At 70.9% G+C, this 54669-nt stretch carries 58 protein-coding genes, 1 tRNA gene and 2 pseudogenes (2 of these 61 running past the window's edge); 37 read left to right on the top strand and 24 right to left on the bottom strand.

Annotated elements, in window-relative coordinates; all coding sequences use genetic code 11:
* Positions 1-769, top strand: the 3' portion of a protein-coding gene (locus AMK10_RS31625) for an oxygenase MpaB family protein (protein ID WP_073752896.1). 134 nt of this gene lie to the left of the window's left edge; 769 of the gene's 903 nt are visible here — the last part of the coding sequence; its start codon lies beyond the left edge, outside the window; it ends in the stop codon at positions 767-769.
* Positions 770-805: 36 nt separating this feature from the next.
* Here AMK10_RS31625 and AMK10_RS31620 read toward each other — a convergent pair whose 3' ends face one another.
* Positions 806-1405, bottom strand: coding sequence for a class I SAM-dependent methyltransferase (locus AMK10_RS31620; protein WP_073752285.1), 600 nt, complete (start codon positions 1403-1405; stop codon positions 806-808).
* A gap of 161 nt (positions 1406-1566) precedes the next feature.
* Between AMK10_RS31620 and AMK10_RS31615 the strand changes: the two genes are divergently transcribed.
* From AMK10_RS31615 to AMK10_RS31575, 9 genes are all read left to right on the top strand, one after another.
* Positions 1567-2364, top strand: a complete 798-nt coding sequence (locus tag AMK10_RS31615) for an MHYT domain-containing protein (RefSeq protein ID WP_073752284.1) — start codon at positions 1567-1569, stop codon at positions 2362-2364.
* Positions 2365-2440: 76 nt separating this feature from the next.
* Positions 2441-5005 (top strand): sensor histidine kinase, encoded by a 2565-nt coding sequence (locus AMK10_RS31610; protein WP_073752283.1) that lies wholly within the window; start codon positions 2441-2443, stop codon positions 5003-5005.
* Positions 5002-5439, top strand: a complete 438-nt coding sequence (locus tag AMK10_RS31605; RefSeq protein WP_107428537.1) for a roadblock/LC7 domain-containing protein — start codon at positions 5002-5004, stop codon at positions 5437-5439. Before AMK10_RS31610 ends, AMK10_RS31605 begins: the two co-directional genes overlap by 4 nt.
* A gap of 165 nt (positions 5440-5604) precedes the next feature.
* Positions 5605-5982 (top strand): DUF742 domain-containing protein, encoded by a 378-nt coding sequence (locus AMK10_RS31600; protein ID WP_073752892.1) that lies wholly within the window; start codon positions 5605-5607, stop codon positions 5980-5982.
* A gap of 173 nt (positions 5983-6155) precedes the next feature.
* Positions 6156-6791, top strand: a complete 636-nt coding sequence (locus AMK10_RS31595; RefSeq protein WP_073752282.1) for a GTP-binding protein — start codon at positions 6156-6158, stop codon at positions 6789-6791.
* Positions 6792-7012: 221 nt separating this feature from the next.
* Complete coding sequence (locus AMK10_RS31590) at positions 7013-7423, top strand: roadblock/LC7 domain-containing protein (protein ID WP_073752890.1); 411 nt, start codon at positions 7013-7015, stop codon at positions 7421-7423.
* 110 nt (positions 7424-7533) lie between these two features.
* Positions 7534-8502, top strand: coding sequence for a DUF6397 family protein (locus AMK10_RS31585; protein WP_073752281.1), 969 nt, complete (start codon positions 7534-7536; stop codon positions 8500-8502).
* Between the two features lie 41 nt (positions 8503-8543).
* Positions 8544-9032 carry a GNAT family N-acetyltransferase gene (locus tag AMK10_RS31580; RefSeq protein ID WP_073752279.1) on the top strand — a complete coding sequence of 163 codons (489 nt, stop codon included), beginning with the start codon at positions 8544-8546 and terminating at the stop codon, positions 9030-9032.
* Positions 9033-9248: 216 nt separating this feature from the next.
* Complete coding sequence (locus tag AMK10_RS31575) at positions 9249-9893, top strand: LAETG motif-containing sortase-dependent surface protein (protein WP_073752273.1); 645 nt, start codon at positions 9249-9251, stop codon at positions 9891-9893.
* Between the two features lie 141 nt (positions 9894-10034).
* On the opposite strand, the gene AMK10_RS31570 is transcribed toward AMK10_RS31575, so the two are convergent.
* Positions 10035-12134, bottom strand: a complete 2100-nt coding sequence (locus AMK10_RS31570; protein ID WP_073752271.1) for a SpoIIE family protein phosphatase — start codon at positions 12132-12134, stop codon at positions 10035-10037.
* A 178-nt stretch (positions 12135-12312) separates the two neighbouring features.
* Here AMK10_RS31570 and AMK10_RS31565 point away from each other — a divergent pair, with 178 nt between their 5' ends.
* Entirely contained in the window at positions 12313-13371 is a 1059-nt protein-coding gene (locus AMK10_RS31565) for an enoyl-CoA hydratase/isomerase family protein (RefSeq protein ID WP_073752270.1), read from the top strand.
* Positions 13372-13589: 218 nt separating this feature from the next.
* On the opposite strand, the gene AMK10_RS31560 is transcribed toward AMK10_RS31565, so the two are convergent.
* The 3 genes from AMK10_RS31560 to rhaI form a co-directional block, all read right to left on the bottom strand.
* On the bottom strand, positions 13590-15071 hold the full coding sequence (locus AMK10_RS31560) for a rhamnulokinase (protein ID WP_073752268.1): 1482 nt from the start codon (positions 15069-15071) through the stop codon (positions 13590-13592).
* An 82-nt stretch (positions 15072-15153) separates the two neighbouring features.
* A complete protein-coding gene (locus AMK10_RS31555) occupies positions 15154-17199 on the bottom strand; it encodes a bifunctional rhamnulose-1-phosphate aldolase/short-chain dehydrogenase (RefSeq protein WP_073752267.1) in 2046 nt (681 codons plus the stop codon).
* A 69-nt stretch (positions 17200-17268) separates the two neighbouring features.
* Complete coding sequence (gene rhaI, locus AMK10_RS31550) at positions 17269-18435, bottom strand: L-rhamnose isomerase (RefSeq protein WP_073752888.1); 1167 nt, start codon at positions 18433-18435, stop codon at positions 17269-17271.
* 212 nt (positions 18436-18647) lie between these two features.
* On the opposite strand from rhaI, the gene AMK10_RS31545 reads away from it, so the two are divergent.
* On the top strand, positions 18648-19406 hold the full coding sequence (locus AMK10_RS31545) for an ArsR/SmtB family transcription factor (protein WP_073752265.1): 759 nt from the start codon (positions 18648-18650) through the stop codon (positions 19404-19406).
* A 73-nt stretch (positions 19407-19479) separates the two neighbouring features.
* Here the strand turns inward: AMK10_RS31545 and AMK10_RS31540 are convergent, their stop codons facing one another.
* Together AMK10_RS31540 and AMK10_RS31535 are read right to left on the bottom strand one after the other, a co-directional pair.
* Positions 19480-19707, bottom strand: coding sequence for a hypothetical protein (locus tag AMK10_RS31540; RefSeq protein WP_073752262.1), 228 nt, complete (start codon positions 19705-19707; stop codon positions 19480-19482).
* A 107-nt stretch (positions 19708-19814) separates the two neighbouring features.
* Entirely contained in the window at positions 19815-20294 is a 480-nt protein-coding gene (locus AMK10_RS31535) for a hypothetical protein (RefSeq protein ID WP_073752260.1), read from the bottom strand.
* A 130-nt stretch (positions 20295-20424) separates the two neighbouring features.
* On the opposite strand from AMK10_RS31535, the gene AMK10_RS31530 reads away from it, so the two are divergent.
* A complete protein-coding gene (locus AMK10_RS31530) occupies positions 20425-21285 on the top strand; it encodes a pentapeptide repeat-containing protein (RefSeq protein ID WP_073752258.1) in 861 nt (286 codons plus the stop codon).
* A gap of 43 nt (positions 21286-21328) precedes the next feature.
* Here AMK10_RS31530 and AMK10_RS31525 read toward each other — a convergent pair whose 3' ends face one another.
* Positions 21329-21874 carry an SRPBCC family protein gene (locus AMK10_RS31525; protein WP_073752256.1) on the bottom strand — a complete coding sequence of 182 codons (546 nt, stop codon included), beginning with the start codon at positions 21872-21874 and terminating at the stop codon, positions 21329-21331.
* 145 nt (positions 21875-22019) lie between these two features.
* Between AMK10_RS31525 and AMK10_RS31520 the strand changes: the two genes are divergently transcribed.
* Positions 22020-23372 (top strand): radical SAM protein, encoded by a 1353-nt coding sequence (locus tag AMK10_RS31520; RefSeq protein ID WP_073752254.1) that lies wholly within the window; start codon positions 22020-22022, stop codon positions 23370-23372.
* Positions 23373-23432: 60 nt separating this feature from the next.
* Here AMK10_RS31520 and AMK10_RS38625 read toward each other — a convergent pair.
* Positions 23433-23554 (bottom strand): annotated as a pseudogene (locus AMK10_RS38625) (NADP oxidoreductase); the annotation flags it as partial.
* Between the two features lie 100 nt (positions 23555-23654).
* Between AMK10_RS38625 and AMK10_RS31510 the strand changes: the two are divergent.
* The 3 genes from AMK10_RS31510 to AMK10_RS31500 all read left to right on the top strand — a co-directional run bounded on the left by AMK10_RS31510 (position 23655) and on the right by AMK10_RS31500 (position 26477).
* On the top strand, positions 23655-24206 hold the full coding sequence (locus AMK10_RS31510) for a glycoside hydrolase family 25 protein (protein WP_073752886.1): 552 nt from the start codon (positions 23655-23657) through the stop codon (positions 24204-24206).
* Between the two features lie 162 nt (positions 24207-24368).
* The gene (gene ctaD, locus AMK10_RS31505) at positions 24369-26099 is read left to right on the top strand and encodes an aa3-type cytochrome oxidase subunit I (RefSeq protein WP_073752252.1); all 1731 of its coding nucleotides are present in this window, start codon (positions 24369-24371) and stop codon (positions 26097-26099) included.
* A 36-nt stretch (positions 26100-26135) separates the two neighbouring features.
* On the top strand, positions 26136-26477 hold the full coding sequence (locus AMK10_RS31500; protein ID WP_073752250.1) for a hypothetical protein: 342 nt from the start codon (positions 26136-26138) through the stop codon (positions 26475-26477).
* Between the two features lie 97 nt (positions 26478-26574).
* On the opposite strand, the gene AMK10_RS31495 is transcribed toward AMK10_RS31500, so the two are convergent.
* From AMK10_RS31495 to AMK10_RS31485, 3 genes are all read right to left on the bottom strand, one after another.
* On the bottom strand, positions 26575-28404 hold the full coding sequence (locus AMK10_RS31495) for an FUSC family protein (RefSeq protein ID WP_382568159.1): 1830 nt from the start codon (positions 28402-28404) through the stop codon (positions 26575-26577).
* 142 nt (positions 28405-28546) lie between these two features.
* On the bottom strand, positions 28547-30139 hold the full coding sequence (locus tag AMK10_RS31490) for a sigma-70 family RNA polymerase sigma factor (RefSeq protein ID WP_073752246.1): 1593 nt from the start codon (positions 30137-30139) through the stop codon (positions 28547-28549).
* 212 nt (positions 30140-30351) lie between these two features.
* Positions 30352-30546, bottom strand: coding sequence for an antitoxin (locus AMK10_RS31485; RefSeq protein WP_073752244.1), 195 nt, complete (start codon positions 30544-30546; stop codon positions 30352-30354).
* 314 nt (positions 30547-30860) lie between these two features.
* Between AMK10_RS31485 and AMK10_RS31480 the strand changes: the two genes are divergently transcribed.
* Both AMK10_RS31480 and AMK10_RS31475 read left to right on the top strand, forming a co-directional pair.
* Entirely contained in the window at positions 30861-31667 is an 807-nt protein-coding gene (locus AMK10_RS31480) for an SAM-dependent methyltransferase (protein WP_073752242.1), read from the top strand.
* A gap of 34 nt (positions 31668-31701) precedes the next feature.
* Positions 31702-32991, top strand: a complete 1290-nt coding sequence (locus tag AMK10_RS31475) for an FAD-binding protein (protein WP_073752240.1) — start codon at positions 31702-31704, stop codon at positions 32989-32991.
* Positions 32992-33004: 13 nt separating this feature from the next.
* On the opposite strand, the gene AMK10_RS31470 is transcribed toward AMK10_RS31475, so the two are convergent.
* The 3 genes from AMK10_RS31470 to AMK10_RS31460 all read right to left on the bottom strand — a co-directional run bounded on the left by AMK10_RS31470 (position 33005) and on the right by AMK10_RS31460 (position 35444).
* Complete coding sequence (locus AMK10_RS31470; RefSeq protein ID WP_073752238.1) at positions 33005-33994, bottom strand: MASE1 domain-containing protein; 990 nt, start codon at positions 33992-33994, stop codon at positions 33005-33007.
* 61 nt (positions 33995-34055) lie between these two features.
* The gene (locus tag AMK10_RS31465) at positions 34056-34889 is read right to left on the bottom strand and encodes a PP2C family protein-serine/threonine phosphatase (RefSeq protein WP_073752236.1); all 834 of its coding nucleotides are present in this window, start codon (positions 34887-34889) and stop codon (positions 34056-34058) included.
* Between the two features lie 75 nt (positions 34890-34964).
* Positions 34965-35444, bottom strand: coding sequence for a MarR family winged helix-turn-helix transcriptional regulator (locus AMK10_RS31460; RefSeq protein ID WP_073752233.1), 480 nt, complete (start codon positions 35442-35444; stop codon positions 34965-34967).
* Positions 35445-35555: 111 nt separating this feature from the next.
* Here AMK10_RS31460 and AMK10_RS31455 point away from each other — a divergent pair, with 111 nt between their 5' ends.
* The gene (locus tag AMK10_RS31455; protein ID WP_073752231.1) at positions 35556-35966 is read left to right on the top strand and encodes an organic hydroperoxide resistance protein; all 411 of its coding nucleotides are present in this window, start codon (positions 35556-35558) and stop codon (positions 35964-35966) included.
* A gap of 72 nt (positions 35967-36038) precedes the next feature.
* On the opposite strand, the gene AMK10_RS31450 is transcribed toward AMK10_RS31455, so the two are convergent.
* A tRNA-Trp gene (locus AMK10_RS31450) sits at positions 36039-36111 on the bottom strand.
* 161 nt (positions 36112-36272) lie between these two features.
* On the opposite strand from AMK10_RS31450, the gene AMK10_RS37850 reads away from it, so the two are divergent.
* Positions 36273-36434 carry a hypothetical protein gene (locus tag AMK10_RS37850; RefSeq protein ID WP_198959834.1) on the top strand — a complete coding sequence of 54 codons (162 nt, stop codon included), beginning with the start codon at positions 36273-36275 and terminating at the stop codon, positions 36432-36434.
* Between the two features lie 77 nt (positions 36435-36511).
* Positions 36512-37159, top strand: a complete 648-nt coding sequence (locus tag AMK10_RS31445; protein WP_073752229.1) for an SGNH/GDSL hydrolase family protein — start codon at positions 36512-36514, stop codon at positions 37157-37159.
* Positions 37160-37182: 23 nt separating this feature from the next.
* Here the strand turns inward: AMK10_RS31445 and AMK10_RS31440 are convergent.
* A pseudogene (locus AMK10_RS31440) lies at positions 37183-37668 on the bottom strand (ATP-binding protein); the annotation flags it as partial.
* 205 nt (positions 37669-37873) lie between these two features.
* Between AMK10_RS31440 and AMK10_RS31435 the strand changes: the two are divergent.
* Positions 37874-38110, top strand: a complete 237-nt coding sequence (locus AMK10_RS31435) for a DUF397 domain-containing protein (RefSeq protein ID WP_073752227.1) — start codon at positions 37874-37876, stop codon at positions 38108-38110.
* Positions 38111-38219: 109 nt separating this feature from the next.
* Positions 38220-39128: a helix-turn-helix domain-containing protein gene (locus AMK10_RS31430; protein ID WP_073752225.1), complete on the top strand. Its 909-nt coding sequence runs from the start codon at positions 38220-38222 to the stop codon at positions 39126-39128.
* A gap of 91 nt (positions 39129-39219) precedes the next feature.
* Here the strand turns inward: AMK10_RS31430 and AMK10_RS31425 are convergent, their stop codons facing one another.
* Positions 39220-40035 carry an SAM-dependent methyltransferase gene (locus AMK10_RS31425; protein WP_073752223.1) on the bottom strand — a complete coding sequence of 272 codons (816 nt, stop codon included), beginning with the start codon at positions 40033-40035 and terminating at the stop codon, positions 39220-39222.
* A 423-nt stretch (positions 40036-40458) separates the two neighbouring features.
* Between AMK10_RS31425 and hemC the strand changes: the two genes are divergently transcribed.
* From hemC to AMK10_RS31410, 3 genes are all read left to right on the top strand, one after another.
* Entirely contained in the window at positions 40459-41394 is a 936-nt protein-coding gene (gene hemC / locus AMK10_RS31420; RefSeq protein WP_073752221.1) for a hydroxymethylbilane synthase, read from the top strand.
* A 293-nt stretch (positions 41395-41687) separates the two neighbouring features.
* Positions 41688-42131, top strand: coding sequence for an SRPBCC family protein (locus AMK10_RS31415; protein ID WP_073752219.1), 444 nt, complete (start codon positions 41688-41690; stop codon positions 42129-42131).
* Positions 42132-42200: 69 nt separating this feature from the next.
* Entirely contained in the window at positions 42201-42587 is a 387-nt protein-coding gene (locus AMK10_RS31410; protein ID WP_073752217.1) for a VOC family protein, read from the top strand.
* Between the two features lie 10 nt (positions 42588-42597).
* Here the strand turns inward: AMK10_RS31410 and bla are convergent, their stop codons facing one another.
* Both bla and AMK10_RS31400 read right to left on the bottom strand, forming a co-directional pair.
* Positions 42598-43539, bottom strand: a complete 942-nt coding sequence (gene bla / locus AMK10_RS31405) for a class A beta-lactamase (RefSeq protein WP_073752215.1) — start codon at positions 43537-43539, stop codon at positions 42598-42600.
* Between the two features lie 177 nt (positions 43540-43716).
* Positions 43717-44787, bottom strand: coding sequence for a YncE family protein (locus tag AMK10_RS31400; protein WP_073752212.1), 1071 nt, complete (start codon positions 44785-44787; stop codon positions 43717-43719).
* Between the two features lie 342 nt (positions 44788-45129).
* On the opposite strand from AMK10_RS31400, the gene AMK10_RS31395 reads away from it, so the two are divergent.
* Positions 45130-45663 (top strand): AAA family ATPase, encoded by a 534-nt coding sequence (locus AMK10_RS31395; protein WP_073752884.1) that lies wholly within the window; start codon positions 45130-45132, stop codon positions 45661-45663.
* A 40-nt stretch (positions 45664-45703) separates the two neighbouring features.
* Entirely contained in the window at positions 45704-46183 is a 480-nt protein-coding gene (locus AMK10_RS31390; RefSeq protein ID WP_073752210.1) for a diadenosine tetraphosphate hydrolase, read from the top strand.
* A gap of 48 nt (positions 46184-46231) precedes the next feature.
* Here AMK10_RS31390 and AMK10_RS31385 read toward each other — a convergent pair whose 3' ends face one another.
* Positions 46232-46648 carry a thiol-disulfide oxidoreductase DCC family protein gene (locus AMK10_RS31385; protein ID WP_073752208.1) on the bottom strand — a complete coding sequence of 139 codons (417 nt, stop codon included), beginning with the start codon at positions 46646-46648 and terminating at the stop codon, positions 46232-46234.
* Between the two features lie 206 nt (positions 46649-46854).
* Between AMK10_RS31385 and AMK10_RS31380 the strand changes: the two genes are divergently transcribed.
* The 7 genes from AMK10_RS31380 to AMK10_RS37845 all read left to right on the top strand — a co-directional run bounded on the left by AMK10_RS31380 (position 46855) and on the right by AMK10_RS37845 (position 51796).
* On the top strand, positions 46855-47403 hold the full coding sequence (locus AMK10_RS31380; RefSeq protein ID WP_073752207.1) for a tellurite resistance TerB family protein: 549 nt from the start codon (positions 46855-46857) through the stop codon (positions 47401-47403).
* A gap of 215 nt (positions 47404-47618) precedes the next feature.
* Complete coding sequence (locus AMK10_RS31375) at positions 47619-48257, top strand: LysE family translocator (RefSeq protein ID WP_073752882.1); 639 nt, start codon at positions 47619-47621, stop codon at positions 48255-48257.
* 129 nt (positions 48258-48386) lie between these two features.
* The gene (locus tag AMK10_RS31370; protein ID WP_073752206.1) at positions 48387-48611 is read left to right on the top strand and encodes a hypothetical protein; all 225 of its coding nucleotides are present in this window, start codon (positions 48387-48389) and stop codon (positions 48609-48611) included.
* On the top strand, positions 48611-48868 hold the full coding sequence (locus AMK10_RS31365) for a hypothetical protein (RefSeq protein ID WP_073752205.1): 258 nt from the start codon (positions 48611-48613) through the stop codon (positions 48866-48868). The genes AMK10_RS31370 and AMK10_RS31365 overlap by 1 nt, the downstream gene beginning before the upstream one ends.
* A gap of 102 nt (positions 48869-48970) precedes the next feature.
* On the top strand, positions 48971-50224 hold the full coding sequence (locus AMK10_RS31360; protein ID WP_073752204.1) for an amidohydrolase: 1254 nt from the start codon (positions 48971-48973) through the stop codon (positions 50222-50224).
* Positions 50225-50331: 107 nt separating this feature from the next.
* Positions 50332-51444 (top strand): AI-2E family transporter, encoded by a 1113-nt coding sequence (locus AMK10_RS31355; protein WP_073752203.1) that lies wholly within the window; start codon positions 50332-50334, stop codon positions 51442-51444.
* Between the two features lie 181 nt (positions 51445-51625).
* Complete coding sequence (locus AMK10_RS37845) at positions 51626-51796, top strand: hypothetical protein (protein ID WP_198959833.1); 171 nt, start codon at positions 51626-51628, stop codon at positions 51794-51796.
* Positions 51797-51852: 56 nt separating this feature from the next.
* Here AMK10_RS37845 and AMK10_RS31350 read toward each other — a convergent pair whose 3' ends face one another.
* Together AMK10_RS31350 and AMK10_RS31345 are read right to left on the bottom strand one after the other, a co-directional pair.
* The gene (locus AMK10_RS31350) at positions 51853-52275 is read right to left on the bottom strand and encodes a helix-turn-helix domain-containing protein (protein ID WP_073752202.1); all 423 of its coding nucleotides are present in this window, start codon (positions 52273-52275) and stop codon (positions 51853-51855) included.
* A gap of 51 nt (positions 52276-52326) precedes the next feature.
* Complete coding sequence (locus AMK10_RS31345) at positions 52327-52737, bottom strand: VOC family protein (RefSeq protein WP_073752201.1); 411 nt, start codon at positions 52735-52737, stop codon at positions 52327-52329.
* Positions 52738-52978: 241 nt separating this feature from the next.
* Between AMK10_RS31345 and AMK10_RS31340 the strand changes: the two genes are divergently transcribed.
* Positions 52979-53428 (top strand): spore-associated protein, encoded by a 450-nt coding sequence (locus tag AMK10_RS31340; RefSeq protein WP_073752199.1) that lies wholly within the window; start codon positions 52979-52981, stop codon positions 53426-53428.
* A 221-nt stretch (positions 53429-53649) separates the two neighbouring features.
* Here the strand turns inward: AMK10_RS31340 and AMK10_RS31335 are convergent, their stop codons facing one another.
* Positions 53650-54669, bottom strand: partial view of a mucoidy inhibitor MuiA family protein gene (locus AMK10_RS31335; protein ID WP_073752197.1) — the 3' portion only. The gene runs 540 nt beyond the window's last position; 1020 of the gene's 1560 nt are visible here — the last part of the coding sequence; the start codon falls outside the window, past its right edge; the stop codon is at positions 53650-53652.

The raw sequence follows: 54669 nt of genomic DNA, 5'->3' as shown, positions 1-54669 counted from the left end.
CACCTACGCGGTCCCCAGCATCGGCCGACTGCTCGCGGAGACAGGGGAGCTGACGGAGCGCCCGCAGAAGAGGTACGACGACACCTCGCTGCTCCTGGACGCCGTCGTGGAGCACGGATTCGACAGCGAGGCGGGGCGCACGGCGGTCCGCCGGATCAACCGGATGCACCGCAGCTACGACATCAGCAACGACGACATGCGCTATGTGCTCTGCACCTTCGTCGTGACCCCCAAGCGCTGGATCGACTCCTACGGCTGGCGCAGGCTCTCCGGCCACGAGCTACGCGCCTTCGCCGCCTACTACCGCACGCTCGGCGCCCGCATGGGCATCCAGGACGTCCCGCAGACCTACGAGGACTTCGAGCGGGTCCTCGACAGCTACGAGGACGCACACTTCGGCTGGGACGAGGGCGCACGCTCGGTCTCCGACGCCACCCTGGCCCTCATGGGCTCCTGGTACCCCCGTCCGCTCGCGCCCCTCGTCCGCGGGGCGAGCCTCGCCCTGCTCGACGACTCGCTGCTGCGGACCTTCCGGTACGCGCCGCCGGGGCCCCTCGCCCGCGGGCTGACCCGCGGCGCCCTGCGCCTGCGAGCGCGCGCCGTGCGCCTCCTCCCGCCGCGTTCCACCCCGCACTACGCCCGCCAGAACCCCGAGATCAAGGGCTACCCGGACGGCTACGAGGTGTCCGGGCTCGGCACCTTCCCCACCCCGGGCGTCCGCGGCTGCCCCGTGCCGCACGGCCGGTCCGCGGAGACCCCGGCCGAGTGAGCCGCGCGGAGCCGGCACCCGGCCGGCCGCCCCCGCTCAGCCGGTTCGCACGGCGAGCACCAGGAACCGGTCGTCCTCGTCGGTGTACGACTCCAGCCGCCAGCCCGACTGCGCCAGCAGGGGTGCGAGACCGGGCTCGGACCTGAGGTCGTCCTCCGAGAGGGCGCGGCCGTGCCGGGCGGCCAGCGCGGCCCGCCCGATCGGGTGGAACAGCGCGAGCCTGCCGCCCGGACGTACCACCCGAGCCAGCTCCGAGAGGCCGTGTGCCGGGTGCGTCAGATGCGAGATCAGCCCGGCCGCGAAGACCGCGTCGAGGGTTCCGCCGCGCAGCGGCAGCCGTTGGGCGTCCGCCAGGAGCAGCACGCCGCTCGTCTCCCTGCCCGTCCGCCGGGCCGCGTCGAGCATCTCGGGCGTCAGATCGGCCCCGAGCACCGTCCCGCCGCCACCGACCGCCGCACGCAGGGCGGGCAGCGCGCGTGCCGTACCGCAGCCCGCGTCGAGCACGGTGTCGCCCGGGCGCAGACCGAGCTCTCCGACGGCAGCGGCGTAGGCGGGTCCGTCATCGGGGAAGCGGCTGTCCCAGTCCGCCGCCCGCACGGAGAAGAAGTCCTGGACGTGTGTGTGGTCGTCGGCCATGCGGACATGATCGCGCAGTCCGCAGCTGAACGAAACGACGTGAGGCGGCGTACTCGTTCGAACTGTGGCCGATCGTTCGGGACCCTCTCTCTGTCATATTTCATCTGCTTTCGAAATGCGCCCCTGAAGTGCGCCCTGGTGCGGGCTAGCGTCCCGGATCCATGGGACACCTGGACCACGCCACCTTCGGCTGGCTGACCCCCGTGCTGTCGTACGCGATGGCATCGATCGGCGCCGCGCTCGGGCTGCGGTGCACCGTGCGCGCACTGGGCACCAGCGGCCGCTCGCGCCGCAACTGGCTGTTCACCGCCGCCTCCGCCATCGGCACGGGCATCTGGACGATGCATTTCGTCGCCATGCTCGGCTTCGGCGTCACCGGCACCGACATCCGCTACGACGTACCGCTCACCCTGCTCAGCCTCCTGGTCGCCATGCTGGTGGTGGGGGCGGGAGTCTTCACCGTCGGCTACAGCCGGGACCGCTCGCGCGCTCTCTTCATCGGGGGCCTCACCACCGGGCTCGGCGTCGCCAGCATGCACTACCTGGGCATGGCCGCCCTGCGGCTCCACGGCACCGTCGCCTTCGACCCGCTGCTGGTGACCATCTCCGTCGTCATCGCCGTCGTAGCGGCGACAGCGGCACTCTGGGCAGCGCTCAACATCAAGTCGCCGGGGGCGGTGGCCATGGCGTCGCTCGTCATGGGCGCCGCCGTCAGCAGCATGCACTACACCGGGATGCTGGCCGTCGGCGTCGAGGTCACACCCTCGGCTGCCGTTCTTCCCGGGGCCACCGTCATGCAGTTCATCTTCCCCCTCGCCGTCGGCCTCGGGTCGTACCTCTTCCTGACCTCGGCATTCGTCGCCCTGTCACCGGCGGCGCGGGAACACCGTACGGACGTCGCGCCCGTTCCCTTCGACGACGCGCGTGCCGAACGGCCCGCGACGGCCCAGGCCCCCTGACCGCCGCGAGCACCGCGGCTCACCCGTCGTACACAGCATTCGGGGCGGAAAGCTCCCCACCCGGAACGAGGAGGCCATGCGCACACCCCGCACGACGACCCCGGACCCCGGTGCGCACACCGGCCGGCCCGTGACACCGCCGCGCGGACGACGCGCACATGCCGGACCGCCGGCGGACGAACGTCCCGACCGGGAGGCGGGACCGCCCACGCCTGCGGGCAACCCGCCCGCGCGGGGCTCGCTCAGGCCCAGGACCGTACGGGCGAAGATCATCTCGCTGCTGATGGTGCCCGTCGTATCGCTGCTCGCACTCTGGGGATTCGCCACCGTCACCACCGCACAGGACGTGGCACGCCTGCGCGAGGTGCAGCGCGTCGACACCACCGTGCGGGCCCCCGTCACCGCGGCCGTGAGCGCCCTCCAGGGCGAACGCACCGCCGCCCTGCGCCAGTCGGCATCGCCCGGTACCGGCCACGCCGCAGCCCTGAAGCAGCAGGCCGGACGGACGGACGCCGCCCTGGGAGAGCTGAGCCTGGGCGACGACCACACCGTCGCCGACGCCGGCCTCCTTCCCGCGAAAGCCGCTGCCAGGCTCGGCACCTTCCTGGACAGGGCCCGGGAACTCCGCACCCTGCGCGCCGACCTCCTGAACCCCTCCGAGGACGGCACGGCCACGGGCGCCGACGCGTACACCCGGTACACCGAGACCATCACCGCCGGGTTCGGGGTGTCCGGCGCCCTGACCGGCATCCAGGTCGCCGAGACCGGTTCCGAGGCCCGGGTCCTGCTCGAACTGGGCCGCAGCGGGGAGATGCTGGCCCGTGAGGAAGCCCTGCTGGCGTCCGCGGCACTGACCGGCACGCTCGCCGGGGAGGAGCTGAGGCTGTTCACCGGCGCCGTCGCGACCCGCCGCAGCCTGGCCGGGACGGCGGCGGCAGATCTGCCGCCCCGGGCCGACCGGGCATGGCGGAACCTCACCGGCCAGGGTGCCTACCGCAGGCTCACCGCCGCCGAGGACAGCGTGCTCGCGGCGCCGCCCGGCCGCCGTGCCGCGAAGGCGGTGTCCACCGCCGCCTGGGAGAGGGACACGGCCGAGGTGCGCACAGGGCTGCTCGCCATGGATAAGGACGCGGGCGACCGCGCCACGGACAGCGGCGGCGCCTTCACGAGGGCCTTGTTCAGCCCAGCCGGAGCAGCCGTCGTCCTCGGTTTCCTCGCCGTCGCCGGCTCGTTGGTGATCTCCGTACGGATCGGCCGCGCGCTCGTCGTCGAACTCGTCAGCCTGCGCGACAGCGCACTGGAGATCGCCTGGCGCAAACTGCCCCACGCCATGCGGCGCCTGCGTACCGGCGAGGAGATCGACGTCGGCGCCGAGGCACCGGCCGGACGGCACTCCCACGACGAGATCGGACAGGTGGGCGAGGCACTCGACACCGTGCACCGCGCCGCCCTCGACGCCGCCGTCGAACGCGCCGAGCTCGCCAGCGGCATCTCCGGCGTCTTCGTCAACCTGGCCCGTCGCAGCCAGGTCCTCGTCCACCGCCAGCTCGCCCTGCTCGACGGCATGGAGCGCAGGGCGGAGGACCCGGGCGAACTCGGCGACCTGTTCCGCCTCGACCACCTCACCACCCGCATGAGGCGGCACGCGGAGAGCCTGATCATCCTCTCCGGCGCCGCCCCGGGACGCGCCTGGCGGATGCCCGTACCGATGACCAACGTGGTGCGCGCGGCGGTCTCGGAGATCGAGGACTACGCCCGGGTGGAGGTACGGGCGCTGCCGGACGCGGGAGTGAAGGGCGCGGCCGTGGCCGACCTCACCCATCTGCTGGCCGAACTCGTGGAGAACGCGGCGCAGTTCTCACCGCCCCACACCAAGGTGCGGATCAGCGGCGAACCCGTGGGCAACGGCTACGCCCTGGAGATCGAGGACCGCGGACTCGGTATGGGGCAGGAACTGCTCGGCGAGGCCAACCGGCGCATCGAACAGTCCGAGACCCTCGACCTCTTCGACAGCGACCGGCTCGGCCTCTTCGTGGTCAGCAGGCTCTCCGCCCGCCACCACATCAAGGTCCAGCTGCGCACGTCCGCCTACGGGGGCACGACCGCTGTGGTGCTCCTGCCGACCGCGCTCCTCCAGAGCAGCCTGCCCGAGGGCGAGACGGCCGGCCGGGCCGACGACGAGGCCCACTCGACGACGGTGTCCAGGGACGACGACAGCCGGACGGGCCCGGCGGGCCCACGCCCCACCGCGTTCCCCGCGCCGGTCGCCGTACCCGCACTCGAACCACGCACGCAGACGGCGCCGCGTCCCGGGCCGGACGCCGGGCCCGCGCCCGTGACCACCCTGCACCGCCGTGCCCGCTCCGCCGACGACGACGGGGAACTGCCCCGCCGGGTCCGGCAGGCCAGCCTCGTGCCCCAACTGCGCCGTCAGCCGGTGGCGGAGGGGCGGGAGCCGCACGGCCCGGGGCCCGCGCCCACGGTCGAGCGCACCCCCGAGCAGGCGCGGGACCGTATGACCGCCTACCGCAACGGATGGGTCCGCGGAGGCGGGACCGCACCGGGGGCCGACGCTCCGGGCCGCACCGCACGCGGATCCGTATCCCCATTCAGGCAGCACAGCGAAGGAGACCAGACATGATCGTGAACGAGAGGCCGGGGAGGGCTTCCCGGCACTCCGGGGAACTCGACTGGCTGCTGGACGATCTGGTCGCCCGGGTCGGTGAGATCCGGCACGCGGTCGTGCTGAGCAACGACGGTCTGGCCGTCGGCGCGTCCCACGCACTCAGCCGCGAGGACGCGGAGCACCTCGCGGCCGTGGCCTCCGGCTTCAACAGCCTGGCCAAGGGCACCGGGCGGCATTTCGGCGCCGGTGGCGTGCGCCAGACGATGGTCGAGATGGACGACGGCTTCCTGTTCGTCGTGGCCGCGGGTGACGGCTCCTGCCTCACCGTCCTGAGCACGGCCTTCGCGGACATCGGCCTGGTGGCGTACGAGATGGCACGCCTGGTGAAGCGGGTGGGCGAACACCTCGCCACCCCGGTGAGGCTCGCCGGGCCGCCGGCGACGGGCTGAGGACGGCACGTGCGGATGAACGACGGCGCAGTGCCACCGGACCCCCGCGGGTACGGCCCACCGCCGGACGCCGTGATCGGCGTGTACGGCCTGCCGTACGACGAGGAGTCCGGTACGCCGCACGGCAGCGGTCACCACGGTTTCCCGGCCGGTGAGGACGACGAGGTGCCGGGCAGCCAGTGGTACGACGCGGAGGCGGGCCCGCTGGTCCGCCCCTATGCCGTCACGGGCGGCCGGACGAAGCCGGGACCCAGCGGGGTGCGGTTCGACCTGATCGCCCTCGTGGCGGCGGACGACGGCACACCGGACGGTGAGGCACTGCTGGGGCCAGAGCACCGGTCCCTGCTCGCTCTGTGCCGCGACGAGACCCAGTCGGTCGCGGAACTCTCGGCGGACGCGGACCTGCCGGTGGGCGTGGTGCGGGTGCTCCTCGGAGACCTGCTCGAAGCCGGCTGCGTACGGGTCAGCAGGCCCGTACCGCCCGCCCAGCTGCCCGACGAGCGCATCCTGCGCGAGGTCATCGACGGCCTCCGGGCCCTCTGAGGACATCCGTAATCGTCATGTGCGCTGCCCACTCGAGACGAATACCGAAGCCGTCCGGGCGCTGACCGAAGCAGTCCGGACACATAAGTCAAAAACCGTTCACTCCCTTCGGCGACCGCCCCTGATTGCCATGCTGTCGCCCCTACTGATGGCACTCGCGAGAGAAGTGATCGATGTCCTCCGAGCATGTGGACAGCACGGTTGAGGAAGAGTCCGGAGACTCCACGGCCCTCGCCCTGAAGATACTGGTGGCCGGCGGCTTCGGCGTCGGCAAGACCACTCTGGTAGGCGCGGTGAGCGAGATCCGTCCCCTGCGGACCGAGGAACTCCTCAGTGAGGCCGGACAGTCCGTCGACGACACCGGTGGGGTGGACCAGAAGACCACCACGACTGTCGCCATGGACTTCGGGCGCATCACCATCCGGTCCGGCCTTTCGCTGTACCTCTTCGGCACGCCGGGGCAGGACCGGTTCTGGTTTCTCTGGGACGAGCTGTCACAGGGCGCGCTCGGAGCGGTCGTGCTGGCGGACACCCGGCGGCTGGAGGACTGCTTTCCGGCCGTCGACTACTTCGAGCACCGGCGCATCCCCTTCGTCGTCGCCGTCAACTGCTTCTCGGGCGCGCGGACCTACGCGGAGGCCGACGTCTCGCGGGCCCTCGACCTGGACAGCGGCACACCGGTGGTCCTCTGCGACGCACGCGACCGCGCCTCCGGCAAGGAGGTCCTGATCCGCATGGTCGAGTACGCCGGGCGGATGCACACGGCCCGGCTCCTCGACTCGGTGGGCCAGGCATCGGGGGCGGAGTGATGCCGGTACGACGGGGGCGCCCGGCCCGGCCAGCAGTGCGGCACCATGCTCCTCGCCGTGCCTCCGTGCCCATTCCGTGCGCCTGTATGCGCCCCTCGGGCCAGGTCTCGGCACGTGGCGCGAAGCAACGCCCCCGGGGCGGGGAGGCGCTTGCCCGCAGGGGAGCCGTGCGCAAGGCTTGCGCGAACTGCGGGGAACACATGAACGGGGAGGACGAGCAGATGGCGCTGGACCGGGGACTCGACTGGCTTCTTGACGACCTCACGAGCCGGGTGGAGCACATCCAGCACGCGCTCGTGCTGTCGAACGACGGGCTGGTGACCGGAGCGAGTACGAGTCTGGCCCGGGAGGACGCCGAGCACCTGGCGGCGGTCTCGTCCGGTCTCCAGAGTCTGGCCCGCGGCTCGGGGCGGCACTTCGGCGCGGGAAGAGCACGTCAGACCATGGTGGAGTTCGACGAGGCGCTGCTTTTCGTGACGGCGGCCGGGGACGGCAGCTGCCTGTGCGTGCTGACCGCGGCCGAGGCCGATGTCGGGCAGGTCGCCTACGAGATGACACTGCTGGTCAACCGCGTGGGCGAGCACCTCGGCGTGACGGTACGCCAGGGAGCTGACAGCATCGACCGTCTCTGACCTGCGCGTTCTGTGGACGACGGGGAGTTGTCCACAGGGCAGGACGAAGAATTTCCCCCCCGGGCTACCGTGGTCACGGAGAGTATTCGACCTCACGGGGGAGGACGGTCATGACCGTTACGGAATCCACGCGCACCCACACCGCCGCGACGCCGGTGTGCGTGCCGGCAGGACGCGCGGCCCAGGAACTGACGTTGAAGCACGGCGAATTCGAGCTCGCCGTCCACCTGGGGCTGATCGGCGCTGAACCGACGGCGAGCGGGGCGAGGCCCCGGGTCCGTCAGCAGGAGATCGACCGGCTGCGCGCCCAGCCGGGATTTCCCGAATCACTCCGGGACCGCGTGCGCACGGCGGGCACGGCGGAGGGCGCCGCACTGCTCGGCGTCAGCCCCGTGCGCTTCACCGGCCTGGCACGCATCGGGTGCCTCACACCGGTCGCGTTCTACCTCAACCGCTACCGCGCGGTGGTCTGGCTCTATCTCGTGGACGACCTCCTCGCCTTCGCCGCCCGAGAACCAGGCCTGCTCGGCGGCAGGAGCCCGGCCGGGATGCGGGCCATGCTGGACGCCGGGACCGACTGGCGTGCGCGCAACTGGCGTTCACGCAGGGTCGACAGGCTGCTCGGCCGTACGGAGGACCCATGGGCGCGCGCCGCGTTGCAGGCTACCGCCCTGGACCCGGTCCAGCTCGCGGAGGTGGTGGACGACCCCTACGAGCGCGCCCATCTCGCACGGATGCGTCCTGTCTCCGTGTACGGCCGCCCCGCCTCCCTGTCCGGGAGGGAGGCCATGGCGAAGCTGATGCTGGCCGACGATCCGGACGAAATCCTGTGGCGCCGGGTGAATCTGACGCTGGAGCTGGACCGCGCGCGTGAGACCCGACCGGCTCCCCGGCCGGGCACCGGACCCGTATCGGGGCCGGCGGTCCGGCAGCTGTCCCGACCGGCCGGCGGGACGCCCCGCCGCCCCGGCTCGCGAGCGGGTGAGCGACCCGGCGCACGGCCGGGCTCGCGGCCGGGTTCCGGGCGCGGACTGCTCGCCCGCATCGGACTGCGCAGGCCACCGCGGAGAGAGAGCTAAAGAGATTGCGGGGCGCCGCCCCCACCGGCACTCTTTGCCTCATGCTGATCAGAGAAGCCACTGCCGAGGACTGGCCCGCCATCTGGCCGTTCTTCCACGACATCGTTGCCGCGGGGGAGACCTTCACCTACCCCGAGGACCTGAGCCGGGAGCAGGCCCAGGACTGGTGGCTCCTCGCGAAGCCGAACCGCACGGTGGTCGCGGTCGACGACGCCGGTTCGGTCCTCGGCACGGCGAAGATGAACCAGAACCACATGGGCAACGGCGCACACATCGCCAGCGCCAGCTACATGGTGGACCCGGAGCACTCCGGCCGCGGCGTCGGCCGGGCCCTGTGCGAGTACACCGTGGACTGGGCGCGTGCGCAGGGCTATCGCGCCATGCAGTTCAACGCCGTCGTGGAGACGAACATCCACGCCGTGGGGCTGTACCGCTCCGTCGGCTTCGACGTCATCGGGACCCTTCCCGAGGGGTTCAACCACCCCACCAAGGGCTACGTCGGGCTGCACATCATGCACAAGACCCTCTGAGAACCGCGACGTCGGCAGCCGGTGCATCCGGTGACGGGGCGTATTCCGGCCATCCTGCGTGTGTCCGTCATGTCACAAGTGGCACTGATGTGTGTGTGGTTGAGGTGTGAGTACCGCGTGCGCGAAGTGTGGGGCCGCTGCGCCCCCCGGGAGCGGGGGGCAGTACTGTGCGCCCCACCGCCATTCCAGCGGTGAACTCATATGGAGGAAGAATCCATGACCATACCCAGGAGATCGTGGCGTGGCGCGGGAGCATTCGCGGCCGCTGCGGTAGTCGGTCTGGCGGGCGGAGTCCTCTCCGCGAGCCCGGCCGCAGCTCACACCCCCACCTGGGCCGTGACCTGCTCCGAAGTGACGCTCAACCTGACGCAGTACTCGAAGGACGTCGCCAACCAGGTGACCGTTTCCGTGGTGGGCGGCGATGTGCTGCTTCCCACGACCGAGTTCGGCAGGGACTTCAGCACGAAGACGCCGCTCCAGCTCCCGAAGCACGACAAGGAGCTGACCGTCCGCCTCGTCGTCAAGGCCGGTGACAGCGACAAGTACTCCGTCGACCAGACGAAGGTCGCTCCGGTGTGCGAGGAGACCACTCCGTCGCCCACCCCCACCGAGGAAACCCCCTCGGAGACTCCGAGCACCGAGCCGGCGACGCCCGAGGCCCCCGAGCCCAGCGCGACGCCGAGCGAGACCGCCACGGAGGCCGCGCCGGCGCCCGCCGAGCCGAGCAGCAGCGCGCCCGACCTGGCCGAGACCGGTTCGTCGTCCGCGACGCCCGTGATCGGTGGAGCCGCGCTCGCCGTCCTCCTCGCCGGAGGCGGCATCCTGTGGTCCGTCCGTAAGCGCCGCAGCGTGCAGCACTGACGCGTCCTCCGGCAGCCCGGCCCGCGGCGGGAACGCCTCGGGACCGGAACGCCGGGGCGGGGGCGTACCGCGTCATCTCCGACGCGGTACGCCCCCGTTGCGTTCCGGAACAGCCGAGGTCTCCTGGCGGGGGTGGGAGTCCTACGGCTGGGGCGGGGGGCCGATCTCGCACCAGACCGCCTTGCCCTCGCCCCTGGGCTCGATGCCCCAGCGCTCGGCGACCGCGTCCAGCAGCAGCAGGCCGCGCCCGGAGGTCGACGTCTCGCCCGGAGTACGCCGTCTCGGCCAGACGCTGGAGCGGTCCTGGACCGACAGCCTGATACGCCGAACGGGCTCCGGCAGTACTTCGAGCGTCAGCACCGCACCGCCCTCCGTGTGCAGCAGCACATTGACCAGCAACTCCCCGGTGACCAGCTCCGCGTCGTCCGCGAGCCCGGCCAGGTCCCAGTCCTTCAGCGCCTGACGCACGATCGAGCGCGCCTCCGACAGCCCCTGCGGGTCCGCCTGGTGGATGTACTGGTGCAGTCGCGGGGCCCGTGGCGATCCGATGTCCGGACTGCGCCGCAGCACCAGCAGGGCCACGTCGTCGCCCGACCCCCAGCGTTCCCACAGTCGGTCCGAGAGATGGTCGGCCAGCGCCTCGGCCCCGTCGGGCCCGTCGCTCACCTCGTGGATGAGCGCCGCCACACCCGCGTCGACGTCGGCACCCGGTTCCTCCACCAGCCCGTCGGTGTACAGCACCAGGGTCTCGCCCGGCACCAGGTCGAGACGGGTCTCGGGGAACTCCTCGTCACGGAAGTCCGTGGAGATCCCCAGCGGCAGACCACCCCGCACCTGAGGAATGCCGACCCGCCCGTCGGTGTGCCTGATCAGCGGGCCGAAGTGCCCGGCCCGCGACACGCGCACCGCACCGGTGGCCAGGTCCACCTGAGCGTACGTACAGGTCGCGAAGCGGTCGGTGTCCAGCTCCGCGAGGAACCGGGAGGCCCGGGCCATGACGGTCGCCGGGGGATGCCCCTCCGCCGCGTACGCGCGCAGGGCGATGCGCAGCTGGCCCATGATCGCGGCCGCGTGCGTGTCGTGCCCCTGCACATCGCCCACCACCACGCCGATACGGTCCCTGGGGAGCGTGATCACGTCGTACCAGTCCCCGCCGACCTCGCGCCCGCTCCACGCCGCGTGATAGCGGACCGCGATCTCGCCGCCCTCGATCTTCTGGATCCGGCGGGGGAGCATGGCCGACTGGAGCCCCGTGGCGAATTCGCGCTCCTCGTCGAAGAGGATGGCCCGCTGGAGCGACTGCGCCACGATGGCGGCCAGCCCCAGGCAGAGGATCCGCTCGTCCGCGTTGAACACCGTGCGGTCACGGTAGAAGAGGGCGAGACCGCCCAGCGGACGCGCCTGGGCGATCAGCGGAAGGTACGCCACGGCCTGGAAATTGAGCTCACCGATATGGGGTTCGAGCACCGGATAGCGCCGGACCAGTGCATTCAGGGAGGTGATGAACCGGGGGCGCCCGCTCAGGATCGTCTCCCCGAGAGGACGGGTCGCGTCGAGCTGCCCGGAGCCCAGCCCCTCCAGGACCTCCACGGAATCGCCGCTGAGCGCGATGATGTTCAGCGTGGAGTTGTCCACCAGGCCGAGCGCCAGTCCGTCCGCGCCGATCCCGACCAGCCCGCCCGGCCCGGTGAGGGCCGCGGTGACGTCGTCCACGGTCACCGCGCGTGACATCGCTGTGGTGGTGCGTTCGACGATGCTCGTCTGGCGGCGGCGGCGCTTTTCCAGATCCAGTACGAAGGCCGAATGGGTGACCTCGGCCGTCGCGTCCCGCACCACACCGATGACCCGGTGTGCCCGGCCGTCCTCCGAACGCAGGATCCGGGCCTGGACGTGCGTCCACTGGTGGGTCCCGTCGTCCAGCGGCACCTGGAAGTGCACGCTGTAGGAGTTGCTCCCGCCGGAGATCGCCTCGTCGATCGCACCGTCCAGCCGGGCCCGCTCACCGGCGTCCAGCCGCTCGACGACGGCCGACGGCCGCGAGTCGAAGGTCGCGGGATCCAGGCCGAAGACCAGCAGGCCCGCCTCGTCGACGTCCAGGGTCCGCGCGTCCAGATCCCATTCGAAGCTGCCGGTTCGGTTCAGGGCGAGCCGCTCCTCGGTACCCGTCTCACCGGCGTGGCGCCGGTCGAACCGGAGCCGCGACGACGCGTCGTCGTCTGCTCGCCGTGAAGAGTCGCTCATGCCTGCTCCGGAGGTCGTCCGGCGGGGCTGCTGGACGTCGCGGCCCGTAGATCTCAATTGTCGAGCCCGTGGTGCGGGACTGCCACAGCGGTCGCACGGCATACCCGGGGCCAGGAGCCCGTGGCGCCCGTCGCAGAATGGCAGGCAGAGATCGTCCACGGCTGACCGGAGCGCACCTATGAACGACGACGAGCCCGTCCTGCTGCACACCGAGGGCCCCGTCCTGCACATCACCCTCAACCGCCCCCGGGCCCTCAACGCGCTCACCCACACCATGGTGCGCGCCGTCGACGAAGCGCTCGCCCGGGCCGCCGACGACGACGCGGTCACGGCCGTACTGATCGCCGGGGCCGGCGAGCGGGGCCTGTGCGCGGGCGGCGACATCCGGTCGATCTACGAGGACGCCCGAGCGGGCCGCAGTGCCTCCGTCGGCTTCTGGCGTGACGAGTACCGGCTCAATGCCCGGATCGCCAGGTTCCCCAAGCCGTACGTCGCGCTCATGGACGGCATCGTCATGGGAGGCGGAGTGGGGGTGTCCGCCCATGGCGACGTACGGGTGGTCACCGAGCGTTCCCGCGTCGCGATGCCCGAGACCGGCATCGGTTTCGTCCCCGACGTGGGCGGTACGCATCTCCTCGCGGCGGCGCCCGGGGAGCTCGGCACCCATCTGGCACTCACCGGCCGCGCCGTGGAGGCGGCGGACGCCATCCTGTGCGGACTGGCCGACCACTACGTTCCCTCGCACCGCCTCGCCGACCTCACCAGCGCGCTCGCCCGGGTCACCACGCCCGCCGAGGTGACGGACACCGTGCGGAGCCACGCGACCCATGCCCCGGAGGGGGAGCTCGCCGAGCAGCGGGCCTGGATCGACGACTGCTACGCCGCGGACACCGTCGAGGAGATCATCGACCGGCTCGCGAACAGTGGACCGGCCGCCGCGAAGGAGACCGCCGCCGAACTCCAGGCCCTGTCACCCACGGCGCTCAAGGTCACCCTGGCCGCCGTACGACGCGCCAAGGGGCTCGGCGTCCTGGAAGCCGTCCTCGACCAGGAGTTCCGTGTGTCCTGCCGGGCCTTCGCCGGACACGACCTGACGGAGGGCGTCCGGGCGCGGATCATCGACAAGGACCGGACCCCGCGATGGAATCCCGCCGAGCTCGGTGAGGTCACGGCCGCCGAGGTCGCCCGCCACTTCGAGCCGCTCGGCGACCAGGAACTCGGGCTGTCCTCCCCCTGAGGCCGGGCCGCGCGGACGGTCCGCGAGACAGCCCCTGCGCGACGGCCCCGCACCCCGGCTCCCCGCACCCCGGCCCGCTCGACGGGCCGGGGCGGGGGCCGGCATCCCCCGGCCGACGTCCCCGCGCCGGGGCCGACGGCCGGGGCCCGACGCCTGGGCCCGGGGCCGATCTCCCTGGCCGGGGCCCGACCGGCCGGGCCCCGAGCCGTAACCGGTGCTCAGACGCGGACGTCCAGCCGCTCCGCGGCCCTGTCCCACGCCCTCACGTCCCCCCGCGGGCTGTAGTGACGCAACTCCTGGGTGCGCGCGACCAGCTGACGCATCTCCCAGAGCCCGCCGATCAGCCCGTGGGCCCGCGCCTGGACCAGCACATTGCCGAGCGCCGTGGCCTCCGCGGGCCCCGCGGTGACCGGCAGCCCGGTCGCGTCGGCGGTCCACTGGCAGAGCAGCTCGTTCCGAGAGCCGCCGCCGACGAGATGGATCCAGGTCAGCTCGCACCCCGCCAGCTCGGCGGCCTCACGCAGGGTCCTGCGGTGGGCCAGCGCCAGGCTCTCCAGCACGCACCGCACATATCCGCCGGGACCGTCCGGGGCGGCCTGCCCCGTCCGGGCGAGAGCGGCGTCGATCCGCGCGGGCATGTCACCGGGCGCCAGGAACCCCGGATCGTCCGGGTCGATCACAGCGGCGAACGGCCGGGCGCGCGCCGCGTCCGCGAGCAGCCCGGCCAGGCTCGTCGGCGTACCCTCGCGGTCCCATGTGCGACGGCACTCCTCGAGCAGCCACATCCCCATGATGTTGCGGAGGTAGCGCACGGTGCCGTCCACCCCGCGCTCATTGGTGAAATTCGCGGCCCGGGACGCCTCGGACAGCACCGGCGCGTCCAGCTCAAGGCCGGCCAACGACCAGGTACCGCAGGACACATAGGCGAATCCCGGCTCCGTCGCGGGAACGGCCGCCACGGCGGACGCCGTGTCGTGCGAGGCAACCGTCGTCACCGGAGTGCTCGCGGACAGACCGGTGAGACCGGCCACGTGCGGCAGAAGGGTGCCCGCACGCTCGCCCGGCTCGCGCAGGGCGGGGAACAGCGAACGGTCCAGTCCCAGCCGCTCCATCAGCTCCTCGGACCAGCGCCCGGAACGCGCGTCGAGGAGACCGGTCGTCGACGCGTTGGTCACCTCCGCGCCCACCGACCCCGTCAGCCAGTACACCAGCAGATCCGGCATCAGCAGCAGCGTGCGCGCCGCCGGCCACTGGGCCGTCGTCCGGTGGGCCGCGAGCTGGAAGAGCGTGTTGAACGGCAGGTGCTGCAGTCCTCCGACGCCGTACAGCTCCTGCGCGCCGATCCCGGCGAGCACCTCCTCGGCCGCTGCGGCGTTGCGGTCGTCGCGGTAGTGGAACGGGACACCGAGCAGCGACCCCTCGGCATCCAGGAGGCCGTAGTCCACGGCCCAGGTGTCGATGCCCACCGAGGTGACGGGACCGGTGCGCGCCGCGGCGCCCAGGCCGTCCAGCATCCCCTGGAACAGGGCGAGCACGTCCCACCGCAGCCCGTCGGGGAGCCGGACCGGGGTGTTGGCGAAGCGGTGCGCCTCGGTCAGCACCAGCTCGTCGGGGCCCACCCTGCCGGTGATCACCCGGCCACTGGTGGCCCCCAGGTCCACCGCGGCGAACACCGGGTCGTGTCGTGAAGTCGCAGACATGGAAATCTCATCCGATCAGGGCGGCGCCGCGCCCCGGCGCGTTGGCGGAACAGCTGCCGGGGCGCGGCGCGGTGACACTCGGTCAGCGAAGGAAGGCCGCCGCCACGCCGGCGTCGACGGGGATGTGGAGTCCGGTGGTGTGGGTGAGCTCCCCACCGGTCAGCGCGAAGACGGCATTGGCGACATGCTCGGGGAGCACCTCGCGCTTGAGGATCGTGCGCTGGGCGTAGAACTCGCCGAGCTTCTCCTCCTCGATGCCGTACGTCGCGGCGCGCTGCGCGCCCCACCCGGCGGCGAAGATCCCCGAACCACGCACCACCCCGTCCGGGTTGACCCCGTTGACCCGGATGCCGTGCTCGCCCAGCTCGGCCGCCAGCAGCCGCACCTGGTGCGCCTGGTCCGCCTTGGTGGCCGAGTACGCGATGTTGTTCGGGCCGGCGAACACGGCGTTCTTGGAGACGATGTAGATGATGTCGCCCCCCAGACCCTGCGCCCGCATCACCCGCGCCGACTCCCGGGACACCAGGAACGAGCCGCGCGCCATGATGTCGTGCTGGAGGTCCCAGTCCTTGGCCGTGGTCTCCAGCAGCGGCTTGGAGATGGAGATGCCGGCGTTGTTCACGACCAGGTCCACACCGCCGAAGGCGAGGGACGCGGCCTTGAACGCCTCGGCGATCTGCTCCTCGGACGTGACGTCGACGGTCACCGCGACGGCCTTGTCGGGCCCGCCGAGCTGCTCGGCCACGGCGGCCGCGTTCCCGGCGTCGAGGTCGGCGACCACGACACACGCGCCCTCCGCGACGAGCCGGTGCGCGATGGCCTTGCCGATCCCCGACCCCGCGCCGGTGACCAGCGCGACCCGGGTGGCGAGCGCCTTCGGCTTCGGCATCCGGCGGAGCTTCGCCTCCTCCAGCTCCCAGTACTCGATGCGGAACTTCTCGGACTCCTCGATCGGCGCGTACGTGGAGACGGCCTCGGCGCCGCGCATCACATTGATGGCGTTGAGGTAGAACTCCCCGGCGACCCGAGCGGTCTGCTTGTCCTTGCCGAACGAGAACATGCCGACACCGGGCACCAGCACGATCGCCGGGTCCGCGCCGCGCATCGCGGGAGAGTCGGGGGCCGCGTGGCGCTCGTAGTACGCGCGGTACGCCTCGCGGTACTCCTCGTGGAGCACCTGGAGCCGGGCCACCGCCTCCTCGAGCGGTGCGTCCGCCGGCAGGTCGAGAACCAGCGGGCTGACCTTCGTACGGAGGAAGTGGTCGGGACAGGACGTGCCGAGAGCGGCGAGGCGCGGGTGCTCCGCGCGCGAGAGGAAGTCCAGCACGGGCGCCGCGTCCGTGAAGTGCCCCACCTGAGGGCGGTCGGTGGACGCGATCCCGCGGATCACCGGAGCCAGGGCCGCGGCCCGCTCCCGTCGCGCGGCGGGGTCCAGCGCCTCCCGGCCGGGGAGCACCGGGCCGAACGGCTCGGCCTTGCCGCGCTCCTCCAGGAACGTCTCGGCGGTACGGATCATCCAGAGGGCGTTGCGCTCGCACTCCTCGGACGTGTCGCCCCAGGCCGTGATGCCGTGACCGCCCAGGATCACACCCACGGCCTGCGGGTTCGCCTCCTTGACGGCCGCGATGTCCAGGCCGAGCTGGAAGCCCGGGCGGCGCCAGCCCACCCAGGCCACCTTGTCACCGAAGCACTCGGCGGTCAGCTTCTCGCCGTCGGCGGCGCACGCCAGCGCGATCCCGGAGTCCGGGTGCAGGTGGTCGACGTGCGCGGCCTCGACCAGCGCGTGCATAGCGGTGTCGATGGACGGGGCCGCGCCCCCCTTGCCGTGCAGGCAGTAGTCGAACGCCGAGACCATCTCGTCCTCGCGCTCCACCCCCGGATACACGTCCTTGAGCGCGCGCACCCGGTCCAGCCGGAGCACGGCGAGACCGGCCTCGGTCAGCGTGCCGAGGTCGCCTCCCGAGCCCTTGACCCAGAGCAGCTCGGCCTCGCCACCGGTGACCGGGTCGGTCCCGTCGCCCTTGGCCGACGCGTTGCCGCCTGCGTAGTTGGTGTTGCGGGGGTCGGAGCCGATCCGGTGGGCGCGCTCCAGGAGCGCGGCGACTTCGGCGTGCGGGGCGGACGTCATGAGGGTTCCTTCGGGAAGAGAGTGGGGACGGGCGGGTGCTGCTGGAGTGCGGAGGCGGGGGAGCGGGGCTCAGGCGCCCCAGCCGGCCTGCTCCCCACCGACGCGGTCGGCGGCGATGCGCTCCTGGTTGCCGGAGGCGAGATAGGCCGCGAACGGGTCGGCCGCCAGACCGAGCTCCTCGCGCACCTCGGCGAGGAGCGGGCGCACGTCCGTGTTGAACGCGTCCATCAGCACTCCGTTGGAGGCGAGGACATCACCGCAGCGCTGCGCCTCGGCCAGAGCCTCGGCGTCGATCAGCAGCGCCTTCGCGGTCGCTTCCTGGACATTGGTGACCGAGCGGATCACCGCCGGGATCTTGGCCTCGATGTTGTGGCACTGGTCGAGCATGAAGTTGACGTTGGTCTCGGTCTTCAGGCCGCCGTTCTTGGCCACCTCGTGCATGATCCGGAACAGCTGGAACGGGTCGGCGGCGCCCGCCATCAGGTCGTCGTCCGCGTAGAAGCGGGAGTTGAAGTCGAACGCGCCGAGCTTCCCCTCGCGCAGCAGGAACGCCACGATGAACTCGATGTTGGTGCCCGGCGCGTGGTGACCGGTGTCCACGACGACCTGTGCCTTCGGCCCGAGCTTGAGGCAGTGGGCGTAGGCCGTGCCCCAGTCCGGGACATCGGTGGTGTAGAAGGCGGGCTCGAAGAGCTTGTACTCCAGCAGCATCCGCTGGTCGTCGCCGAGGCGCGCGTAGACCTCGCCGAGCGCCTCGGCCAGCCGGTCCTGGCGCCCAGCGATGTCGTCCTGGCCGGGGTAGTTGGTGCCGTCCGAGAACCACAGCTTGAGATCGGGCGACCCGGTGGCGTCCATGATGTCGACGCACTCGAGCAGGTGGTCGACCGCCTTGCGCCGGACCTTGGGGTCCGGGTGCGTGACCGAGCCCAGCTTGAAGTCGTCGTCCTGGAAGACGTTGGAGTTGATGGCACCGATCCGCAGCCCGAGTTCCTCGGCGTGGCGGGTCAGCGCGGCGTAGTCCTCGACCCTGTCCCACGGAATGTGCAGCGACACCTTGGGGGCCACCCCGGTGTACGCGTTCACCTGCGCGGCGTCCGCCAGTTTCTCGAACGGATCACGGGGAACCCCGGGCTGGGCGAAGACCTTGAAGCGGGTCCCGGAGTTGCCGTAACCCCAGGACGGCGTCTCGATGACCTGAGACTTCAGAGCTGCCTTGACGGCCGACACATCAGACATGAACACCTCGTAAGCAGAGTCATCCGGCGACCGGTCAGGATCGGGATGTGAATCGTTTCATCCGGAACGTACGCTAGGTTTGCGCGGTGCTGCCAGTCAAGCAGCTCGTCAGGTTTCTTATTGACTTGAATCAATTCATCCGCCCTGATGAGGGGCTTCCGGGCGGCTTGCGAACATTGACAGGTGACCAAAAGGTCACATATTTTGGACATATGGACGCGGTGTTCAAAGCTCTGGCGGACCCGACGCGGCGCAGCCTTCTCGACGAGCTCTTCCGCGAGGACGGGCAGACACTGAGTGCGCTGGAGGCCCGCTTCGACATCACGCGGTTCGCGGTGATGAAGCACCTCAAGCTGCTGGAGGCCGCGGGCCTGGTCGTCACGCGACGGCGGGGGCGGGAGAAGCTCCACTTCCTGAACCCGGTGCCCATCCGGCTCGTCCACGACCGGTGGGTGAGCAAGTACGCGGAGCCCTGGGCCGCGGGGCTCAGCGACCTCAAGAGCCGACTGGAGAATGCCATGGAGAAGGTCTTCGAGATCTACATCCGCACGACTCCCGAGCGCCTCTGGGAGGCGATCACCGATCCCGACATCAGAAGCAAGTACAACTTCGGCGCCCGCGTCGTCTCCGACTGGACGGAGGGCTCACGCTTCGAGATGGGGCCCGCCGGCGCTCCCGGCATGCTCGGCGAGGGCCGGAACCTGGAGGTCGACCCACCGCGCAGACTCGTACAGACCATGGTGGCCCTCTGGAGCGACGAGGTGAGGAGCGAGGGCCCGACCCGCATCACGTGGGAGATCGAGCCCATCGGCGACTCCTGCCGGCTGACCGTCACCCACGACGAACTGCGCGAGGGCGCGAACGAGGAGCTGTACGGCGGCTGGCCGATGATCCTCTCCGGCCTCAAGACCTGGCTCGAGACGGGCGAGCTCCTCACCACGCCCGGCTCGCTCATGTACACCGGCAGGTAGTGCGCCGCCCGCCGCGGTGGGCGCCTCAGCGGGGCGACCGGCCCCTGGTGCGGCGCCCACCGCGATCGGGAGATCAGTGACCGGAGCCGCTCAGGCTCGGCTGGAGCTGACGTACGAGAGCGAAGAACCGGTCCTCGTTGCCCGAGAGTCCGGCGCTCCGCAACGCCTCATCGGCCTCCTGGATCGGGGAGGCCAGCAGCGGCATGTAGAGCGGGCCGTCCGCCGGGTCGGCGAGCGCGGCACGCGTGGCCGCCAGTAAACGGACGTACGCCTGGGCCGCGGCGATTTCTGCTTGGTGCATCTCAGCATCTCCCGGTCAGAGGTGTCGGACCGTCAAGCATCCCTCATGGGTCTGACAACGCCCCTCCGACGGTGCGGAGGAAGGCGCGGAGAAGGTACGGGGACGGCTCAGGAACGCTCCCCGGACGGCGGTTCGACCTCGATGTACCGGCGCCGGCGAGGCCCGCGGTAGAGCAGGGCCGTCCAGCCCAGTCTCCGCAGCGCCGCCACACACCCCGTCAGGGCCTCCTCCTCGTCATGGACGGCACCGCTGCCCGGGGGACCGGCCCACTCGACCCGGACCGAACCGGGAGCCTCACCCGCGCACACCCGGTACCCGGTGGCTGTACGCTCCCCGGACGGGCCCACGGCCGACGCGGGTATGCCCGACGCTTCCAGCGAAAGCGCCACGGCCCGCACCGGGCGGTGCAGCTCCCACGGCGCCGGCGCACCCTCGGGATCCGCGCGCTCCGCACGGGTGAGCCTCCTGATCTGGAGCATCCCCTCGAAGGCGGTCCGCACCTCTCCGGCCCGGCCGCCCGGTGGCCGGGAGTCCGCCGGGCCGTCCCCGGTCGCGGGCTCGAAGCCGCTCTCCCCCGCAGTGCCCACGCCCTGCCCCCTTCACCGGTGTCCGATCCTGTGCCCAGTGTGCGCCCACCCACCGACAACGGCCGCAACCGCCGGTCCCGGTACAGCGATAGGCTCGGCGAGCACCGCAGACAACGGAGGAACCGCGCACGTGTCCGACGACCACCCGAAGGCCCTGCCCGTCACCGACCGTGCCGCCCTGCGAGCCGACTGCGCGAACTGCTTCGGGCTGTGCTGCGTGGCCCTGACGCTCACCGTCTCGGCGGACTTCGCGATCGACAAGGCCGCGGGTACCCCCTGCCCCAATCTGGCGGACGACTTCCGCTGCGGGATACACACCCGGCTGCGACCGGAAGGCTTCTCCGGCTGCACCGTGTACGACTGTTTCGGCGCGGGCCAGAAGGTCTCCCAGGAGACCTACGGGGGCCAGGACTGGCGCTCGGCCCCGGAGACCGCCCAGGAGATGTTCCACGTCTTCCCCGTGATGCGCCAGCTCCACGAACTGCTCGCGTACCTCACCGAGGCGCTCACCCTGCCGGCAGCCGCACCCCTCGCCGCCGAACTCCGCGACGCCCTCGACAGCACGGAACGCCTCACGCACCGCCCTTCCCGGGAACTCGCGGAGCTGGACGTGTCCGCACACCGGGACGCGGTGGCACCGCTGTTGCTGCGCGCCGCCGAACTGGAACGGGCCACCGTCCCCCGGCGCGGGAAGCGCCGCCACCGGGGTGCCGACCTCATGGGGGCCCGGCTCGCCGGTGCCGACCTGCGCGGAGCCGGACTGCGCGGCGCCTACCTCATCGCGGCCGACCTGCGCGGCGCCGACCTGCGCCGCGCCGAGCTCATCGGCGCGGACCTCCGGGACGCGGACCTGTCAGGCGCCGACCTCACCGGGGCGCTCTACCTCACCCAGGCCCAGATCAACGCGGCGAAGGGCGACGCGGCGACCCGGCTGCCGCCCGCCCTGGCCCGGCCGTCGCACTGGGGCCCGGCCGGACCCGCGTCACGCTGAACGCGGCGCCCTCGCCCGCGTACTCCTCGTACCCTGCCCACGCTCACCCACGGCCGGCGTCGCCCTGCTCGCGGCCGGCCGGCCGAGGGCCGTCCTGCTCCAGCGCCGCCTTGAGACGCTCCAGGGTCGTGCGGATGTTCCCCCGCTGGAACTCCGCGAACGTATGCCCGCGCGTCGCCACCCGGTCGAAGGCGTTGGCCAGCGGATCGGGCCACGCCCGCCGGTTGTCCGTCCAGGTCTCCGTGACCCGGGTGCCCCCCTCGACCTCCTCGAAGCGGTAATCCCACAGGGCGATGGCCCCGGGCAGCACGGGACGCCGGACCCCTATCGCGTGCACGCGGAAGGCGAACCGGAGGCCCGGATCCGCGGCCGTCACCGTGCACCTGGTCGTCCAGCGGAAGGCGCCACGCCTGTTGCGGCCCTCGAAGACCATGCCGGCATGAGCGCTCCGGCGCTCCCCGAGCACCCTGGCGCCGAGGTTCTCCGGGCTCCAGCGGCCCATCGCGGTGGGGTCGCTCAGTGCTTCGTACACGGCCGAAGGGGCCGCATGGATCAGAATGCTGTCCGACACCGACATGGTGCGGGGCATGGGCGGTACTCCTCGTCCTCTGCCGCCCCGGCGCCTGACGGAACCCCGGACGGATCGTGTGCGAACGGCCTGCGATGCTGGTTCGTTGGACAGTGTGTCGTACACGCGATCGTGCTCAGAGCACCGGACCCCCAGGAGCCCGCACATGCCAAGCCCCACTCAGCCCGGCCATACCCGCACCGCCGCGATGACCGGTGAGCGGACGCGTCTGGTCGAGGAGCTCATGGAGCGGTTCCCGCATGTGCCGAGAGAGGCGGTCCTCAAGGAGGACCTGTTGCGGGGCGGGATGGCCTTCGACGAGTCCGCGCTCAGCGACAACGAACACGGGGACATCAAGCCGAAGTCGTACTTCATCTTCTCCTTCGACCACGGCACCCTGCCCGAACTCGGAGCCGCCGCCCTGCGCAGGCCGCCCGAGGAGATCGTGCTCACCGGCGGGCCCTACGACCTGCGTCGCACCGTCGTGTCGGTACGGGTCAACCCCGCCTCGCCGTACCGGGTCGCGGCGGACGCCGACGGTGTTCTCGGGCTGTACCTCGACGGGAAACGCATCTCGGACGTGGGTCTGCCCCCGATGCCGGACTACTACCGCCACACGCTGGAGAACGGCAAGTCCGTCATGGAGGTGGCACCCACCATCCAGTGGGGCTATCTGATCTACCTCACCGTCTTCCGGGTCTGCCAGTACTTCGGCGCCAAGGAGGAGTGCCAGTACTGCGACATCAACCACAACTGGCGCCAGCACAAGGCGGCGGGCCGCCCCTACACCGGCGTGAAGGACGTCGACGAGGTCCTGGAGGCACTGGAGATCATCGACCGCTACGACACGGCGAAGACCACGTCGGCCTACACGCTCACCGGCGGCGCCATCACCTCCAAGCTCCAGGGCAAGGACGAGGCGGACTTCTACGGGAGCTACGCCAAGGCCATCGAGGAGCGGTTCCCCGGCCGGTGGACCGGCAAGGTCGTCGCCCAGGCGCTCCCCAAGGACGACGTCCAGCGCTTCCACGACTACGGCGTGAAGATCTACCACCCCAACTACGAGGTGTGGGACCGCCGCCTGTTCGAGCTCTACTGCCCCGGCAAGGAACGCTACGTCGGCCGGGACGAGTGGCACCGCCGCATCCTGGACTCCGCCGAGGTCTTCGGCGCCCGGAACGTGATTCCCAACTTCGTCGCAGGAGTGGAGATGGCCGAGCCCTTCGGCTTCGGGACCGTCGACGAGGCCATCGCCTCGACCACCGAGGGACTGCGCTTCTTCATGTCGCACGGCATCACCCCGCGCTTCACCACCTGGTGCCCCGAGCCCACCACACCCCTCGGAAAGACCAACCCCGACGGTGCGCCGCTGGAGTACCACATCAGGCTGCTCGATGCCTACCGCTCGACCATGGAGGAGTACGGCCTCTCCTCGCCCCCCGGATACGGTCCCGCGGGGCCGGGCCGTGCCGTGTTCTCCGTGAGTTCCTTCATGGACAGCCTCCCGCCGGAGAGGTGAGCCCGCGGCCGGACCCCCGGGCCGCGCAGGTTATGGCCCAGGGGTCCTTCGCGCGTTCGCTCAGGCGCGCCATTCGGCGGTGCGCTCCGGCGAGGCCTCGGCCAGTGCCTTCGCGATGACGTCGGCGGCACCCCGGTTCCCCTAGACCGGAGTGCCGGCTGCTGCCGCCACGACTCGTCGAGGCGAATCGGTTCCGCAGCCGAGCGGCGGATGGGATCGCTCCGGGTGGGCACGCATGGAGGAGATAAGCGGAATCGCGATGCCCATTTGGAGGCGGTGCCCGTGCTGCACGGCGTCGATGTCAGCTCCTACCAGACCGACTTCGATACGGACGGACTGGATTTCGTCTTCGTCAAGTCCACCGAGGGCCGTTCCTACGTCAATCCGAAACTCAACGGCCAGGTGAAACGCGCCAGGGACGCCGGGTGCGTCGTCGGCTTCTACCACTTCCTGTGGCCGGGTCATGCCAAGGAGCAGGCGGCGCACTTCGTCGACAGGACGCCGGAGCGCGCGGGCGACCTGCTGGCCGTCGACTGGGAACGGACCGGTGACGGGACCCGGGCGAGCAGTGCGGACAAGGACCGGTTCATCCACGAGGTGAAACGGCTGAGGCCCGGTCACCGCGTCCTGCTGTACTGCAACCGCTCCTTCTGGCTCACCCACGACACGACCTCGTACGCCGGGGACGGACTCTGGATCGCCGACTACGGAAAGGCGGGAAAGCCGAGGATCGAGGCGGACTGGAGAATTCACCAGTACACCGACGATCCGCTCGACAAGGACGTGGCCGACTTTCCCTCGCGGGAGGCGATGAAAGCCTGGGCCGAGGCCTGAGAGCCGTACCCGCGTCAACACCGGCATTACGGCGATCGGCCAATGGAGTGCCCTTTGCCAGCCACCGGTGCAGTGCGCATCGAGATGACCTGCGGTACCGCCGCGGGGAGTCCATTCTGGTCGCCGAGTCCGCAACCGGCCGTCGACCGAAGGAGTGCCGCAGTGACGACGAGGGGCCCCTCAGTATCGGTGGAAGCCGATGCCGCCTACCAGGACGAACTGCCTGTGCGGCGTCGGCAGCCGGGGAACGTGGTCATCAGGTGGCTCACCACCACCGACCACAAGACGATCGGCACGCTGTATCTGATCACCTCGTTCGCCTTCTTCATCGTCGGCGGTGTCCTGGCGCTCGTGATGCGTGCCGAGCTGGCGCGCCCGGGTGACCAGCTGATCTCGAACGAGCAGTTCAACCAGGCGTTCACGATGCACGGCACGATCATGCTGCTGATGTTCGCGACGCCGCTGTTCGCCGGATTCGCGAACTGGATCATGCCACTGCAGATCGGCGCGCCCGACGTGGCGTTCCCGCGGCTGAACATGCTGGCGTACTGGCTGTACCTCTTCGGCTCGCTCATCGCGGTGGCCGGCTTCCTCACCCCGCAGGGCGCGGCCGACTTCGGCTGGTTCGCCTACTCCCCGCTCACCGACAGCGTCCGTTCACCGGGCATCGGCGCCGACATGTGGATCATGGGTCTGGCCTTCTCGGGCTTCGGCACGATCCTCGGCTCGGTCAACTTCATCACCACGATCATCTGCATGCGCGCCCCCGGCATGACGATGTTCCGCATGCCGATCTTCGTGTGGAACGTCCTGCTGACCGGTGTCCTGGTCCTGCTGGCCTTCCCGGTGCTGGCCGCCGCGCTGCTCGCGCTCGAGGCGGACCGCAAATTCGGCGCGCACATCTTCGATCCGGCCAACGGTGGCGCTCTGCTCTGGCAGCACCTCTTCTGGTTCTTCGGGCACCCCGAGGTGTACATCATCGCGCTGCCGTTCTTCGGAATCGTCTCCGAGATCATTCCGGTGTTCAGTCGCAAGCCCATCTTCGGCTACATCGGCCTGATCGCCGCTACGATCGCCATCGCCGGTCTCTCGGCCACGGTGTGGGCGCACCACATGTATGTGACCGGCGGTGTGCTGCTGCCGTTCTTCTCCTTCATGACATTCCTCATCGCGGTGCCCACCGGTGTGAAGTTCTTCAACTGGATCGGCACGATGTGGAAGGGCTCGCTGTCTCTGGAAACGCCCATGCTCTGGTCCGTCGGATTCCTGGTCACGTTCCTCTTCGGAGGACTGACCGGTGTGCTCCTCGCGTCGCCGCCGCTGGACTTCCACGTGTCCGACTCGTACTTCGTGGTCGCGCACTTCCACTACGTCGTCTTCGGCACCGTGGTCTTCGCGATGTTCGCCGGATTCCACTTCTGGTGGCCGAAGTTCACCGGCAAGATGCTGGACGAACGGCTGGGGAAGATGACGTTCTGGACGCTGTTCCTCGGGTTCCACGGAACGTTTCTCGTGCAGCACTGGCTCGGAGCCGAAGGAATGCCGCGTCGTTACGCGGACTACCTCGCGGCCGACGGGTTCACCGCGCTGAACACGATCTCGACGATCTCCTCGTTCGTGCTCGGTCTGTCGATGCTGCCGTTCCTCTACAACGTCTGGAAGACCGCGAAGTACGGCCGGACGATCACGGTCGACGACCCCTGGGGCTACGGACGCTCCCTCGAATGGGCGACATCCTGCCCGCCGCCCCGGCACAACTTCCTGACGCTCCCGCGCATCCGCTCCGAGTCACCGGCGTTCGACCTGCACTATCCCTCGATCCGCGCACTCGAGGAAGCGGCGAACCGCCCCCATGAGTCCGCCACCGTGGCCCCCGGGGACAAGCAGGCCTAGGAAGCCGGGACATCGGCCCGAGGAGAGGAGGAGCTGGTGAAGCCGGACAAGGAGAGCGCCCGGGGCCTCGCCCAGGTGGAGGGCTACCTGCTCTGGAACGCCGAGGTCGAACAGGCCCGCCGCGAGGCCCGGCTCTTCACCGAGGCGCTGCCCTGGCTCACCACCGCGCAGCGTGACGACGTCGAGCGGGTCTACGTGACGGACAGGGTGGCCGTGTGCAGGGAGACGCTCACGAGGATCGCAGGACGTGCCACGGAGCTCCGGGGTGAGTACACCGCCCGCTACGACCGGCTCAGGGCCCGCTGCGTGGCGGTGTCCGTCCTCGCCGTGGGCATCACGGGCGGCACCTGCGCCGCGCTGACGCTCATCAGCCGCTGACGACGGCCGTCGGCCGCCCCGGACCCTGGTCCGGGGCGGCCGACGGCCGTACGCATGCCGCGTACACACACCGGCACCCCGGGCGTGGCCACACGCGTCAGCGTGCCGGCACCGCCCACGCCCGGTCGAGCTCCGACAGCTGCGCCGCGAGCAGTTCGGCGTGCGCCGGGGGCAGTTCCGCGGCGCGGTGGTCCAGCTGGACGGCGCACGCCGTCGTGGTGTCGATGAGCCGCTCCAGGGCGCCGGCGACACCGTCGGAACCCGCGGAGTGCCGGGCGACCGCGGGGAGTTCGGCCGCGGACAGGTCGATCGCCGTACGAGCGGCCGCCAGCGAACGGTAGGCCTCGCGGCGCAGCGCGCCCCGTCCGGTGTGGTCCTGGGGGGCGTTCAGGACATGTCCGAGATACCGGTGGGCCGCCCCCACCGCGGTGTCGAGAGCGGCCCGCACGGTGTTCCCGCGCCGGCCGGGCAGCGGGAGGTGCCCGACGAGCAGCACCGTCGCACAGGCGAGGAGCGACTCCACCACGCGCCGCCAGGACGCCGGAGGCTCACCGCCCAGCATCACCAGCGACAGCACCAGCACGGTGACCACCGCCGTCTGCATCGCGAAGTGACGGGTGGCGACCGGAAGAAGCGCACCGCAGAGCGCCACCGCGGCGAACAGCGGCCACGGCCCCGACACCATCAGCGCCAGCACACCGAACACCGCGGCGCCCACGACGGTACCCGCCGCACGGCACAGCACCCGCGAGACGAGCGGCCCGAGATCGGGCTTCACGAGGAACACGGTGGTGGCGGGCAGCCAGTACCAGTGGTCGTGGTGCAGCCACTGCGCCACGACCGTACTCGTCGCACAGCACAACGCGACCCGCAGACCGTACTCACGCCCCGCAGCGCCCCACGCACGCCGGAGCACCACGACGGGTGAGCCCCGCTTCCGCGCGCCCTGAGGCGCCCCGGAAGGGCGGTCGAAGACCGAAGCGGCCCGCAGCAGGGCGTCGTCCAGAGCCCGCAGCCCGGCGTCCGTACGCGCCGGAGCCGGCAGAGGCCCGCAGGACCCGCCCGTGCGCACCGCGTCCGCCAGCCTGCCGGGGCCCTCCGCGACCCGGGCGGGCAGCGGTTCCCCGGCCCAGGCCAGTGCGGTCGCGGCCTCGGCGAGCGGGAACGCCGCCGCGTACTGCGCGTGGAGCCGGCGCTCGGCCTTGGAGCTCGCACGGCGCCGCAGCCTCGGCCCCGCCAGCGCGTCCTGCGCCTGGTCGAGCGCGGCGCTCAGGGCCGCGCGCTCGGCGCGGGCGTGCGGGCCACCGGTCGCGCGCAGGAGCCGGGCCACCGCCTCGTACACCGCCGCGACCGCCTGCCGTTCCCCGTCCAGCCGGTACGGGCCGCCTCCCCTGCGGCTGTCGGACGGCAGGAGCAGGCGCAGCAGGAGCAGCCAGCCGGCCCCGGCCAGGAAGAGCAGGGCGCGCACCGGGCCGGGTTCGGGGAGCGGCATGCCGGCCCCGATCACCACCGTGACCATCACCTGCGTGCCGCACGCCGAGGCCACGGGCCCCGTGGAGCTGACCGCGCCGGCGACCAGGCCGAGCAGCCCGAACAGGAGCGGCAGGACGACCAGGGACCGGCCGCCCCCCACCGCCGAGGCGATCATCGTGCCGAGCAGCAGACCGGCCGAGCCCGCCAGTGCCGGAACTCCCAGGCGTGTGACCGAGGCGCGGCGGCTTCCGGGCCGGTCGTTGATCCCGGCGAGCATGGCACCGAGGGCGGCCGGGACGCCGGCGGTCGGCCGCTCGGCCAGTACGGCCACGAGCAGCGGTACGGCGGCGAGCGCCCCGCGCAGCACCGCGTTCCAGGGGACCGGTCCGCGCTGGGCCCGCAGTACATGGCCGAGCCACGGGGGAAGTCGGGTGGCGAGAGGAGAAAGGGGCACCGGGCTCCTGTCCGCGAGGGGATGGCGTCGTGTCGCCGGCGGACGCCTTCGGCCTGGGCGCGAACCCAGCGTAACTCCCTCAGGTGGAGCGGGTGCTAACCACCGGTTTCCGATATGTGACACGGCGGCAGGAGCCGGTGTGTCACAGCGCGGCGCCGAAGACCTGCGTCCACACGGGACCGCCCGACGAGTCCTCCTTGCCCACGCCGATCTCCTTGAAGGCGCAGTTGAGGATGTTCGCCCGGTGGCCGGAACTGTTCATCCAGGAGTCCATCACCGCGGCGGCCGTCTGCTGGCCCTTCGCGATGTTCTCGCCGTACGTGCTCCACCGGTACCCGGCGGCGGTGATACGCGCACCGGGATCCGTGCCGTCCGGCGAGGTGTGCGAGAAGTAGTCCCGCGCCACCATGTCGGCGGAATGACGGGAAGCGGCGGTCGTCAGAAGGCTGTTGGAGCTCACCGGCCCGCAGCCCTCCTTCGCCCGCTCGGTGTTGACCAGGGAGATGACCTGCTCGGCCACCGACGGCGCCGACGGGGGCTTCGGCGCGGCCGGCGGTTTCGAGGACGGGGTGCGCGGTGCCGGAGCCTTCTCGGGAGTCGCGGAGGCGGTCCGGCTCCTGGACGGGGACGGAGAAGCGGTCCGCGACGGCGAGGGAGAGGCCGACGAGGGCGTGGGGGAGGGGGTGGGCGAGGCCGACGGCGACGACGGGGTGGTCACCGGTGCGGACGGACCCTTGAGCGGGGTGATCGCCGTCGCCGGGTCCTCGCCCGCGTCGTCCGTGTAGAGGTGCACGGCGGTCCCGCCGCCTCCCAGGGCCGCGACCGCGACGAGTCCGGCGACGACCGTGGTGCGGCGCCGCCGCCGGGCGCTGTCCCGCCGGCGGGCGGCACGTCCGTGGGCGGACACGCCGTCGGCCGGCAGGTAAGCGGCGGGCAGGAGGTCGGCCGCCTCCGTCATGGGGCCCCCGGCGGACGCGGCCACGGGGACGAGTGCGAGCCCCACCAGCAGGCCCTCCGCGGGGACCAGGCCCGACCGGTGCCCCGCGCACACCGTGCACTCCCGAGCATGGCGGACCAGGCGTTTGCGCCAGAGCGCGGACGGCATCCCGTCCCAGCCGGTCGTCAGATCGGAGAGCAGGACACACGGTGGCTCCGCCGCCAGAGCACGTACCACCACCCGGGCGGCCTCCAGCCGCTCCTTCATCCGCTGGACGCGCACCGCGGTGTGCTGCGGCGAGAGGTCGAGAGCGCTCGCCACCTCCGCCCGGGACAACTGCCCCGCGGTCTCCAGCCACCACAGCGAGACCAGCTCGCGGTCGTCGTCGTCCAGCCACCGGGTGGCCTCGGCCGCCTCGCGGCGCTGACCCGTCAGACCGAGCCGGACGATGGTCAGCTCCACGAAGTCCGCCGCCGGATCGACGACGTCGTACGCGACCGCCATCGGGTCCGCCGATATCTCCCCGGTCCGCCGCTCACGCAGGTGCCCGCGTATCTCGTTCATGGTGATGGCCACGAACCACGACCGGAAGCTCTTCGGGGTACGCAGGGAGGGCAGGCCGCGGAGCATGCGCAGCACGCTCTCCTGGACCACGTCGTCCACGTCGGCGTGGCCGTTCAGCGCGCGGCCGACGATGTTGTAGACCAACGGCAGGTAGGACGCCACGAGCCGGTCCTGCGCCTCGGGGTCGCCCTTCTGCGCGGCCTTGATCAACGCGGTCTCGCGTGCCTCGCCCATGCTGTGCTCACTCTTCCGGGGTCCTGTTCCGTCACTTCCCACACTCGGGAGACGCTGTGCGGCGGGGACAATAACAGGAATCCGGTCAGGTGCTCGATATCCGGTCCCGGATCCGAACACACCGGACGCCGGAGCCGACGGCGGTCACATGGGCCGCCGTCGGCTCCGGCGCACCGGCAGGGGAGCGCCGCGCGAAGGGCCGGCGCCCCGGGTCAGGCGTGGGGCGGGTTGTCCCGGTCGCGGTCCGAGCCGAGCTGCTGCTTGAGCTTGTCCTGGCCGGTGTCGACGTGCTTGCTGTACTTGCCCTGGGTCCGGTCGTCGACCATGTCACCGGCCTTGTCGACGCCCTTTCCGGCCTGGTCCTCGTGGCCCTTGAGCATCTTCTTGATCTTGTCCAGCGCGGACATGGCAGATCCTCCTCGCTCGGCTTCCCCCGCCCATCAAGGGTCACCGCACATCGCCCGGTCCGCATCCGCGCGGAACGCCGGGCGGTCCGCAGGGGCCCCTACGTGTGAACAGCGGCTGGCTGGGCAGATACCGGATGACCAGGGAGGTGGTGGCCGTGGGCCGCATCCGGATCGTCCGCCGACCGCAGCCCCCCACGGGGCCGCCCCCGCTCGACCTGAGAACCCCGTCCGGGCGACCTCTGCCCTACTGACAGCTCCTGATGCCCGCGAGTCCCTGCCGGCCTCGCGGGCGCGGGGCGTGTGAGGCTCCCGACATGAGTGATCAGCCACAGCCGCCGCAGGACCGGCTGCGTACGGACGTCCCGCACTCCGCGCGCGTCTGGAACTACCTGCTCGGCGGCAAGGACAACTACCCCGCCGATGTCGAGGCGGGCGAGATGATCCTCACGGCCTTCCCCGACATCGCCGGCATCGCCCGCGACCAGCGGGCCTTCCTCGCCCGCGCGGTGCGCTTCCTGGCAGCCGAGGCCGGAATCCGGCAGTTCCTCGACATCGGCACCGGACTCCCCACGGCCGACAACACCCACGAGGTCGCCCAGCGGACGGCACCGGAGTCCCGGATCGTCTACGTCGACAACGACCCTCTCGTCCTGACACACGCTCGTGCGCTGCTCACCAGCACCCCGCAGGGCGCCTGCGCCTACATCGACGCGGATGTACGCGACACCGGCCGGATCCTCGCGGAGGCCGCCCGGACCCTCGACTTCGACCGGCCCATCGGCCTCACCCTGCTCGGCATCATGGGGCAGCTGCCCGACGAGGAGGACCCTTGGGCCCTGGTCACCCGGCTGCTCGCGGCGCTCCCGCCCGGGAGCCATCTGGCCCTGGCCGACGGCACGGACACCAGCGACACCCTGAACCGCGCGATCGAGGTGTACAACGCGAACTCCGCCAGCTCCTACCACCTGCGGAGTCCTGAGGGGATCGCGACGTTCTTCGACGGCCTGGAGCCGGTCGAGCCGGGCGTGGTCGCCCTGTCGGACTGGCGGCCGGAGCCCGGCCGGAGCGGGCAGGGCACACAGCCCAGCCACGCGGTCGGCGGTGTGGGCCGCAAGCCCTGAGACGGCGGCCCGGCGGAGCGTAAGCTCCGGAGACATGATCGACCATTCCGCGCACGCCCCTTACGCCCGCCGGACGAACTGGGCCGGCAACATCACCTTCGGCGCGAAGCAGCTGCACACACCCGCTTCGGTCGCCGAGCTCCAGGAGCTCGTGGCGGCAGGGACGACCGTACGGGCACTGGGCACCGGCCACTCCTTCAACACCGTCGCCGACACCAGCGGCTCCCTCATATCCGTCGCGGGCCTGCCCCGGTCCATCGAGATCGACCGGGAAGCCCGGACGGCGACGGTCAGCGCCGGTCTGCGCTTCGGAGAGCTGACGGACACGCTGCACCGCGCCGGCTTCGCGCTGCACAACATGGGCTCGCTGCCGCACATCTCGGTGGCCGGGGCCTGCGCCACCGGCACCCACGGTTCGGGCGTCGGCAACCGCTCCCTGGCCGGTGCCGTCCGGGCCCTGGAGCTCGTCACCGCAGACGGCGGCCTGGTGACCCTGCGACGGGGCGAGCCGGACTTCGACGGTGCGGTGGTCTCCCTGGGCGCCCTGGGAGTGGTGACCCGCCTCACCCTGGACCTCGTACCCGCGTTCGACGTCCAGCAGTGGGTGTACGAGGCATTCCCGCAGGACCGGCTGCTCGCCCGGTTCGACGAGGTGATGTCCGAGGCGTACAGCGTGAGCCTCTTCACCGGCTGGCACGGCGGCCCGGTCGACCAGGTCTGGCTGAAGCGGAAGGTCGGCGACGACGGGCCCCGCACCGCCCCGGACCAGTGGCACGGTGCGACCCTCGCGTCCGGCCCGAGGCACCCCGTCCCCGGCGTGGCCGCCGAGCACTGCACCCGGCAGCAGGGCGTCCCCGGCCCCTGGTACGCGCGGCTCCCGCACTTCCGGCTCGAATTCACCCCGAGCAACGGCGACGAACTGCAGTCGGAGTACTTCGTCGCGCGGCACGACGCGGTGGCGGCCTACGAGGCACTGGACCGCGTCAGGGACCGGTTCGCACCGCTGCTCCAGATCGGCGAGATCCGGACCGTGGCCGGTGACGGCCTGTGGCTCAGTCCGGCGCAGGGGCGGGACTCCGTGGCCTTCCACTTCACCTGGGTACCGGACACCGCGGCCGTCACGCCTGCCCTCGGGGCCATCGAGGAGGCCCTCGCCCCGTTCGCCGCCAGGCCGCACTGGGGCAAGGTCTTCACCACCGGGCCCGGCGCGCTGCGGGAGCTGTACCCGCACTACACCGACTTCGAGGAGCTCACCGCCCGATTCGACCCCACCGGGACCTTCCGCAACGAGTTCCTGGCGCACCACTTCCCCCGTACCGCCTGACCTGCTGCGGAAATCAGCCGAGTCCGCTCCGCGGCCCGTCGGACCAGCCCCCCGACGACGGCCGCGGCGCGAGTTCCTCCACGAGGGCGGCCAGTTCCTCGCAGGCCACCTCCGTCTCATGACGGATGTTGTTGTGCTCGGTCACGATGGCCGCCAGCAGGAGCGCGGTGAGCGCGATGCAGCCGTTGAGGATGCTCAGGTTCACCATGACCTCGAGCACCGAGTGGTCCTCGAACGGTCCCACTCCGTCGGTTCCGGCGATGATCGCCATGACGGACATCAGGAGAGCGCACGGGGCACTGCCGGCCAACTGGAAACGCAGAGCGGCCCAGACCAGCACCGGGAAGAGGAGGTAGATCATCGACAGCGAGCTCCTGGTCGCGACGACGGTCACCGCCACCGCCACGACCGTCAGCGCCAGAGCCTCCGCCCAGCGGTCGTCCAGGCTCGGCATCCGCGCCCTGTGCAGGACGAGCAGCAGAGGGGTGACCATGAGTACGCCCATGGCGTCGCCCGCCCACCAGGCCGACCAGACCTGCCAGAACTGATCCGCCGGCAGGGAACCGCTCAGCAACTGCACGCCGGTGCCCGAGGTCGCACTGATGACCATGCCCCCCATCGCTCCGAGGAAGACCAGCATCACCCCGTCACGCAGGCGGTCCAGCTCGACACGGAACCCCACAGTGCGCAGTGCGAGATAGGAGCACAGCGGGGCCAGGGTGCTGCCCGCCGCTACGGCGGCACTCCAGAAGGTGAAGCTGTCGGCCAGCGACATGACCACGAGCACGGCCCCCAACGCGATCGCGGGCCAGATCCGGAGACCCAGGTAGAGGAAGGACGCCAGAGCGATGCCGGAGGGGGGCCAGAGCGGGGTGACGACCGCGCTCTCCACCGCCACCTGTCTGAGCAGGCCGAGTCGTCCGGATCCGTAATAGGCGGCGGTGATGGCCAGCATCTGCACGACGAACACGGCTCGGCGTCTGTTTCCCTCACTGCGGATCACGCATCTCATCAGACACCGCCCGCGACGGCAGGCCGTCGTGACACGCGCGGTGGGGGTCTCGCTATCCGGGGCCCGGGGAGCCGGCCCCATGGCGCAGGACGAGGACGGCCGCGTCGTCCTCGTGGCCCGTGAAGACCGCGGACTGGAGCACCAGGTCCGCCAGTTCCTCGGCGTCGGCTCCGGCGTGGGTGCTCACCAGGCGCCTCACCCGCTCCAGGCCGTCGTCGATGGACAGGGACGGCCCCTCGATGACGCCGTCGGTGAGCAGCACGAAGGCGCCGTTCACCCCCAGATCGCGCCGGGTCACGGGGTAGTGCTGACGGAGTGCGATGCCGAGGGGGAGTCCGCCGGCGTCCGCGGTGATGCCCGAGCGCCCGTCGGTGGTCGCCCATACGCACGCGACGTGACCGGCGCGGGCGCTCTGCAGCTCCCGCGTCCGGGGGTCGAGCCGGAGGAACGAACAGGTGGCGAAGAGGCTGGAGTCCATCGACAGGATCAGGTCGTTCGTGCGGCCCATGACCTCACCCGGATCGGCCGCCGAGCTGGCGATGGCGCGCATGGCTATCCGTATCTGGCCCATGAAGGCGGCGGCCTCCACGTCGTGTCCCTGCACGTCACCTATGGCGAGGCCGAGCGCACCGTCGGGCAGCAGGAAGCCGTCGTACCAGTCGCCTCCGATGTCCAGACCGTCGCGGGCCGGCGCGTAGCGAGCAGCGGTCTGCAGCCCCGGCAGAGCGGGGAGGGCGGCGGGCAGCATCTTGCGCTGCAGGGCCTGCGCCAGCTCGACGCGTGCCTGATGCAACTCCACTTCCTGCCTGGCACGGGCAGTCAGGTGCTGCAACGTGCTGAGCAGGTCCTCGGCACTCGCCGACCGGGGAGTTCGACGCCGGTTCATGGGCCGCTCCGCGTTGCGATAGTTCCTGCATCCTATTTCGGAGGTGAAACTCCTGCGAGCGCTGGGCCGCCCGGGTCAGCCGGCCCGGCCGAGGGACGCGGTCAGCCGCCCGAGAGTCGCCTGCAGGACGAGGATCTCCTCCACCGACAGGCCGGTGGCCCTGAGGATCGCCCGGGGCACGGGCAGGGCTCGCGCACGGAGGTCCGCTCCGGCATCCGTGAGATGCACGGTGACCGAACGTTCGTCCTCAGCGCTCCGCTCGCGTCTGACGAGTCCTGCAGTCTCCAGCCGTTTCAGCAGCGGCGAGAGCGTGCCGGAATCCAGGTGCAGCAGCTCGCCGATCGACTTGACCGGCAGGGGGCCGTGCTCCCACAGCACCATCATCGCCAGGTACTGCGGATAGGTGAGGCCCAGGTCCTTGAGCGCCTCCCGGTAGACGCCGCCGAAGGCGCGTGAGGCCGCCTGCAGGGAGAAACAGACCTGATGGTCCAGCCGCAGCAGCTCGGTGTCCGGCAGGTCCGTGAGGCCGGGGGTGGGGGGCGGAGGTGGCGTCATGGCTCCAGGATAGCCTGCCGCTCGTCATTTAGTTGTGTGCAATTGAATTGTGTGTCATTCTTTTGGGCGTGGCCGGCCCTCGGTCACCGTCGGACGAGATGAGGACATTCCATGGACGCGCTGTACACCGCCGCCGCCACCGCGAACGGCCGCGAAGGCCGGGCAGTGAGTTCGGACGGCCGGCTCGACCTCGCGCTCGCGATGCCGCCGGCCCTCGGGGGCAACGGCGAGGGCACCAACCCCGAGCAGCTCTTCGCCGCCGGATACGCAGCCTGTTTCGCCAGCGCCATGGGCGCGGTCGGCCGTCAGATGGAGATCGACACCAAGGATGTCGCCGTGACGGCCGAGGTCTCGATCGGCAAGGACGGCGACGGCTTCGGTCTCGCCGTCGTCATGCGGGTCGAGCTGCCCGAGGCGCTCGAGGGGGAGACCGGCAGGAAGCTCGTCGAGGCGACGCACGCGTACTGCCCCTACTCCAAGGCGACGCGCGGCAACATCGACGTCGAGCTCGTCGTCGAGTAGGGCGCTTAAGCGCCCCGCACGGGCACTCGGACACTCCGGTTCCCCACCCGCCCGGGTGGGGAACCGGTCCTGCAAGGGCGGCAGGAGTCGAACCTGCGGCATCCGGCTTTGGAGGCCGGCGCTCTGGCCTCTGAGCTACACCCCTTCGGTGTGAGCAGCCTGACAGCCGGGGTCGCCGCAGGCAACGCGTTTTCCGTGACGGTCGTCAATGCCCCGTACCGCCCGGAGGCGGCTTCCGGCGGGCGCGTACACTCGGCTCCCGTTTCCGCTGATTGGCGGGCATAACCGATCGATAGGCAGTTTCACGTGACTTCCGCAGAGACATCCGACGCGCCGATCTACGCCGGCCTGGTGGAGGAGCAGGGCGACGTTCCGGCCGAGGTGCGCCGCGTGGCCGAGGAGACCCTGCTGGAGGTGGAGCTCGCGCTCGACTTCAGCGCGGTGCACGCCGCCGCCGGCGCCCGCTAGCCGATCGGCCGGATCAAGTCGGGCTCCGTGGGAAGGATCATGGCGTCCCCCTGGTTACTCACCGTCCGGAGCCTCGCGTGACCGTCAGCCTGCACCGCTCAGCAACCGTCCTGTTCCAGGGCGACAGCATCACCGATGTGGGCCGCCTGGTGGAACCGGACGCACCGCTCGGCAACGGCTACGCGCGCATGGCGGCCGATCTCGTACGCGCCGCGCGGCCCGGCAGCGGCATCACCTTCGTCAACCGGGGCGTCGGCGGCGACCGCGTGGGCGATCTGCGGGCCCGCTGGCGCGAGGACGCCATGGACGTCGAACCGGACGTGGTGTCGGTTCTGATCGGGGTGAACGACACCTGGCGGCGCTACGACTCGGGTGACGTCACCTCGCCGGAGGCCTTCGAGGACGACTACCGCGCGATCCTCACGCAGGTGCGGGACGGCCTGGACGCCCAGCTGATCCTCATCGAGCCCTTCCTCGTACCCGTGAGGGACGAGCAGTGGGCCTGGCGAGAGGACCTCGACCCCCGGATTCAGACGGTCCGCAGGCTGGCCGAGGAGTTCGACGCGGCTTTGCTCGCGGCGGACGGCATGCTCAACCAGGCGGCGCGGGCCGCGGGCGGAGCCGAACACATCGCGGGTGACGGGGTCCACCCGACGCCGCTGGGGCACACGCTGCTGGCGGAGGCATGGGCCGCGCTGGCCGGAGTGGAGCACCCCGGCTCCTGAGGTACGGGAATCCTGGCCCAGACGGTCTTCCCGGCCCGGGTGGGCCGGGACCACCCCCATGAGCTGCTCAGCGCGTCGATGATGCTCAGACCCCTGCCCCTTTCGAGCGACTCGTCCGCACGGCGCAGCACGGGCACATCGGGACTGGGGTCGTTGACCGCGCAGACCAGTGTGCTGTCCTGACACGCGAGGCCGAGCCGCGCCGTGGAAGCGGCCGCGGGCTCCGCTCCGGGCCGCAGTCCGTGACAGACCGCGTTGCTCATCAGCTCACCCGCGACAACAGCGACATCATCGGCACAGGAGCGCAGGCCCCAACGCTCCAGAGCCTCCCGGACGAACGCCCGCGCCTGACGCAGGCTCTCCGCGTCCGGACCCAGCCGTCGTGTGGTGAACCCCGGTGCCCCGATGCCGAGTTCCCGGGCCAGCTCGACGTGCGGGTCTCCGCCTGATCCGGCAGGAGCGGGCGCGGGCGCCGCTGCTCCGTGGCGTGATGTGTTCTCCGCGTGCATGAGCGCTGATCATCCTCCGCAGAAGGCCGGTTGATGGTGCCGTGGGGGCCGGATGACCACTAGTATCCTCGCCGTCCGCCCGCGCAGTGCAATTGCATCCGGAATTGCACCCAGGGGTGTGAGCAGGGGACATCTGTTCACCCGCGGCGGAGCCTGGCCGTGCGTCAAGGCCAGTTCGCACAACAGCCGACAAGGAATGGACCGCATGCAGAACATCGACAACGGCGTTCCCGCCAACTCCCTGACGGGCGTGGAATGGAAGAAGAGCCGCCACAGCAACCCCAGCGGCAACTGCGTCGAGATGGCAGTGCTGCCCGGCGGGGGAGTGGCCGTCCGCAATTCCAGGCACCCCGAGGGGCCGGCCCTCGTCTACACCGACGCCGAGGTGCGCGCATTCCTCGCGGGCGTCAGGGACGGCGACTTCGACGGCATGGGCGGCTGAAAAGCATGGGAGTGAACGGCTGAATCGGGACGGCATTCCCGTACCGGCCGGACCTCCGGGGGCTCCTGATGGCACACTGGCGTCACGACGCCCGTCCTCAGGAGTCCGCATGCCTGGAATCGAACCGCTTCAGCCGTTACGGCAGCCGGCGCTCGCCCCGGTCGCGGCGGCAAGTCCCACCGCCCTGCGACTGGTTCTGGGCGCACAGCTGCGACGGCTGCGCAGCGAGGCGGGACTCACCCCCGAGGCGGCCGCTTCCTGCATCCGCTGCTCCACCGCGAAGATCAGCCGCATGGAGACGGGGCACTCCCCGTGCAAGGAACGCGACGCCGTCGATCTCCTCGCCCTGTACGGCGTGGCCGATCCCGGCCGCACCACCGAGTTCCTCGAGCTGGTGCGCAGGGCGGGGCAGCGTGGCTGGTGGCGCCACTACGCCGATGTGCTGCCCGACTGGTTCGAGCCGCTCGTGGGACTGGAGGAGGCCGCCTCGTCCATCCGTACGTATGAGGGGCACTACGTCCCGGGGCTGCTGCAGACCACCGACTACGCCTACGCGGTGGTGCGTTCAGGCCACGCCCTCGAATCGGAGGACGTCACGAGGCGGCGTGTCGAGCTGCGCCTCAAACGGCAGGAGTTGCTGCGGCGCCCCGATGCTCCCAAGCTCTGGGTGCTGCTGGACGAGGCGGTGCTGATGCGCCCGACGGGCGGCGCCGCGGTGATGCGGGACCAGCTCGCCCATCTGCTGGACATGACCGAACTGCCCCATGTGATCGTGCAGGTGGCGCCCTTCGACGTGACCGCCCACACGTCGCCGGGCAACGGCATCACCTATCTGCGATTCGCCATGGAGGGGCTGCCCGACGTCGCGTACATCGAGCACCTCACGAACGCCACCTCCGTGAACAAACAGGAGAGCACGGACGAATACCGCTGGATCCTGGACTCCCTCAGCGCGCAGTCCCCGAGTCCGGCGGCGAGCAAGGACCTTCTGAGGCAGGCGCTGGAGCGCTACAGCTGAGCGGCTCCACCGCTCCGGTCCCGGGCGCCTGCCCCCACTCGTCCGCCGCGCCTGCCTCGTCCCGCTCAGACGGAGCGGTTGAGCGCCCGCGTCACCACTTGCGGCCGACGCCGCCGTACTCGATCCACTCCTGGGTGGCCTGCTTCGGCGCCAGATCCGAGTCCGGCCGCCACGTCGACACCTCCACCAGGCCCGGCTCCAGCACGTCCAGCCCGTCGAGGAAGTCGCGTACGTCGTCCTGCCGGCGCACCCGCCCCCACTGGTTCCCGGTGCTCCTGGCCATGAAGTCCGTGACGAAGTCGCGGGTGGCGGCGTCCTCGCTCACGAGCTGGCACACGACGAGGAAGCTTCCCGGCGCCAGCCTGTCCGCGACCCTGCGCACCAGACCCGCGGGGTCGTCCTTGTCCGGAATGCAGTGCAGCACGGACACGAACAGGGCGGCCACGGGCTCCTCGAGGTCGATGAGCCGTTCCACCTCCGGGTGGCCGAGAATCCCCTCGGTGTCCCGCATGTCCGCCTGGATGACGGCGGTCCTGTCGTTCTCCTCGAGTATGGCCTTGCCGTGGGCCAGCACGATCGGGTCGTTGTCTATGTAGACCACCCGCGCGCCGGGGTCCACCAACTGCGCGACCTGATGCACGTTGTCCTGCGTCGGGAGGCCGGATCCGTGGTCGATGAACTGACGGATGCCGTACTCGGACGCCAGGTGGTGCACGACCCGCCGGAGGAACCGCCGGTTGTTCACCGCCAGGACCTTGGTGCTCGGCACGACCTCCAGCAGCTCCTCGCACGCGACCCGGTCGGCGGGGTAGTTGTCCTTGCCGCCCAGGTAGTAGTCGTACATCCGCGCGACGCTCGGTACGTTCACGTCGATGTTCTTCGGAATGGAGGTGTCCCCGTTGCTCATTCAGTCCCTCGCGGTTCTGAGAGAAATCAGTGTCGGTGTGGGGTCATGCTAGGGATCTCCGGGAGGGCCTGACAGTCCTCGGGGGAGTGAGGCAAGGGTGCATGACGTGGAATCGGCCAACTGTGACCGATCCCGGACACGCGCTCGACCCGGCTCCGCCCGCCCTATTGCGGCATATGCAGTCGGTGCTCGGCAATGAGGTGTCAATATGCCCTGGTGGAAAGCGATTTATCGCATGGAGGCCGCAAACGGACCGCTGTGCGCGGCCGAAGCGGAACAGCGCTCCAACGCGGCTTGAATTCGACGGTGGTGAGTATGCGACGCGCCCCCCTCGGAGACATGGGGAAACATGCCGCACGAAAGCGGAAGGGCGATCGGTGCCGCACGTCCTCCATTCGCCGTCGGCGGACTATCGTTGGCCCCATGTCCGCCCCTGAGCTGATCCGCATCGTCTCGCGCGACTCTCCCATGGCCCTCGCCCAGGTGGAGCGCGTCCGTGCCGAACTGGCCGCCCTGTACCCCGACACCGCCACCGAGGTCGTACCCGTCAGGACCACGGGCGACAAATGGATGGGGGACCTCTCGAAGGTCGAAGGCAAGGGTGCCTTCACCAAGGAGGTCGACGCGGCCCTGCTGGCAGGGAAGGCCGACCTCGCCGTCCACTGCGTGAAGGACATCCCCGCCGACCGCCCGCTGCCCGCCGGGACCACGTTCGCCGCCTTCCTCGAGCGCGACGACATCCGTGACGCCCTGGTCCATCCGGAGGGGCTCACACTCGACGAGCTCCCCGACGGCACCCGCATCGGCACGTCATCCGTACGCCGTGTCGCCCAACTCGCGGCATCACATCCCCACTTGACGTGCGTCCCGTTCCGGGGCAACGCCAACCGGCGACTGGCGAAGCTGGCGGACGGGGAGGCCGACGCGCTCCTCCTGGCCGTCGCGGGCCTCCACCGTATCGGCCGACCGGACGTGATCAGCGAGGTCCTGCCACCCGAGACGATCTGTCCCCCGATCGGCGCCGGCGTCCTGGCCCTGCAGTGCCGTGAGTACGACACCAACACCATCGACATGGTCTCCGCGCTCAACCATCCCGGCACCTACCGGGAGATCACGGCCGAGCGCATGTTCCTCCACGTACTCCAGGGACACTGCAACTCCCCGATCGCCGGATACGCCAAGTCCCAGCGCAACGGAGACCTCTCCCTGCGCGCCTGCGTGTTCACGCCCGACGGAAAGACCGTGCTCAACGCACACGAGTGGGCCGGCCCTCTCGACCCCGCCACGCTCGGCACCTCCGTGGCCGTCGCCCTGCTGCGTCAGGGTGCACGCGAGCTGATCGACACGATCGCGCACTGAGCCGGATCGCGTCCCGTGCCCGATCCCGTACAACCCTTCTCGCGCACGCGAGGTCGAACAGGACGCGTCGATCGACGAGCACGCCCGCGGTCCGGCGGAACCCCATGTCCGCCGGACCGCGCATGCCGCTGCCGAAGGCCGACGTGCGCGCCGGCGGAGCCGGAGACACCCGATTGCGCGCCGGATCCGCCCGACGGGCTGCCGAGCGGCCCACGGGCGCGGATGCTGGGAGGCAGCGTCACGACGGGTGTGCCGCGCAGCGGGCTCCTGCCCGTCGCACGAGAGGAGTCCCCATGTCCCGGTTCGAGGCGACGGTCGACATCGACCGTCCCGTTGCGGAGGTCTTCGCCTTTCTGGCGGACGGCGAGAACGACACCAAGTTCAGCCCGCGTGTCCAGGAGATCTCCAGGACGCCGGCCGGTCCCACGGAGGTGGGCACCGTCTTCCGCAGCACGGTGAAGGACGCCGGTATGACGACACAGCGGGAATTCAGGATCAGCGAGCTCGTCGCCCCTACCCGAATCCGCTGGAACGAGCTGTCGACCAACCTCGTCACGGCCAGGGAAGGCGGGTACGACCTGGAGTCCCTGGCCGATGGCCGGACGAGGGTGCGGATCTTCAACGACCTGGAAGGCCACCGCGTGGGCAAGCTCCTGGTCGGACTCGCCGTCGCCGCCGCGCGGAAGGACGCCCCTGCGTTCGGGCAGCGGATCAAGGCTGCCGTCGAGGCATCCTGAACCTCCTGGTGCGGCCACGCCCGCCCTGTCCTCACGGGGATCAACGCCCGCACACGTAGGGTCGTGACCATGGTGCATGTACTGAGCAGCCGGGTGCTGCTGAAGCCCGCCGACCCGGATGCCTCCCGCCAGTTCTACGGACAGACGCTCGGGCTCGCCGTCTACAGGGAGTTCGGCACCGGCCCCGAGCGCGGGACGGTGTACTTCCTCGGCGGGGGGTTCCTCGAGGTGTCGGGCCGTTCGGAGGCCCCACCGGCGGAGACGCTGCAACTCTGGATGCAGGTCGCCGACTGCGCGGCGGCGCACGAGGAGGTTTCGGCACGAGGAGCGCGCGTCCTCAGGCCGCCGGTCCGCGAGCCATGGGGGCTCATCGAGATGTGGATCGCCGACCCCGACGGCCACCGCATCGTGCTGACCGAGGTTCCAGCGGACCACCCGCTCCGCTACCGCCCCTGAACGGCGGCTCTCAGGCGAGGGCGGAGAGCGCGACGCGGGCCGCCTCGGCGATCAGCGCGTCCTGGTGCACCGCGTCCCGGGTCTCGCGACGGGTGAGCACGGCGAGAACGACGGGCTCGGAGTCCGGCGGCCAGAGCACGGCGATGTCGTTCCGGGTCCCGTAACCGCCCGTGCCGGTCTTGTCCCCCACGACCCAGCCGTCCGGGGTACCCGCGCGGATGACGTCGTCTCCGGTCGTGTTGCGCCTGAGCCAGTCGGTCAGCAGGGCGCGCTCCTTCGCGCCGAGGACATTCCCGAGGGCGTAGGCGCGCAGACCGGCGGCAAGGGCACGCGGTGTGCTGGTGTCGCGGGGATCGCCGGGCGCGGCTTCGCTGAGTTCGGTCTCGTAGCGATCGCAGCGCGTCGTACGGTCGCCGAGGCCGCGGAGCGCGTCCTGGAGACCGCGGGGCCCGCCGAGCTCGTGGAAGAGGAGATTGGCCGCGGTGTTGTCGCTGTGGCGGATCGCTGCATCGCAGAGCTCACGCAGTGTCATTCCGGCGTCGACGTGCTTCCCGGTGACCGGGGAGTTGGCGACCAGCTCGTCGCGTCCGTAGCGCACACGCCGGTCCAGACGCGCGACCGTGACGGCGTCCAGTACGGCACCGGCGAGCAGCGCCTTGCAGGTCGAGGCATAGGCGAAACGCTCGTCCGGCCGGTGGGTGACGGACAGCCCGCTGCCGGTGTCGATCGCGTACACGCCCAGCCGGGCGTCGAACTTCTGCTCGAGCTCATCGAAGGAGGCCTTCGTGCGCGCCGGCTTCGCCGACGGCGGGGACGCACCACCGGCAGGACCCGCATCGCTGCGAGCCGGGGGCGCGGAGTCCTGGGAGGCCGTCGCGCACCCGGAGAGCGGGACAGCCGCGAGTCCGGTCAGCGCCCAGAGCGCGGAGCGACGGGAGAGAGGGGGAGGCACGAGGTCGGTGGCTCCTGTCCGTGGGGCCTGTACGGCGATCACCGGGGTTCGGGCGGTTCCCAGACTAGGCGCCGCACCGCCCTCTCCCGCCGACCTGCGGGCTGTGTCGCGGCAGGGGGAGAGGCCCTGCGCGCGGCGACGGCGCTGGGAGCGCCCCGAGTCCGTCGCCCACGCGTGTCAGCAGCCCTGGCGCGCTCCGTTGCCGAGGCGTATCCGGGTCAGTCCGTCCTCGCCCGCGGTCCCGGAAGCGGACTTGTCGAGGACGTACGCGGTGCTGTCGTCGGTCACCTTGACGTGGTTGGGGTACGCGTCGGTGGCCACGGTCTCCACGACGTCTCCCGCACGCGGGTCCACCACGGACACGCTTCCCGCCAGCCGGTTGACGACCAGGACCTGGCCCGAACACGGATCGGAGGCCACCGACTTGGCGCCTTCGCCCGTCGGCACCGTCTTCGCGACGGCTCCGGCGCGCAGATCGACGACGGAGAGCGTTCCCGATCCCTGGTCGGCGGTGTACGCCGTTCTCCCGTCGGCGGACAGCGCGATCGAGAGCGGGCCGGTACCGGTGGGAATGAGCCGCGGGGTCGTGGACCCGGCCCGGACCTCGATGATCCGGCTGTTGGTGAAGTCGGCGGCGTAGACCGTCCCGGTCCGTTCGTTCACCGCGATGCCCGTCGGACCGCTTCCCTCGACGGTGACCCTTCTGACCTCCTCGAGGGTGCGGCTGTCGAAGGCGACGAGTGAGCCGTCGCCGAAGGCGCTCGCCCACACGAGGTCGCGCTTCTCGTCCACGACGACCTCGCGGGAGTGGTTCACATCGAGGCGGGTGGCGAGGTGTCGGCCGGTTCTCTGGCTGTAGACGGCGACCGAGTTGTTCCGGGTGTTGGTGACCCAGAGGGTGTTGTGCTCATCGTCCACGTCGATGCCGTACACGGCCTCGATCGTGCCGTCGGTGGGGGGTGTGTAGGACGCTTCCACCTGGAGGGTGTCGGGGTCGATCTTCAGCAACCGTGACCCGGTGGTGGGGGCCGGCGGCTGTCCCACGGAAGAGGTGGCCCACAGCACGTCGTTGCGCTCGGAGTAGGCGGACTGGTAGAGCCCCTGGGCGAGCGGCACCGAGGTGACGTGTGCGCCGGCCCGGGTGGTGGTCTGCGCTGCTGCGGGGCCGGCGGGCGTGAGTGCGCCGCAGGCGGCGAGCGCCGCGGCGGTCGCGGCCGCGCGGCGGACACGGGGGTTGAGCGTGGGCATGTGTGCTGTTCTCCCTGGACGTGCGCCTCCGGTGAGGTGCGCGCAGTATGCGGACGCGGCCGGGACCACGCCCTTCTGTCCACTGTCGTTCGGCGGTCTCGGGGTCACGGCGGGCCGCGTGCGGAGTGACGCGCACTCAGCGCGTGGGGTGCGGCCGGGACTCGACACCTCATGCAAAAGTTAGGTAAGCCTAAGCTAATATTTCATCAAAGGGCAACCGTCGCGGCTCACCCCGGGGAGGCGGGAGGGGCGCGATGACAGGTGGGTGGGTCCGCCGAAGTGAGGAAGTCCGACGCTGTGGGACCCGATCCCCGGCGACAGGCGGGTAGCGTGACCACCGTGATGGCAGGTACCGAGGAAACCCGGCTCGTCATCCTGCGCGGCAACAGCGCGTCGGGGAAGTCGAGCGTCGCGGGCGGCCTGCGTGACGCGTTCGGCCGTGGCGTCGCCCTGGTCGCCCAGGACAACCTCCGCCGCCTCGTCCTGCGCGAACGGGACCGGCCGGGAGCCGCCAACATCGGCCTGATCGACGTGACCGCCCGCTATGCCCTGGACGCCGGATTCCACGTCGTGGTCGAAGGGATCCTGTACGCCGACCACTACGGCGCCATGCTCGCGCGGCTGCGTGCCGACCACCGAGGCCCGACCCATGCGTACTACCTGCACGTGCCGTTCGAACAGACACTCGTCCGTCACGCCACCAAGTCGATCGCCGACGAGGTGGGCGAACCGGAACTACGCAGCTGGTACCGGGAGATGGATCTGCTGCCCGGTGCGATCGAGACCGTCATCGGTGCCGACAGCAGCCTCACCTCCACCGTCGACCGCATCATGCGCGACACCGGCCTGGCCGGTCTCCCGGCCCGGGACCTCTGACGGCTCCGCTTACTGCCGCGGGCCCTGTAGGTTTTGCGCCGTGACGGGTGAGTGGCGCAGGGACCGGATCGGAGCGGCGCTGAAGGGGGAGAACCCGACGGTCGTGCGACGGCTGACGGCGGGGTTCGCGGTGATCGGCGATGTGCAGTTCCTGCCGGGATACTCGGTTCTCCTCGTGGACGAACCGGATGTGCGGCGGCTGTCCGACCTGTCGAGGGTGAAGCGGCTGTCGTTCCTGTCCGACATGGACCAGCTGGGTGAAGCCGTGGAGCGGGCCTGCCGCCGGCTGGATCCGGCGTTTCTGCGGGTCAATCTGGAGATCCTGGGGAACACGGACCCGTTCCTCCACGCCCATGTCTGGCCCCGGTTCGCGTGGGAGCCGGCCGAGCGGGTGGGTGGCCCGGTATGGCTCTATCCCCGTGACCGGTGGAGCGATGAGAGGTACGGGCTCGGTCCGCGGCACGACTGCTTGCGCGATGCGATCGGCCGCGAACTGGACGAACTGCGCTCGGCGGTCTGACGGGATCGCCGGCGGCCCGGTCCGTCCCCGCGTGGAAGGACTCGCGCCTCAGTGCGCGGAGCGCGACGGAGCGGCCGGAGGCCGCGGCCGACGGTCCGCGGGCAGTCCGCAGGCCGGCGTACCGCCGGGGAGCCTTTCCCGGTTGTTCGCGACGAGCCGGTAGACGCCGTGGGCGATCCAGCGCAGGGGCGGCAGGGTGAGCAGGGCCCCCAGGACGCTCCAGCCCTTGCCCGCGCTCAGCAGGAGCTTGGCGACCGCCTGCGCACCGCCGTGCACCGCTCCGTTCGGAGCGATCCACAGGACTTCGTACTCCGCCCGCTCGCGAGTTGCTCCCAAGGAGTCCAGATCGGCGAACTGCCAGGGGGTGATCTCGCAGCGGGGCCGGAGGTGACGCCCGGCGAACGTCACCGAGGAAGTGCAGAAGGCGCAGTCTCCGTCGTAGACGAGTACAGGTCGGGTACGCATGGCATCGATGATGCCGCATCGGCCGGCCGGGCCGGTTGCCGCCCCGCAGCGCGCGGGGGCGGTGGGGATCCGGGAGGAGCCGGGTCTCCCGGAAGCCGGTCGAAAGCCGGAGGCACTTTGCGGAACCTTTACCTTGGGTGGGTCGTTGGCTGGTTGAGCTCGCGGGCTCGGGACCGACCATTCATACGAAGACCGAGGTGACCTCAATGGCAGTATGGGACCGGCTCAAGGACCAGGCCAAGACGTTGCAGCAGTCACAGGGATCGCGCGCGTCGACCGGTGGGCGCAGTGGCGGCCACGGATCCACCGGCGGGTCGCGCGCGCAGCTGGTGAGCACGCTGAAGTCGCAGCTCGCCTCCCTCAAGACGGAGCTGAAGAGCGGCGCCTACCGGGACGCGAGCATGGCGATGTGCGCGCTGGTCGCAGCCGCGGACGGGCATGTGGACCCCGCGGAGCGCCAGCACGTGGAGTCGATGATCCTCGGTAACGAGGTGCTGCAGAACTTCCCGCCGGAGCAGCTGCGCCAGCGCTTCAACAAGCACGTGGACCAGCTGTCGCTGAACTTCCAGCAGGGCAAGGCCGATGCGATGCAGGAGATCGCCAAGACGGCCAAGAAGCCGACCGAGGCACGGGCCGTACTCCAGACCGGCATCGTCATCGCGGGCGCCGACGGCAACTTCTCCCAGCCGGAACACATGATCCTTCGGGAGGTATGCACGGCTCTGGGCCTGTCCCCGGCGGAATTCCAGCTCTGACCCGATGCGGCGGGTGTGCCGGTGCGCCGCCCCGGGGGCGTCCGAGGGGCGAGGGAGGAGACGGGAGCACACCGGCCGGGGCGCGTCGCGGCGTTCCACGGAGCTGCTCCGGTTCCTCCTCGCCGGCGGCACCCCGGCCTGCGGTTCCGGGCGTCCGGCGAGTCCCGTAACAAAGCGCGTGCGGGGCGGGCCCGGTGCGTGCTTGCATGCCCGTCATGGTCTCTGCCGAGCGCTTGCTCGCCTTCGCGGCGATGTCCTTCCTGCTCATCATCGTTCCCGGGCCGAGTGTGCTCTTCGTGATCGGCCGGGCCCTGGCCCAAGGGCGGCGTGCCGCGCTCACCACGGTCGTCGGGAACACCCTGGGCGCCTACGTGCTCATCGCCGCCGTGGCTCTCGGGGTCGGGTCGATCGTGGAGCGTTCGATCCTCGTCTTCACGGTGCTGAAGCTCGCCGGCGCCGCCTACCTCGTCCACCTGGGCATCAAGGCCTGGCGGCAACGCGGAGCCCTGCAGGCCGCGTTCACGGGCGACAAGGCCGTGCGGGGCGGCATGCGTACCTTGGGGGAGGGCTTCGCGGTCGGTGTGGCGAATCCCAAGACCATGGTGTTCTTCGCCGCCGTGCTGCCGCAGTTCGTCGACCGAGCCCAAGGGCATGTCGTTGTCCAGATGCTCCTGCTCGGCCTGGTCTTCAGCATCATCGCGGTGGCCTGCGACTCCGTGTGGGGACTCGCCGCGTCAACCGGACGCGACTGGTTCGCCCGGTCCCCTCGGCGGCTCTCCCTGGTCGGAGGAGTCGGCGGTCTCACGATGATCGGCCTCGGTGTCACCGTGGCCCTGACGGGACGCAAGGACTGATCACACGTCAGAGATGCCCTGCGTGACCGTCCTGCCTGCTGCGCGCACCAGTTCGCCGGTGTGGGCCACTCGTGTACCGGCCGGGGGATACCGTTGAAGGAACACGCCAAGCCGCCTCCTGGAGCCCCGATGAGCGAACAGCCGGCCACAGACCGGAAGCCGCTGGAGCCCGCCGCCGCCGATGCGGTCCGCGCGTACGCCGCCAAGACCCGCGCTGACGCCGACCGCCTGGCCGCGGTACTCGAGGACATCGCCACGAACGGCCTGCCCTCCGTCGAGGAGTGCACCCCGTGGGAGGACCTGCGCGACGCACGCCTCGCGCACCTCGCCACCCAGCGCCCCGCCGTCGCCTGATGGCCCCCAGGCGCGCCCGCATCGCGTTCAGCGATTCTGCGGCCAAGCAACTCGAAGAGCTGTCGGAGAGCGCCGTGCACGCGCTCGACCGTACCCTCGTCGCCATCAGTGTCGATCCCGACATCGGCGCCCCCATCCCGGGGCACACGGCGCAGCCCGCCCTGCGCCAGTACGCCGATGAGGTCGAGGACGTCCGCGTCCTGTACTTCGTCACCGCGCTCCGCACGGTTGTGGTGGTCGCCTACATCGAGGCGTGACCGGAGCCTCACGGCCGTGGGCGATGCCCCCGCGGCATGCTCCTGCTGTGGGCCGGTAGCCTCAGCAGGAGCAAGTAGCACGCGAGCTCGGACGGAGTCGGCATGACCGACAGCACCCGTGTCGTGCTGGAAGGCCTCGACGGCATCCGGACCGACATCGAGGATCTGTACAAGGACCTTCACCTCCACCCCGAGCTCGGCCTGGAGGAGCACCGTACGGCCGAGAAGGCGGCCGATGCCCTGCGCGCTCTCGGTTACCGGGTCGTCGACGGCATCGGCGGCACCGGGGTGATCGGGGTGCTGGCCAACGGCGAGGGCCCGACCGTCATGGTCCGGGCCGACATGGACGCCCTCCCGGTGCGGGAGCGGACGGGCCTGCCGTACGCCTCCACCGCGACGGTGACCGGGAGCGACGGCACCGAGCAGCCCCTCATGCACGCCTGCGGGCACGATGTGCACGTCGCCACCCTGATCGGCTGCGCACGGCTGCTGGCCGGGGCGAAGGACGAGTGGAAGGGCACCTTCATCGCGCTCTTCCAGCCCTCCGAGGAGCGGGGCGACGGAGCCGACGCGATGCTCGCGGACGGGCTGACGGCCAAGTCGCCCCGCCCCGACGTGGTGCTGGCCCAGCACGTGCTGCCCTACCCGGCGGGATACGTGGGCACCCGTGCCGGATCGTTCCTTTCGGCGGCCGACAGCCTGCGCATCACCGTCCACGGCAGGGGAGGGCACGGGTCCATGCCACAGGCGACGGTGGACCCCGTGGTGATGGCGGCGATGATCGTCGTACGCCTGCAGACCATCGTCTCCCGCGAGGTGGCCGCGCTCACGCCCGCCGTGGTCACGGTGGGCAGCATCCATGCGGGGACCGAACCCAACATCATCCCTGACCGCGCCGTCCTCCAGGTCAACGTCCGTACGTACGACGACAACGCGCGCGCCCAGGTGCTGGAGGCCATCCGGCGGGTGGTGACGGCGGAGTGCCACGCCTCGGGGGCGCCGAAGCCGCCCGAGTTCGAGACGATCACCTCCTTCCCCCCGACGGTCAACGACGCGGCGACGACACAGCGCGTCGCGGAGGCGTTCGCCCGGCACTTCGGTGACGACGCGCACACCGTCGACCTGCAGACCGCCAGCGAGGACATGAGCAAGATCCCCGATGCGTTCGGTGTGCCGTTCACCTACTGGGGCATCGGCGGCACAGACCCGGCACTGTTCGCGGCGGCCGACGGCGCCGGGAAGCCCGCGCACGTTCCGGTCAACCACAGTCCGCACTTCGCCCCCGTGCTCCAGCCCACTCTGGACACCGGGGTGCGCGCCCTCGTCGTCGCGGCCCTCGCCTGGCTCGCCGCCTGAACGGCCTCGCCCGCCGCCCCGACGGACGGCCTTCGGCTCCACATCGAGGGAGCGTCGGCGAGGGAGCGGCGTGAGGGTGGGAACCGGTGGCGATTAGGGTGACCCCCATGTCTGTCACGTTGAGTTCCGCCAAGACCCGCGCAGCCCTGAGGACTTCGGCTCGTGTCTCGGGCGAGGCGCTCCTGGTCCTCGTCATGGCCGCGGTCGCGCTGTGGGTCCTGGGCCGCATGTGGTCGGTCATCTGGCCGCTCATAGTCGGCCTGTTGCTCACCACCCTGACGTGGCCCGCCGCGCGCTTCCTGCGCAGACGAGGCTGGCCCGCGACGCTCGCGGCTTCCCTCGTGACGGTGCTGTTCCTTCTCGTCGCCGCGGGGACCGTGGCGCTCATCGCCGTACCGGTGGCCGATCAGTCGGGGGAGCTGACCGACGGTGTGGTCGAGGGCATCCAGAGGGTGCGTGAATGGGCCTCCGGTCCGCCGTTCAACATCGGCGACGACGAGATCACCGGCGCACTCGACACCGCGATCGCGCGTCTCCAGGACAGCCTCGGCAGCATGGTCACCACCGTCGTGACGGGCGTGAGCACCGTGGTCAACGGTGTGGTCACCGCCGTCCTGGCCATCTTCCTGATGTTCTTCATGCTCAAGGACGGAGCGAAGTTCCTGCCGTGGCTCTCGCGCCAGCTGCCCGGCCGCCTCGCCACCGATATCCCGGTCGTCGCCGCGCGGAGCTGGTCCACACTGTGCGAGTTCGTGCGCTCCCAGGCGTACGTGGGCCTGCTCGACGCGGTGCTCATCGGCATCGGGCTGTGGATCGTGGGAGTGCCGCTGGTGCTTCCTCTGGCGGTGCTGACGTTCGTATCGGCGTTCGTGCCGATCGTGGGCGCGCTCTTCGCGGGATTCGTCGCGGTGCTCATCGCCCTGGTGTCGAACGGAGTGACCGACGCGCTGATAGTGCTGGCGATCATCCTCGTCGTGCAGCAGCTCGAGGGCAACGTGTTCCAGCCCATGATCCAGAGCCGGGGACTCGGCCTGCACGCCGCGGTGGTCCTGCTGGCGGTGACGCTCGGCGGCAGCCTGGCCGGCATCGTGGGCAGCCTCCTGGCCGTACCCGTCGCAGCGCTGATCGCGGTGGCCTGGAACTACCTGCGGGAACAGCTCAGCGAATCGGAGGAGCCGGAGCCCCAGGTGGCACCGAGCGGCACCGTCGCATCGTCGTAACGCTCCACGGCGGCGCCTGCCCGGGGCCCGGGAGGAGCAGCGGACCCGGGCAGGCCCGAAGAGACACACCGTGCAGCCGCACTGCTCCAGCCCGCCCGGCTCCAGGACCTGAACCGACGGTTCACAGGCCTGAACCACGCATGTGGGGGAACGCGTGTTCCAACACGAAAAGGAGCCGACCATGCTGGGAATAGCCGCAGCCGTACTGTTCTTCATCGCCTTCCTCATCAACGCCGCAGACATAGCGACCAACGATGTCTTCAGCTCGGTGAACGTCATGCTCCTCGGGCTGGGCCTGCTGGCTCTGCATGTCGCGGGCATCGGGCACGGGCGCCGGGTCGGCCGTCGGTGACTGCCGGCCCGCCCCTCGATCCGGATGACGCTGAGCCCTTCCCCCAGGGGGAGGGCTCAGCCGGTGTCCGAGGTGCAGGGCGTGCGCTCCGGTGCGACGGCCGATGACCCCGCCGCACCGCGGCCGTAGGCGCCGGGCGGCACGCCCGTCAGCTCGGTGAAGCGGGCACGGAACACAGCCGGCGACGAGCAGCCGACGGCCGAGCAGACCTCGCCGGTCCCGAGGCCGCCGCGTCGCAGCAACGCCGTCGCGCGTTCGACGCGACGCCTCATCAGATAGGCGTACGGCGATTCGCCGTACGCGAGCCGGAACTGCCGGCTGAGCTGCCCGGCCGGCATGTTCGCGCCGCGGGCGAGCGCCTCGACGTCCAGCGGTCGCGCGTACTCCCGGTCGATCCGGTCACGGACGCGGCGCAGAACCACGAGATCGTTCAGTCGCTGTGCGGCGGTGAGCGCGCGTGCCCACCCGGGGTGGCACATGGGAGAACTCCCTTCAATCGTGTGTGCGGAGGACGGGGACGACCGTCCGGCTCAGCGAAGTTCCTGGATGCGGATCAGGTTGCCCGAAGGGTCACGGAAGGCGCAGTCGCGCATACCGTACGGCTGCTCGGTCGGCTCCTGGACGACCTCGGCGCCACCTGCCCGCACCTGCGCGAAGGTCCCGTCGAGGTCCCTGGTGGCCAGCAGGATCCAGCCGTACGTGCCCTTGGCCATCATCTCGGCGATCGTGCGGCGCTCCTCCTCCGTGACCCCCGGATCGGCGGCCGGCGGTGCCAGAAGGATGGACGTGCCGGGCTGGTCCACGGGTCCGACCGTGATCCAGCGCATCCGGCCCTGTCCCACGTCGCTGCGGACCTCGAAGCCGAGGACGTCACGGTAGAAGGCCAGCGTCGCCTCCGGATCGTCGTGCGGGAGAGGCGTCGTGTGAATCGAGATGTCCATGTCCGTGACGTTATCCGTGGATCACCCGTCGACGCTTCTCGATTCCTGATCCGTCCGAAGCGTGTCGCGCCCCCCGACGTCGCGTCACCGGGCCGCACCCCGGGGCGCCGTCCTCCACAGCGCCGCCGCCGTCCCGGGTGCGCCGCCCCACCTTTGGGCCCGGGGCACGCACAACCATCGGCAACACTCGAGGGTCACATCAAGTAGGAGCAATCCGCTCTCAGGGACACAAGGGGGATATATGAGGAACACGCGCTTTATCGCGACCGCCGGAGCGTTGACCGCTCTGGTGGTGGGTGCCACGACCGCCGTCGCCACGACCGCGTCCGCCGCACCCAACGTCACACCCCAGGGCGTCTGCGGCAGCAGCTACAAGACGGTGAACTCGGTGCCCGTCGGCTCTCTGGGCACCGTCTATCTGACGTACAACTCGTCGAACGGCAAGAACTGCGTCGCGACCATCCGCACCAACCCGGGCACCGCCAAGGCCATGTCCACGTACATCTACGTTCCCGCCACCGACGAGTGGGCCGAGGACTACGGGAACTTCACCTCGTACGCGGGACCGGCCTACGTCTACGGCAAGGGCTACTGCGTGAGCTGGGGCGGTCACATCTCCAACGTGTACGTGTCGGTGGACAACTCCAACTGCGCAGCCCGCAAGGAAGTCCGCCGGACCAGCATCCGCTGATCCGGTTCACCACTCGGCCGCGGTCTCCCGCGCCGCCGCCTCCGCAGCCCGGCCTTGCGGCCCTTGCCGCAGCCGGTCGCCGCGAGGGCGTGCACGAGCCGCAGCGGCGCGGGAACGTGGCACGTGCCGGGCCCTGTACGGGTGTGAACCCAGGGCCCGGCACAGTCGTGCGACCCGGGGCCGGCGTCGCGTCAAGCCCGGGTGCCGGTACGTCGTCGGGCTCAGAGCCCGGTGACCTTGGAGCCCGCCGACAGCTCGTAGACCAGGGTGACCGTGCGATGGCTGTCGGGCGGGAGAACCACGTCCCAGCGGGCGATGCCTTCCTCGTCGACCGTATCGGGCACGGGGGAGCAGTGCTCCTTCCGCAGGCGTATCTCCACCGACGAGACTTCTGAGACGGGGAGCCGCTCCCGAAGGGCGACCACGCGGTTGCCCTCCTCCCCGGGAGCGGAGAACCGCGAAAGATGCAGCCGGACCGTACGGGTGATGACGGTGCGCTGGGTGATGCCGGTCGTCTCGCGGGACTCCTCGGTGTGCCGGACCACCCGGTGATCGTCGCTGCTGCCGAAGGCGAGCTCGACGGGTGCGCCGGGTGCCGTGAAGTCCAGGGTGCCGCGCCCGCTGAATCCGCTTCCACGGACCAGGTCCACGGGTCCGGCGAGCAGCGCGTGCCCCGCTGGGCCGTCGAACCGCACCACCTGCGTGACCAGCGGAGACAGCTCGGGGGAGCAGGCGTACTCACTCTGGGCGGACGTGGTGACGACGGACAGCGGCACACGGTGGGCACGGCCGTCGGACGGAACGGAGACACGCACCGGTGCGCGCAGCACCCGTGCCTCGCCGCCGTCGTCCACCCCGGGCAGGCCCAGTACCGGAGCCGGGCCGAGCGTCCCGATCTCCTCCTCGCGCAGCTCGACATCGACCGTACGGCGTTCCGCCGGTGAGCGGTCCGTGAGCGTGAGCCGGTCCTCACCGAGGCGCGGCGGGTCGGTGGCGAGAGCGGACCGGGCCGTGGACAACGTCAGCTTCACGTCACGCCAGTCCTCCCCGGTGCGCTGCCAGACCATCGCGTCCGTCTCCAGCGTCAGGGAATCACCGTCGAGCACCGCCCGGTAGGCGGGCCGCCACAGTGCGCACGGGGTCAGATGGGTCAGCCGCAGCCCGACCGGACCGGCGGCCGAGGACTCCACGGTCAGCTCGACATACGCGACGAGCTCGGCGGGCTCCTCCTCGGACAGGTA

The organism is Streptomyces sp. CB02058 (assembly GCF_001905505.1).
Taxonomy (GTDB): domain Bacteria; phylum Actinomycetota; class Actinomycetes; order Streptomycetales; family Streptomycetaceae; genus Streptomyces.
This window is presented reverse-complemented; position numbering and strand designations above follow the sequence as displayed.

Bases quoted from the DNA above. Each gene is read 5' to 3' on its own strand.
- AMK10_RS31595 (WP_073752282.1), top strand. From the start codon at position 6,156: ATGTCCTCCGAGCATGTGGACAGCACGGTTGAGGAAGAGTCCGGAGAC.
- AMK10_RS31345 (WP_073752201.1), bottom strand. From the start codon at position 52,737: ATGGACATCTCGATTCACACGACGCCTCTCCCGCACGACGATCCGGAG.
- AMK10_RS31545 (WP_073752265.1), top strand. From the start codon at position 18,648: ATGGACGCGGTGTTCAAAGCTCTGGCGGACCCGACGCGGCGCAGCCTT.
- AMK10_RS31490 (WP_073752246.1), bottom strand. From the start codon at position 30,139: ATGGGCGAGGCACGCGAGACCGCGTTGATCAAGGCCGCGCAGAAGGGC.
- AMK10_RS31565 (WP_073752270.1), top strand. From the start codon at position 12,313: ATGAACGACGACGAGCCCGTCCTGCTGCACACCGAGGGCCCCGTCCTG.
- AMK10_RS31605 (WP_107428537.1), top strand. From the start codon at position 5,002: ATGATCGTGAACGAGAGGCCGGGGAGGGCTTCCCGGCACTCCGGGGAA.
- AMK10_RS31435 (WP_073752227.1), top strand. From the start codon at position 37,874: ATGCAGAACATCGACAACGGCGTTCCCGCCAACTCCCTGACGGGCGTG.
- AMK10_RS31340 (WP_073752199.1), top strand. From the start codon at position 52,979: ATGAGGAACACGCGCTTTATCGCGACCGCCGGAGCGTTGACCGCTCTG.
- AMK10_RS31365 (WP_073752205.1), top strand. From the start codon at position 48,611: ATGGCCCCCAGGCGCGCCCGCATCGCGTTCAGCGATTCTGCGGCCAAG.
- AMK10_RS31385 (WP_073752208.1), bottom strand. From the start codon at position 46,648: ATGCGTACCCGACCTGTACTCGTCTACGACGGAGACTGCGCCTTCTGC.
- AMK10_RS31485 (WP_073752244.1), bottom strand. From the start codon at position 30,546: ATGTCCGCGCTGGACAAGATCAAGAAGATGCTCAAGGGCCACGAGGAC.
- AMK10_RS31465 (WP_073752236.1), bottom strand. From the start codon at position 34,889: ATGAACCGGCGTCGAACTCCCCGGTCGGCGAGTGCCGAGGACCTGCTC.
- AMK10_RS31380 (WP_073752207.1), top strand. From the start codon at position 46,855: ATGGCAGTATGGGACCGGCTCAAGGACCAGGCCAAGACGTTGCAGCAG.
- AMK10_RS31350 (WP_073752202.1), bottom strand. From the start codon at position 52,275: ATGTGCCACCCCGGGTGGGCACGCGCGCTCACCGCCGCACAGCGACTG.
- AMK10_RS31560 (WP_073752268.1), bottom strand. From the start codon at position 15,071: ATGTCTGCGACTTCACGACACGACCCGGTGTTCGCCGCGGTGGACCTG.
- AMK10_RS31475 (WP_073752240.1), top strand. From the start codon at position 31,702: ATGATCGACCATTCCGCGCACGCCCCTTACGCCCGCCGGACGAACTGG.
- AMK10_RS31430 (WP_073752225.1), top strand. From the start codon at position 38,220: ATGCCTGGAATCGAACCGCTTCAGCCGTTACGGCAGCCGGCGCTCGCC.
- AMK10_RS31480 (WP_073752242.1), top strand. From the start codon at position 30,861: ATGAGTGATCAGCCACAGCCGCCGCAGGACCGGCTGCGTACGGACGTC.
- AMK10_RS31615 (WP_073752284.1), top strand. From the start codon at position 1,567: ATGGGACACCTGGACCACGCCACCTTCGGCTGGCTGACCCCCGTGCTG.
- AMK10_RS31360 (WP_073752204.1), top strand. From the start codon at position 48,971: ATGACCGACAGCACCCGTGTCGTGCTGGAAGGCCTCGACGGCATCCGG.
- AMK10_RS31355 (WP_073752203.1), top strand. From the start codon at position 50,332: ATGTCTGTCACGTTGAGTTCCGCCAAGACCCGCGCAGCCCTGAGGACT.
- AMK10_RS31580 (WP_073752279.1), top strand. From the start codon at position 8,544: ATGCTGATCAGAGAAGCCACTGCCGAGGACTGGCCCGCCATCTGGCCG.
- AMK10_RS31585 (WP_073752281.1), top strand. From the start codon at position 7,534: ATGACCGTTACGGAATCCACGCGCACCCACACCGCCGCGACGCCGGTG.
- rhaI (WP_073752888.1), bottom strand. From the start codon at position 18,435: ATGTCTGATGTGTCGGCCGTCAAGGCAGCTCTGAAGTCTCAGGTCATC.
- AMK10_RS31410 (WP_073752217.1), top strand. From the start codon at position 42,201: ATGGTGCATGTACTGAGCAGCCGGGTGCTGCTGAAGCCCGCCGACCCG.
- AMK10_RS31415 (WP_073752219.1), top strand. From the start codon at position 41,688: ATGTCCCGGTTCGAGGCGACGGTCGACATCGACCGTCCCGTTGCGGAG.
- AMK10_RS31370 (WP_073752206.1), top strand. From the start codon at position 48,387: ATGAGCGAACAGCCGGCCACAGACCGGAAGCCGCTGGAGCCCGCCGCC.
- AMK10_RS31555 (WP_073752267.1), bottom strand. From the start codon at position 17,199: ATGACGTCCGCCCCGCACGCCGAAGTCGCCGCGCTCCTGGAGCGCGCC.
- AMK10_RS31375 (WP_073752882.1), top strand. From the start codon at position 47,619: ATGGTCTCTGCCGAGCGCTTGCTCGCCTTCGCGGCGATGTCCTTCCTG.
- AMK10_RS37845 (WP_198959833.1), top strand. From the start codon at position 51,626: ATGCTGGGAATAGCCGCAGCCGTACTGTTCTTCATCGCCTTCCTCATC.
- AMK10_RS31540 (WP_073752262.1), bottom strand. From the start codon at position 19,707: ATGCACCAAGCAGAAATCGCCGCGGCCCAGGCGTACGTCCGTTTACTG.
- AMK10_RS31590 (WP_073752890.1), top strand. From the start codon at position 7,013: ATGGCGCTGGACCGGGGACTCGACTGGCTTCTTGACGACCTCACGAGC.
- AMK10_RS31460 (WP_073752233.1), bottom strand. From the start codon at position 35,444: ATGACGCCACCTCCGCCCCCCACCCCCGGCCTCACGGACCTGCCGGAC.
- AMK10_RS31395 (WP_073752884.1), top strand. From the start codon at position 45,130: ATGGCAGGTACCGAGGAAACCCGGCTCGTCATCCTGCGCGGCAACAGC.
- AMK10_RS31400 (WP_073752212.1), bottom strand. From the start codon at position 44,787: ATGCCCACGCTCAACCCCCGTGTCCGCCGCGCGGCCGCGACCGCCGCG.
- AMK10_RS31520 (WP_073752254.1), top strand. From the start codon at position 22,020: ATGCCAAGCCCCACTCAGCCCGGCCATACCCGCACCGCCGCGATGACC.
- hemC (WP_073752221.1), top strand. From the start codon at position 40,459: ATGTCCGCCCCTGAGCTGATCCGCATCGTCTCGCGCGACTCTCCCATG.
- AMK10_RS31610 (WP_073752283.1), top strand. From the start codon at position 2,441: ATGCGCACACCCCGCACGACGACCCCGGACCCCGGTGCGCACACCGGC.
- AMK10_RS31620 (WP_073752285.1), bottom strand. From the start codon at position 1,405: ATGGCCGACGACCACACACACGTCCAGGACTTCTTCTCCGTGCGGGCG.
- AMK10_RS31575 (WP_073752273.1), top strand. From the start codon at position 9,249: ATGACCATACCCAGGAGATCGTGGCGTGGCGCGGGAGCATTCGCGGCC.
- AMK10_RS31425 (WP_073752223.1), bottom strand. From the start codon at position 40,035: ATGAGCAACGGGGACACCTCCATTCCGAAGAACATCGACGTGAACGTA.
- AMK10_RS31570 (WP_073752271.1), bottom strand. From the start codon at position 12,134: ATGAGCGACTCTTCACGGCGAGCAGACGACGACGCGTCGTCGCGGCTC.
- AMK10_RS31525 (WP_073752256.1), bottom strand. From the start codon at position 21,874: ATGCCCCGCACCATGTCGGTGTCGGACAGCATTCTGATCCATGCGGCC.
- AMK10_RS31455 (WP_073752231.1), top strand. From the start codon at position 35,556: ATGGACGCGCTGTACACCGCCGCCGCCACCGCGAACGGCCGCGAAGGC.